We start from the raw sequence: 56,731 nt of genomic DNA on the forward strand, positions 1-56,731 counted from the left end.
AATCCATCGTGCGTATCATCTTGTCCATCTGGTGCAATGTATAAACGTGAAGAAGACGGGATTGTACTTGTGGATCAAAATGCATGTCGTGCTTGGAGATTCTGCGTATCATCTTGCCCATATAAAAAAGTGTATTTTAACTGGCAAACGAATAAAGCTGAAAAATGTACAATGTGCTTCCCACGTATTGAAGCTGGTATGCCAACAATTTGTTCAGAAACATGTGTAGGACGTATCAGGTATATTGGGGTAATGCTATATGACGCTGATAAAGTAAAAGAAGCAGCTTCTGTTGAAGACGAAAAAGATTTATATGAATCTCAGCTTACTGTTTTCCTAGATCCAAATGATCCAGAAGTGGCAGCTGAAGCGAAAAAACAAGGCATTCCTGAAGAATGGATTAAAGCGGCACAACAGTCACCAATCTATAAAATGATTATCGATTGGAAAATTGCTCTGCCTCTTCATCCAGAGTATCGTACAATGCCGATGGTTTGGTATATTCCGCCGCTTAGCCCAATTATGAATATGGTGGAAGGGAAAGGCAGTAACTGGCAAGCAGAAGAGATTTTCCCTGCTATCGATAATATGCGTATTCCAATTCAATATTTAGCGAATTTACTCACTGCAGGAGATGAATCACACATTCGTCTTACATTAAAGAAAATGGCTGTTATGCGAACGCATATGAGAGCGCTGCAAATTAATAAAGAGCCAAATGAAGCTGTATTAAAAGAACTTGGTTTAACAAAACAGGATGTAGAAGATATGTATCGTCTTCTTGCTATTGCGAAATATAAAGATCGCTTCGTCATTCCGGGCACTCACCGTGAACAAGTGGCAGATTTATATAGCGAACAAGGAAGCTGTGATTTATCATTCGCAGGTGGTCCAGGCTCTTGTATGACAATTTCTTAAATAAAGGGGGCAGAAAAATATGAAACAAATTTTACAAGCTGCTTTTTCTTGTTCTTCTTTTCTTCTCTCCTATCCTGAACTAGGGTGGAGGGAAGCTGTAACTGAATTACTAGAAGAGATTGAAGCGATTGAACAGGACGATGTTAAAGCTTCACTTGCAACATTTATAAAACAAGCGCTAAATAAAACGAATGATCAACTCATTGATAGTTACGTATATACATTCGATTTTGGTAAGAAAACAAATATGTATCTTACTTATATGAACACTGGTGAACAAAGAGAAAGAGGTATTGAATTACTGGAGTTAAAACAGCATTATAAAAAATCTGGTTTTGAAGTAACAGATAAAGAACTACCTGATTATTTACCGCTATTGCTTGAGTTTTTTGCAAATGCAAATGAGATAGACATTGAACCAATTATGAGTAAATACAAGGAGAACATCCAAGCATTACACGTTCAGTTAAAAGAAGCAGGTAGTATGTATGAACCAATTCTTGCGGCTGTTCTACTCGCTATCGATACATGGGGTGTACAGACAAATTAGAAAGGAGAGTTGTTAAAATGATGGATCAATTTCTATGGGTATTGTTTCCCTATATCATTTTTGCAATCTTTATCGGTGGACATATTTTTAGATACAACTATGATCAATTTGGATGGACATCAAAATCTAGCGAACTATTAGAAAAGAAAATGCTCCGAATCGGAAGTCTATTATTCCACTTTGGGATTATGTTCGTAATTGGCGGTCATGTTATGGGGATATTAATTCCAGAAGCTGTATACCGTTCGATAGGTATTTCTGAGCATACGTATCACATAATGGCAATTAGTTTCGGGCTTCCGGCAGGTGTTGCTTCTATCATCGGTTTAATTATATTAACGTACCGCCGCTTAACTGTAAAACGTATCATTGCAACGAGTACAAAGGGAGATTATATTGCGCTTATTTTATTACTTATCGTAATGCTAGCAGGACTTTCTTCAACATTTTTAAATATCGATTCAAAAGGATTTGATTATCGTACAACAATTGGCCCTTGGTTCCGAAGTCTCTTTATTTTCCAACCGAAAGTTGAATATATGATGGAAGTACCAGTATGGTTTAAAATTCATATTCTTGCAGGGATGGGTTTATTCGCAGTATGGCCATTTACAAGACTAGTACATGTATTTAGTGCCCCAATTAAATATGTAAGCCGTAGTTATGTAATTTACAGAAGACGTATTCCTAATGAGTTGAAAAAATAATACTGCTGTAAACGGATAGGAGCTAATGGTTAAAACGAAACGAGGTCTAATATGGAAGGCCTCGTTTTTGTTTACATAGGGAATAACCGTTAATAAATGGCTTAAATTGAAAAAAGATTAGCATCTAAATAAGATGCTAATCAATGCTACAAACAGAAGCAGAGCAATCTTCACAAGCAATTTCACATTTTAAAAATTGTAAATCGTGGATTGTAATCTTTCCTTTATGAATTGAAATTGTACCTTGCTTTTTTAATTCATTTAACATTCGATTTACACTTTCACGTGAAGTTGCACAGAAATTAGCAAGTTCTTGATTTGTTAATGGTAAATCGATGAGAATCCCATTTTCTTTTAATATACCGTAACTATTTGTCATTCGTATAAGGGTAGAATACAGGGCACCTTTTTTGCCGTGTAATACTAAATCTCGGAACTTCGTTTGCATTCTTCTTAAATGTTCACTAATCCATTTCATAAATTCAAATACGAGTGCAGGTTTTTGGAGTAATGCTTTTTCTAATGCTTCACGCTTTATAACGCCTACTTCCACATCCTCAAGACATTTTGAATTTAATAAGTATTTCGCATTGTCCGTGAACAATGTTAATTCTCCAATAATGTCATATTCTGAACAAATTCGAAGTGTTAATTCTTGTCCGTCAGCACTTAGTTTACTAATTTGTACTTTTCCTGAGTGGATGATATAGAGCTCTGTTGCCTCCATACCTTCTTGAAAAATAAAACTACCTTTTTTTATCTGCATTTTATATTCAACAGATGCAAGTAATTCTTTTAAATCTTGAGATAATGTCATACTGTTTGCCACAGTGATCACCTTTCTTCTTATAAGCAATACATTTCCTATTTTGAGTGTAAATATGATGAAAATGCAAGAGCTATTTTAAAAATAAATTGAAATTTCAATGACCGTAAGGGGAAGAGATTTTCAGTTTTTAGTTTGAAAAATTCAATAGACAAAGTAGATGAGATTAAAGATGTGAACAAAATTCGAACGGATTTGTGAAAAAATTTTGAATGGGGAAAGTAATGTGAGAAAAGTCACATTGAATATGTAGCTTCTTTTTTATAATAAAGGCAAATAAAAAAATGAAAGCTTACTAAGGATTGCAGCAGAAAAGAAGGGATATAGATGCACGAGAACATGAAAGATTCTTTAAAGCGGCCACTTCAAGATTTACGCATTTCAGTTATTGATCGTTGTAATTTTAGGTGCACATATTGTATGCCTGCTGAAGTGTTCGGACCTGATTATGCTTTTTTACAGGAAGAGTGTTTATTAACATTTGATGAAATAGAAAGGTTAGCGAGATTATTTATAAGTATGGGAGTTAATAAAATTAGGCTTACTGGCGGTGAACCTTTATTGCGTAAAGACTTACCGAAGTTAATTGGAAGACTTGCAAAGCTAGAAGGCTTAAAAGATATTGGGCTCACAACAAACGGAATTCATTTAGCAAAACAAGCTAAGGTGCTAAAAGGCGCAGGATTAAAGCGAGTAAATATTAGTTTAGATGCAATAGAGGATCATGTCTTCCAAAAAATTAATGGAAGAAATGTAAGCACAAAACCTGTATTGAAAGGAATTGAAGCAGCGAAGGCTGCTGGATTAGAAGTAAAGGTAAATATGGTCGTAAAAAAAGAAATGAATGATAGTCAAATTCTTCATATGGCTCGTTATTTTAAAGAACAAGAAATACAGTTACGTTTCATTGAGTTTATGGATGTAGGCAGTACGAACGGATGGAACTTTGAACAAGTCATTACGAAGGAACAATTAATAGAGAAAATTAATCGTGTATATCCAATTGAGCCCGTTAAACCTCGTTACTTTGGAGAAGTTGCGAAATTGTATCGATATGTAGGGAGTAATGCAGAAGTTGGATTTATTACTTCAGTCTCTGATTCATTCTGTTCTTCTTGTACGAGAGCCCGTATTTCGGCAGACGGCAAGTTTTATACGTGCTTATTTGGAGAAAAAGGAACGGATTTACGGTCGCTTCTTCGAGAAAATATTTCTGACGCCTCACTACTAAAAATTTTACAACATACATGGCGATATAGAATAGATCGATATTCAGATGAAAGAACGGTGGAAAGTACAAATAAACGTCAAAAAGTTGAAATGTCGTACATTGGCGGATAGTGAAAGGAGGATTCCTTATGCAAGAGCGATATTCAAGGCAAGTGTTGTTTTCTAGAATTGGTAAAATGGGACAAAGGAAAATAAGAAAGAAACATGTGCTCCTAATCGGTGCGGGTGCACTAGGAGCTGCGAATGCGGAAGCACTCGTTAGGATGGGAATTGGGAAATTGACAATTGCTGATCGTGACTATGTTGAATGGAGTAATTTACAGCGGCAACAGTTATATACAGAAGAAGATGCACAGCAGTGTAAACCAAAAGCAATTGCAGCGGCACAACATGTAAGAAAGATTAATTCTGATGTGGAAATTGTACCAGTTGTAACGGACGTCACAATGCAAGAAATGGAAGAGTTAACGAAAGAAGTGGATCTCATATTGGATGCGACTGACAACTTTGATACGCGTCTACTTATAAATGACATTTCACAAAAAGAAAATATACCTTGGATATATGGTGGATGCATTGGAAGTTACGGTGTAACGTACACAATTCTTCCAGGAAAAACACCATGTTTTCGCTGCTTAATGGATCATCCTATGGGCGGTGCAACATGTGATACAGCGGGAATTATTCAGCCAACTGTACAAATGGTCGTTGCTCACCAAGTGACAGAAGCAATGAAAATATTGGTGGATGATTTCGAGGCGCTAAGAGGAACAATGTTATCATTTGATATTTGGAACAATCAATTTCTCTCATTAAAAGTAAATAAACAGAAAAAAAGTACATGTCCATCTTGCGGAAATACACGTACGTATCCAAGTTTAACATTTGAAGCGCAGATGAAAACGGAAGTATTATGCGGACGGAATACAGTCCAAATCCGTCCAGGAATAAAGAGAGTTCTAAATTTAAACGAAATCAAAAAAGGATTACAAAAAATTGTACATGTCCAAAAAACGCCGTACTTACTAGCATTTCTAATTGATGAATATCGTTTCGTTTTATTTACAGACGGTAGGGCATTTATTCATGGGACAAATGATGTGAAAATAGCAAAACGATTGTACGCAAAATATATAGGCTGAATAGAAAGTGAGTTTCACTTTCCAAAAACGAGGTGAAAAAGAATGGTATTAAAACGTATACCAATTCCAGTAGCAGAAGCAGTTGCTCGTGTAATGAAATATGCCTACCAAGGTGAAATGGAAAAGGTTTCTCTTATAGAAAGCTACGGTAGAACACTTGGAGAAGATGTTATTGCAGATCATGATGTTCCGCATTTTGATCGCTCTCCGTACGACGGGTTTGCGATTCGAGCGGAAGATACGAAAGAAGCGAGTAATAGTAACCCCATTCAGTTTGAAGTGATTGGTGAAATTGGAGCAGGATTTGTTTTTACAGAAGAAGTGAAAGCATTTCAAGCTGTCCGTATTATGACAGGAGCCGCAATTCCGAGAGGGTGTAATGCGGTTGTTATGTTAGAACTAACGGCAGGATTTGAAAAAAACGAAAAGACTTATATGACATTAAAACGATCTTTCTCTTCTGGTGATAACATTTCTTTTAAAGGTGAAGATGTAAAACAAAATAGCATTCTTGTGAAAAAAGGGACTGTTATTAATCCTGGAGTAGCAGCGCTTCTTGCTACGTTTGGTTATAGTTTCGTACATGTTATAAAACAACCAGTGATTGGAATTGTAACGACGGGTAGCGAACTGCTTGAAGTACATGAAAAATTAAAGCCAGGGAAGATTCGAAATAGTAACTCCTATATGGTAGCTGTTCAAATTGAACGAGCAGGGGGGATTGTACAGTATTATGGGCAATTCGCTGACGATTTTGAGACGTGTTATAACACTGTAAAAAAGGCGATAAAAGAAGTAGATATATTAATTACAACTGGTGGTGTTTCAGTAGGAGACTATGACTATTTACCTGCCATCTATGAGAGATTACGAGCTAATGTACTTTTTGACAAAATAGCGATGCGACCAGGAAGTGTGACAACTGTAGCTGAGGTAGAAGGAAAATTACTATTTGGTCTATCTGGTAATCCTTCTGCTTGTTATGTCGGTTGTGAATTATATGTTAGACCAGTGATTGGAAAATACTTGCATAGGGAAGATTCGCACATATATCGTGCAGAGGCAATTTTACAAAAAGACTTTCCGAAAGCAAACCCATTTACTCGTTTTGTAAGAGGGCGAGTAGAAATTATAGATGGTCAATTACAAGTTACACCAGTTGGTTTAGATAAATCTAGCGCAATTTCTTCACTTGCAGAAGCGAATGCATTTATCGTTTTACCAGGGGGAACGAGAGGATTTGAAGCTGGAATTACTGTTTCGGTACTGTTATTAGAATCAAACAACGGAAGTGAGTGGCCGTGGGAAGAACCGCTTCGATCATACAAGTAATAGAAAAAGGGATTGCTAACTTATATAAGGATCAGAGGTGCAAGATGACATATACGTATTATGAAGTAATTGATACACCTATTTCAATTGAGGAAGTTACAAACAAAGTAATTCGTCGTGAGTGTGGCGCAGTTACTACTTTCGTTGGTACTGTTAGAGAATTTACAAAAGGGCGTCGTACACTTTGTTTAGAGTATGTAGCTTATAAGACAATGGCGGAGAAACAGCTTGAGAGAATTAGCATTGAAGTAGGAGAGAAGTGGCCGGGGACATATGTCGCTATTACACATCGCATTGGTACATTACAAATTTCTGATCTTGCTGTCGTTGTCGCTGTGTCTACACCACATCGGAAAGCGGCCTATGAGGCGAATGAATATATTATGGAGCGTATAAAACAAATTGTTCCTATTTGGAAAAAAGAGTTTTGGGAAGATGGAGAGTCGTGGATAGGTGATCAGTTAGAGAAAACAGCATATGGTAATGGCGAGCCTGGAAAGGAGATGAGAATATGATTGAAGTACTATTATTTGCACATTTGCAAGAAGGAGCAAGTAAGCCGGCTTTGTATATAGACTATGAAAATATTATGGTTGCGGAATTAAAGGAAGTCCTCACTAAGAAATACAACATAGCAATTTCAAACGAGATTATGGTCGCGATAAATGAAGAATACGCAAATGAGGATGACATCATCCAAATTGGTGATGTCGTAGCAATGATTCCGCCAGTAAGTGGTGGTTGATTCTTTTCAGCCTAATGATGTTAGGACGTGATTGGGCTGGAGAGAATGAATTTAACTATGCATACATAGGAGGGAACAGGATGAAAAGTCCTAATTTTCAATTAAGTTTACAAACTTCTAATCTAATTATCGGTTTTATGGTATGGGTCATTTTATCATCATTAATGCCTTATATTAAAGCGGATATTCCATTAACTGCGGGACAAATTTCTATGGTCACAGCAGTACCTGTTATTTTAGGCTCTATTCTTCGTATTCCAATTGGTTATTGGACGAATCGTTTCGGAGCAAGAAAATTATTCTTTATTAGTTTTATTCTATTATTATTTCCTGTTTTTTATATTAGTGTTGCCAATTCTATGATGGATTTAATTATTGGTGGATTATTTGTAGGAATCGGTGGTGCTGTATTCTCTGTAGGAGTAACTTCTTTACCAAAATACTTTCCGAAAGAGAGTCACGGTTTTGTAAATGGTATTTACGGTGTCGGTAACGCCGGAACAGCAATTACTTCGTTTTTAGCACCTGTCATTGCAACTTCAGTTGGCTGGAGAACGACAGTACAATGTTATTTAGTTTTACTTGCAGCGTTTGCACTTATGAACTTTTTATTAGGTGATCGTAAAGAGAAAAAAGTGAATACACCACTAATGGAACAAATAAAAGGTGTATATAAAAATGAGAAACTTTGGTTTTTATGTATCTTTTACTTTTTAACATTCGGATCATTTGTCGCATTTACAGTATACTTACCAAACTTTCTAGTATCTCACTTCGGATTAGAGAAAGTAGATGCAGGTATGCGGACAGCCGGATTCATCGTACTCGCAACAATTATGCGCCCGATTGGTGGTTGGCTCGGTGATAAGTTTAATCCATTTAAAATATTAATCTTCGTATTTATCGGTTTAACACTTTCAGGTATTATTTTATCGTTTATGCCAAGTATGAACGTGTATACATTTGGTTGCTTACTAGTCGCATTTTGTGCAGGGATTGGTAATGGTACAATCTTCAAACTCGTTCCAATGTATTTCTCAGAACAAGCTGGTATTGTAAATGGTCTCGTATCAGCTTTAGGTGGACTAGGAGGATTCTTCCCACCGCTAATTTTAACATTACTATTCCAATTAACAGGTCATTATGCAATTGGATTTATGGCGCTATCAGAAGTCGCACTTGCTTGTTTAATCATTACAGTATGGATGTATAGCCAGGAGAAACTCTTAGTGATGTTAAAGAATCATTAATAAGGAAAAAGAACCGTCCCAAAGTATATTGGGATGGTTCTTTTAGTAATAGGCTTCAACATGTTTTTATTGCTATCTCAACAAACGCTCGTTTTCTAAAAGAATGTGCTTTTAAAATGAAAAACAGAAGGTTTATGGAATTTTATTTTAAAATATAGAAGTCAAAAGTTATTCAATTAAAGGGTAGATTAGTGAAGGAAATCTTAAATATATTCTAAAGATCGAACTCATTTTTAGAATGCAAATATTTAATTGAATCGGGATGTTTAGATGAAAAAAATATAAGTCCACTCAAGATAAACAAGTATCAGGTGTGTTAGGTAGTTTAAGCGACAAGTATGGGATTGATGTAAGTATTCTTCGCATAGTAACTGCAGTATCAGATTTTTTTAGGGCCAAATTTTTTGGTAAGGCTAACGGATATTGTGAAAAAGTACTACACTAAAGAATACAGTTTAGTTCGATAAGATAAAATTATGAATTTGTATAAATAATCCATAATTTTCTTTATGAGTTATATTTGATATGTTAAAGAAAAGAGAGGGGAGGGAAATGAAATAAGAATTTTTGATGAGTATTTTCATATTATCGATTTCAGTTTTCTGATTATTGAGAACTAAGGGTGTTTTCCGATGAATGAAATGTGTCCACATTTAGTAAAGCGTTTAATCCAACTAAAATATATTTAGAATGAGGTTTTACATGTTTGTATTTATTATATTAGACGTAATATTACCGATATTAATATTGATGCTAATTGGTGCAATCTTACAAAGAAAGTTCCAATTTAACTTAAAGCAGCTATCTACACTTATTACTTATTGCTTAATGCCAGCGGCTGTATTTGTGAATATATATGATATTCGTATAGAAACAGGTTTTTTGCTCCAGATAATATACTATTTAATGCTTTATAGTCTGAGTCTGATCATAGTAAGTCATTTCATTTCAAAAATATTAAAGTTAGAAAAAGGAGAAAGTGCAGCTCTAAAAAATAGCATTTCGTTAATGAATTCCGGTAATTATGGGTTACCAGTAAGTCAATTGATTTTCAGTCACAATCCAGTGGGGGTTTCCATTCAAATTTTTATTGTTATTTTCCAGAATCTTTTAACTTATTCATATGGGATATATAACTTACTATCAGCAACAAAAACAATCGGAGGTATTATTCAATCATTTCTAAGACTGCCTGTATTTCATGCGCTCGTATTAGGGGTTCTCTTTCAATCTTTTAAAATTCAAATACCTAATTCTATCTTGCTACCTCTTAATCAGCTTGCGAATGGTTTTGTTGCAATAGCACTCATATTGCTAGGGGCACAATTATCTAACATTAAACTTAATTTTTTCCATCGAGTCATAACATGGGCTTTAATTGGAAGGTTACTGATGGGACCATTATTAGCACTTGCCGTAATATACATACTAAACATCGATGGTATTGTTGCACAATCATTATTTATTGCAAGTTCTTTTCCTACTTCAAGGAATACATCAACCATTGCTATGGAATATCAAATAGAGCCTGAATTACATGCACAAATCGTTTTATTTTCAACACTTTTCAGTATTATTACAGTAACTGTTGTTATTTATTTGTCATATATTTTGTTTTGAATATACGTGCAAAAACGAATAGATTTGAGGCGGTAAATGATGGACGGAAACCCCATCGATATGAGAAGAAAACAGTCTATGATATATGGGGGGGCGTTTACAATTGTACCGTGTCTGATAATCAAGTGGTTTAATTCAAAAAAAGGAAACTCGTTGCGGGTGATTTCGTATGAAAATCTTTAAAGTATCTACATATAGACTTGCGAAAAAAGACACAATTTCGCTTATAATTGACGTTACATAAGCTTAGTTTGATAGCGGTGGGGTGGGAGTGTCAAGTAAGAATTTTTTCTTTATTGATTTTATGCGGTTTTTCCGCAAAATTGTAACTAAGGGGGATTCCAAGTTGAGTAAACAGAATATCAGCACAACAGTTTCAGGAGATATAATTGTTACCCATCTAGTTGGCAATATAAAAACAGATGATGTGTATGAATGGTTTAATGGTTTTGAGCAGGTTTGTCAGCAATTCATTTCTGAAGGGCGGAAATACAAATTGTTGGTGGATAGAAAAGGATACACGCCAAATCATTTTTCTGTTCAAAAAGTATGGAAAGAGAAGTTCTTCAATGAAATCATTTTGAATAACAGTAAGGCAATTGCATTTCTCCTTGAAGAGGGGGAGATAATGGATTATTTACAACAATCTAACACGAAAGAATCTGTGAGATTTTTTGATGATTATGAACAAGCGCTAATTTGGTTGAATGAATATCCAATATAAAACCTGTATTGAAGCAGTTGCTCTCAAGCAACTGCTTTTTTGTCCGTAATTGTTGCCGTTATTTTTCTTCACAGATTCTTGTCCAATTGTTTGTCTGATCCTAAAAAACGAAACTAAAGCAAAAAGAACAAACGCCTCTAAAAAACGTTTGTTCACAGTTAATTCCTATTTTAGCTAAGTGATAGATTCCATTTTATGAGTACGAGAAATTCTTTTTATAAGTTTAGGAAGGACAGAAGTTAATTCCTGTTTCATACGCTTCGTAAACGATGGGTCCTTACCTGAAGTCGAAATAGTGACAACATATTCATCATTTCGAATGACACCAGGTGTGTGAAACGATGATGCTGTACCATCACTTACAACGTTAACCCACTGGAAATCATGAGCGGCCTGTTTGACCATCATATTTACAGCATGTTGATTTGTAGCTGCATAAATTAGATGAGCATCTTTAATATCATCATTACTAAAAGTTTTTTGCTTCCAAGTAATATAAGAAAGTTCCTTCATTTCCTCGCAAATTTCTGGGCTGACAACAGTGACGAAAGCGCCTGTATCTTTTAATCCAGACGCTTTTCGATATGCAATTTTACCTCCACCAATGATAATGACAACTTTATTTTGTAGATTAAACATAAGAGGGTACATGTTATACATATATGCATTCCTCCATTCGTTCTAATAATGTTAGTTTCATATATGTATCAAACTGAAGACAGTTACAGGGCGTAACATGATTATATTTTTTTGTATGCAATTTAATTTTTTGAAGTAATAATCCGGTAAAGAGAAGGTACGGCATGACATATACATGGGACGCAGTCGATGTTATAGCCTTGAGCTCAGCAGCAAAAGAGGGAGTTCCTTTCGTTAAAAAGGAACAGGATACTGGCATACCAAGTTTTCGTTCGACAGCTGCTCCGATTTGTTGTAATTCATGTATCGGTTGTGGATCACTACTGCCTCGCCCTACGAGTAAAATACTACTATTTTGCATTGGCATAGCTTCACGTATTCTTTTCACTACAAGTTCCACCATATGTGGATGTGTACTAAAAGGAGGTACAACTGAAAATGTTATTTGTGGATATTTCTTTTGTAGTTGTTCTATTTCAAAAGGAATATCACGTTTATAGTGAGCTGCTGCAAATAATAAAACAGGTACAATCATTATTTCAGTTACTCCCTCTATTATCGTTTCTGTAACTGCATCCGAAATAGTAGGTGTCGTTAGTTCTAGAAAAGCTATTTTTTGAATTCTTTCGTTTCGCTCTTTCATAACAGATTGAATAAATTGAATGAATTGTTCATTACCTTCTTGTAGCCGGCTCCCATGTCCAACATATACAATTCCTTTCATTGTCTCACCATGTCTTTCTTCATAAGAGTTTCTTGTAATTGATGATCTACGTTATGAAACCCAACTTTATTTGCATAGTGTAAAGTTGGAACGTCGGTATACGAGAATGGGAGAGTAAGAATATTGATAAAGCCAAGGCGTTTTATTTCTGCTAGAAACGTATCAATAGAAGCACGACCTTCAAATACAATGCTATCCCATGAGAATTCAGAAAGCATACGGGAATGAATTTCATCGAAGCGATGATCAATTGTGTACTCATGAGTCATCATATAGGAACCAGCACCAATTTTTTCTTGAATAACAGCAATTCGGTTAATGTTTCGTCCTAAATAAATCGTTGAATTCGAAGAAAATTGCGCAGGTTTACTGAACAATCCATATTGCATGAGCTTTTCTTGAATAGAAAGGTTCATATACTGAAGTTCTGCCTGTAAGGAACGAATATCTTTATGATATTTACTGCATGATTGCATTAAGATGTCTACACTGTCAGCGGAACAAAATACAAGACGATCAACGTTAAAAATCTTATTGATTTGTTCAGAGGTTAATGTGTATTCTTTCTTTTTGAAAGTTGGAATTTGATATATTTCTGCACCGGACTCTTGTAACTTTTGCTTTATTGCGCTTTTTTTATTTGTTGCAGCTGCAAATAAAACTTTCTTGCCGTGCAATGGTTTACGTTCTTTCCAAGAGATTTGATTCCGCAAAGTAACAACATCACCAACAATTGTCATAGAAGGATTAGAAATATTTTCGTTTTTGACAATAGAAACAATGGTAGACAGTGTCCCTGTGACAACGCGCTGTTTACCAGTTGTACCCCATTCAATGACTGCTACTGGCGTATCTTCTTTTTTTCCTGCTTGTAGTAAGTTTTTACAAATTATAGGTAAGTTTTTTATACCCATGTAGTAGGCAATCGTGTCGCTATTGTGAGATGAATTATATTTTCCATGATCGGTTAAGGGACCTTTTGCATGTCCGGTTAATAAAGTGACACTATTACTGTAGTCACGGTGAGTGAGGGGAATACCTGCATAGCTACTAGCGGCGATGCTAGATGTAATGCCTGGTACAATTTCATATGGAATATTTGCTGCTGCTAAAGTTTCTGCTTCTTCACCAACACGGCCAAAAATAGATGGATCTCCGCCTTTTAATCGGACAACAATTTTGCCCTCTTTCGCAAATTGAAGAAGGTGTGTGTTAATTATTTCTTGACGCATAATATGATTCTTTGGCATTTTTCCGCAATACATAAGTTCACATGTTTGTTTTGTATAGCTAAGAAAGAAAGGGTTTAGTAAACGGTCATATAAAACAATATCTGCACGTTTTAAACACTCTATCGCTTTTTTTGTAATAAGCCCTTCATCACCTGGTCCTGCACCAACTAAATATACATATCCGTTCATAATTGCACCTCATCAATTTTTATTTAAAAGGAAGCCAGAGGAGGCTTCCTTTCGAAAATTACATGTATAAATAAATGTCACCGTCAATAACTTCTACTTCGTATGTTTGAATACAGCCGTCATCAGGTTTTTGAACTTCACCTGTTAGTAGTGAGATTTTCCAATCATGCAGTGGACAAAAGACGAATTCTCCAGACACAATCCCTTCTGCTAACGGTCCGTTTTTATGAGGACAACGATTTTCTACAGCTCGAATATCGCCATTTGAAAGGCGGAATAGGGCGATAGACATACCTTTCATTTGCACTTCTTTACCGATTTGAATAGCAAGATCTTCCGCACGCATAACTTTTATTTTTTCTTTCGTTTGTATCATTTAGATCACAGCTCCTTATTTCACAGTTTCTACTTCATACATCGCTTTTAATGATTTCGTTTCTAGTGCTTGTCCCCATGCTTCCGTATATGTTCTACGAGCTGTTTGGAAACGTTCATTTAACGTAGTAACCATACTTGCATCTTGTAGTATTTCTTTTATATGATCGAAGCCTAAACGTTCTGTCCAGTAGGCGGTACGCTCTCCGTAAATACCAGTTTCACGATAATATTGCATGTAAGCTGCAGCGATGCGAAGGACATCATCTTCAGTAGGGACAATCATTACAAAATCAGCTTCACGTACTTCTGTACCACCATTTCCGCCAATATAAAGTTGATATCCATTTTCGACACAAACAACGCCAAAATCTTTCGTCAGTACTTCCGCACAGTTACGCGGACAACCGGTTACACCCATTTTCATTTTATGAGGTGTATCTACCATTTCTAATGATTGTTCAAGCAACATACCAAGTCCTAATGAATCTTTCGTACCGAAACGGCAAAAACGAGAGCCAACACATGATTTTACATTACGAAGAGACTTTGAATACGCATATCCAGAAGTCATATTTAAGTCAGCCCATACGTTAGGTAAATCTTGTTTCTTGACACCGTATAAGCCAATTCGGCTTGCACCGGTAATTTTCACAAGTGGAACATCATACTTCTTCGCAACTTCAGCAATTTTCATTAAATCATCAGCTGTTGTAACGCCTCCGTACATACGTGGAATAACAGAGAATGTACCATCGTGCTGGATGTTACCATTCATTCTTTCATTAACGAAACGGGACGATTTATCATCTTCATATTCTTCTGGAATCGCCATACGTAAATAGTAGTTTAAAGCAGGGCGGCATTTCGAACAGCCGTCTTCATGTGCAAAACCAAGAACATTTCGTACTTCTTTTGGAGATTTTAAGCCTTTCTCGTGAATGGCCGCTACGACTTCATCACGGGATAAAGGTGTACATCCACACATACCGGCAGATTGCGCTGAGGCATCAAAAGCATCTCCAAGTGTATGAGATAAAACTTGTTCCACAAGTGGACGACATTTACCACAAGAACCTGCGGCTTTCGTACAGCTTTTAACTTCTTCAAAAGTCGTTAACTCTTGTTCTAAAATGGCGTGAACGATTGTACCTTTCGTAACACCATTACATCCGCAAATCGTGTCATCCGCACTCATAGTAGCAACGTCAAGTTCACATTCTTCACCAGCTTTGTGAAGAAGAGAAGCGGCTGTATATTCTTGTATATCTTCTTCTTTCTTTAACATGCTAAAGAGGCGTGTACCGTCAGCTGTATCACCGTATAAAACGATACCGACGACTTTATTATCACGAATTAATACTTTTTTATAGGAACGTTTACATTCATTAAAGATGGATATTGCTTTCGTTTGATCATCTTCATAAATTTGGCCAGCAGAGAATAAATCACAACCAGCAACTTTTAATTGTGTACCGACGATACTGCCCGAATATCCATCAGTTTGTAAATTTGTTATATGTTTTGCTAATATCGCACCTTGTTCATAAAGAGGAGCAACAAGTCCATATGCGATACCGTCATGCTCTGCACATTCTCCAACTGCATAAATGGACTCATCATTTGTTAGCATATAGTCATTGACTACAATACCGCGATTTACAATTAGACCAGCATCTTTTGCTATTTGCGTATTTGGGCGTATTCCGACAGCCATTACGATTAAATCACAATCTACAACTTCACCGTCTTGAAATTGAATGCCCTCAACATGGTCTGTACCAAGAATTTTTACAGTTTTCTTTTCCATTAGAAATTTCATGCCTTGTGCTTCTAAATCTTCACGCAGAAGAGCAGCTGCTTTCGTATCTAGTTGTTGCTCCATTAAGCTAGGCATTAAATGAACAACATGTACGTCCATTCCTAAATCAATTAGACCTCGTGCTGCTTCTAAACCGAGTAACCCGCCACCAATAACAACGGCCTTTTTCTTTTCTTTAGCGGTATCTATCATAAATTGTGTATCTTCAATAGTTCGAAATCCTGTTACACCAGAAAGTGCGGAACCTTCAACAGGTAAAATAAAAGCACTAGAACCTGTTGCGATAATGAGCTTGTCGTATGTAAGAGTACGCTTCTTTTCTGTAATAATAATTTTTTCTTCTCGGTTAATACTTTGAACTCTTTCATTCGTATACAAAGTTATTTCGTTTTCTTCATACCAACTGTATTCATTCATAATGATATCTTGCATATTTGTTTTGCCTTGTAAAACATGAGAGAGCATAATACGGTTGTAGTTTGGATGCGGTTCATCTCCAAAAATAGTAATCTCATATGAATCACTATCATGTTTTAAGATTTCTTCCATACAGCGAATGCCAGCCATACCATTTCCGATCATAACTAAACGTTTTTTCATTTTCGTTTCCCCTTTTTATGTGAAATGTTGAACAAAGGATTATATTTTTATTATAGAAAATCAAATAAGGGGGAGATGTGATATTTATCACATTTTTATAATGATTCACAAATTGTTAAAATTCGGATTTATTCGAGAGGGATGTGTATAGTCTTTACCAAATGAAAGAGCAGGACATAAGTATGTATACTCATGTCCTGCTCTTTATTTATGCTCTCGTAATGGCACGTGGAAATAAAATATTATTTTCTAAATGAATGTGCTCAAATAAATCAGACTCTAGCGCTTCAAGACGTTGGTAAACAAGTCGATAAGTACCGCAAGCACCTTCTGGAGGAGTAAAGTCATTTGTCACTTTACGAAGTTCTTTTATAATATTTCCAGCATGATTGTGCTCATTTTCTAGTTCATTTACTACTTTACGTAACTTAGCATAGTTTTCATTAGTTGGATTTTGTTCAAATTCTAAAATTAATGGAAAATCTTCCATTTCTTCTTTAATTAAATGCTGTTCTAATTCCATTTTAAGTTCATGAAATAGCTTATGAATTTGAGCTAAATGAGGCTGACTTGCCCCATGAACACGTAATACTTTTGTCACATATGGACTTAACTGTGGTAATTCTTCATTTAAATAGCGGTGATGCTTATTTATAACATAATCAATCAATTCACGATAAGAAGCATTTTTTCAATCAATTTTCGATTCATTTAATCGTTTCGTATTATGATAAAGCGTATTTAACTCTGTAAGCACTTCAGTAGCTGATAAATTTCTTTCATGAATTGCATCAATAAGTGGCTTATTACCGCCACAACAAAAATCTATTCTATATGATTTAAAAAGATCACTAGCTTTCGGAAATTGTGTAACAATCTCACCAACAATTGAAGTTTCAGTAAATGTATGTTCCATATGAATGCCTCCATAAAGTTTGAATGTAATATCTGAATTAAGAATAGCGATAAATGAAAAACAATGTGGTGATTGAAATCACTTATAATGTGTCAATTTTGAGGATAATAAGATGAGTTTTATAAAAGGAAGAGGGGGAGGGGGAATTCGTCATAATAGTTTCTGATAATAAAAAAGAAGCTTACTAGAAGCTTCTTTTTTACTACTATTTTTCACATGCAACTCCATCGCCATCACGATCAAGATGTGAGTCATAATCTGTTTGTCCTTTATATAGAGGAGCTTTCCCGGCAGCTCTAACTGCAGCACAATTTTTGTAATATGCACTGCTAGTATTTCCTGAAGCAGGTTGTGTTTGAGCTTGCTGTGCTTTTTGCTCTTCTTGTTGTTTACGAGCTTGTTCATCAGCCTGACGTTTTTGCTCTTCTTGTTGTTTACGAGCTTGTTCATCAGCCTGACGTTTTTGTTCTTCTTGTTGTTTACGAGCTTGTTCATCAGCCTGACGTTTTTCATCCTCTTGCTTACGAGCTTGTTCTTCGGCTAGACGCTTCTCATCTCCTTGCTTTTGAGTTTTTTCGTCCGCCTCTTTTTTTTCTAGCTCTTTTTTCTTTTCGATATCTTTCTGTTCTTCATTGTTAGAAGCAACTTTTGTACTAGTTGCTGTCGTTTTTTCAGAAGAAGGATCTGAAATACCTGATAGCGCAACAAAAATGACAAATAATACGGCTGTAATAATAAATTGTTTTTTCGCTACACCTGTTTTCTTAATAACAGATAAGATTGCTAGAACAAGGAAGAATATAAATAGAATGAAACTTAAAGTAGAAAAAAACTCGACGACGGGGTGTTCCGATTTTGTTGTACCGGCCGTTATTAATATAATAGAAATCATAAAAAAAATAACGGTAGGACGTCCATATTGTTTTGCTTTTCCATTTTTCTTAAAGAATGAAATAATACATAAGATTAAAAGAATAAAAGCAATAAGAAATAGAGCTGCACCAATATTACTCAAAATCGCCATTTTCATACTTCCATTTGTAAGATTTTTCTTATTGATTATATAGGAACTTATTGGATATTACACGTTTTATATAAATTTAAAAAATTAATATTTTTACTAGACTTATAAACATTTATTTTATATATAAGGAAAAATAGATATATATCCTATTACGTTTTGAAAGAGATTTCATAAATTATAGTATATCGATTGAAAGGAGGAGATTTGAATGGAATTTCAATTGTTGGTAACTTGTATATTACAAGAAGGTAATGCTTACTTTTTAGTAACGAAGGTAGACGATGTTATTACGTTAAAAGTACCGATTACTGCGGGAGTAGCAGGTTTATTTTTAGCTTTAGGTGTACCAAGATGTTCTTAATTTAAATCTCTATAGTAGAAGGGGAAGGGACATGCCTTCCTTTTCTACTATTACATAATATAATTATGTAAACTTAAATATCATATTTGTGATAGCACGTTTGAAATGGACATGCATATACTATAATGTTTCATTGGATGTTAGCGGTGAAAGGTAGTTTTAATAAGTGCATCCAGTGATGTTTTTAAGTTATGAAAATAAAAGAGGTGCTATTATATATGAAAAGAAAAACATTGGATATTCCAGTTACATTGCGAAGAGAGTGGTTTTTAATAGAGTTAGCTCATTTAACGAAAAAATATGGAATTGAAATTGCAACTAGCAAAATGGATGCTGCACCGTTTTTAAGAGATCAAGTTACGGAGTCAAAGATAGGGGAAGGGCTACAATATGATAAATATGATGATGAATATATAATTGAAAATTAAAGGGTAACAACAAAATTAAATTAATTTATAACAAAGTATAAAATAAAGCAGATTCTAAATATAGAATCTGCTTTATTATGAAATACTTGTAGTCAACTAACCTCTTTCTAGTGTTTTTCCTACATATTTCTCTTGCGTTATTCCAAAAGATTCACGAAGAATGCGAGCATAATCTTTAGATTCTATTGGTCGTTTATTTTTAGTGCCTTTAAAGGTTTCTGTATAATTTTTATTTGTTAATGATATGTGACCATAAGTAGTTAATTTACAAGTGATAGCCCCTTTATTAAAAGGAGATTCTTTATGCTCTACAATCACTTTTTGAATGTTATTCACTTTTTTCTCATCTATTGGATCTACAGTGAAAGCATAGCCTATTTTCCATTCGTTTGAAGGTTCAGATTGTAAGAAACTTGTAGATTCCCCGTTAGCTCCTTTTCTCATTTCTAAAATATGCGTACCTTTTCGAGTATTTCGCTTACGAATTCGATATTCTCCTGTTTGAGAGGAGATGACTTCTCCGTTAAAAGGGACTGGATGTAAAGGGAGATGAGATGCAAAACCTGCATCCACAACATAATCTTTATCCTCATGACTTAATATGATAATGACATGACCATCATCGGGTTTCCATTTATTATCGTACAGATCATAAACAGTACCGGCTACTTTGTATACTTGAAACCCACAATCAATTAAAAAATAATACAATAAGGAGTTTAATTCATAACAAAGTCCACCTCGTTTTTGAATAAGTAACTTTTCTATTAAGTTATCTTTTGAGATATTTTTAATAGTACCAGCCATAATATCAAGATTTTCATAGGGGAGAATCATTCCCATTTTCAAGAGAATTTCATCTAAATCATCAAATGTTATTTCTTTTGCAGGAATTTCTAAGCGTTTAAAAAACTCCTTTTGTAATTTGGTCATCATAAAGTATTCTCCTTTCTTTTTACAGAATTTTCTTCTGCTCACCGATAGGTTAGTACTTCTAAAAAGTTAATTCAAGTGTGCGGAAATTATCATAATATATGTTTCTGGAAATATGATTTTATATTCCGAAATTTCAATTTAATTTTCAATCGTAGGAAAGTCTTATAACACAAGCTCCTTTAAAATTAGTTTGTATTTAATGAAAAGAAAGTACATATCTTTATTATATTTTTAAATAACTAACTAGTAATAAAATGTTTTTTTACTAAAATTTTTTCAAGATTTGTATGCTTTATATAAACAATAATGATTTAAAAAATATCTGGGTGTAGCGAAGTTAACAATTATTGAGAAACTTTTTTGTCGTATTCTATCAAAAGGAAGAGGTAGAAACAAAGAGAATAACGAGAGTTAAGGAAGAGGGTATACAACTAGTAACCTTCTAAAAATAGGGCTATCATCTTTTAAAAATAAAAGATTAGCTATTATTAAGGAAGGGAAAATATAAAATATTATAAAGAACACCTTCTTTCAAAAAAATAGGGGGAGTAATATGCGACTGATGAGAAGATGTGTGGCCTTACTAATTGTATTTTTTATCATGGCTCCAACGATTAGCACAAATGTACAGGCAGAAGTTGTAAAAGAGCTTGGAAAGGGGTTTCCTGATACAGAAGTATTCACACCTGGAGAATGGTTTTTAGGCCAAAAACCTGCTAATTATGATGAGAATAAACCGCCAATTCTCTTTGTACAAGGAAGAAATGGTAATGCTGATAGTTGGTATGGAAAGACAGTATATCATGATATAAATGATATGTATGATTATGCTTTAAAAGCAGGCTATCAAACAGTGTTTATACAATTGTATGATGCAGCGGGGAAAGGTTCGGCTAGTCAGTGGGATAACGGAAAATTGTTGGCACAAAAACTTGAAGAAATATATAATCATTTCGGTAAGAAAGTTAATATTGTAGCGCATAGTAAAGGTGGAATTGATACACAAGCTGCATTAGTTGAATATGGTGCGAATCGATTTGTTGGAAATGTTATTACACTTGCTACACCGCATCACGGCTCAAATTTAGCAGATTTGTCATATAGTTGGTGGGCAGGGTGGCTTGCTTCTATATTAGGTCAAAAAGATGATGGTACGTACTCGTTACAAATAGGTGAAATGGCAAAGTTTCGTTCAATAATAGATAACAACCCAGCAGCTAAATTAAACCGTTACTATACGGCTACTGGAACTAGCTGGGGGCCAACATTTTCTGCATTATCTATGGGTGGGTTATATTTATCATCGTACGGTTCAAATGATGGACTAGTAAATGAATGGAGTGCCAAGCTATCGTACGGTACACATTTATTTACAGATTCCAGATTTGATCATGACAATATAAGAAAAGGATCAGCTGTTTTTGCACGAATTGAACCATATTTACGTACGACAAATGTGGGATTACCAGCTTTAGTAGCATCCAGCACTAGTTCAAATGAAAATCTAGAACAATTAAATACAACTTCAAATCAAAATATTTTAGGAGGCGAATTACCACAAAATCAGTGGATAGAGCAAAGTATTTCTGTTGATAAAAAGGCTGAAGGAATAGTTTCTGTACTAACTGCTTCTTCTGATGTTGAAGTACAAATGGTATCTCCAAAAGGAAAAATCTATGCAAATAAAGATAGCGCTATAACTACTAGTGAAGGCGAATCTTTCTTTAACGGGGCGACAATTAGAACATTTAAGTTTGATAAATTGGAAGTAGGCGAATGGAAAATCAAAATGATGGCGAAGCAGTCGAAAGATGCATATTTAGTTGTAAGCGATTACAAGGATGGCGCGCCATTTGTTCTTCAAATGCCTACAAAAGTTAAAGTAAATAAACCTGAGTATAAACTGAAAAAATCACCTGTAGCACCTGAAATGAAAGGGGATCTTTCCATAACAGTAAGAGTCGTTAATAAAGAAGGTAAGTTAGTCTCTGAATTTAATGAATTACAAAATGTTAATACGAATACATTTACAGGTGCTTTGAAAGATATAAAACAACCGGGAGTATATAACGTTACGATGGATATAAAAGGGATGAATAAAGAAGGAAAACCATATAATCGTACGATTGTTAAGTCGGTTTATGTAGAGAAATAAGGAAGAATAAATAAGCATAATATAAAAGTGCAGAAATCTTGTGTTAGAAAGAATTCTGCACTTTTTTTGCGTGATGAAAGATAATAAAAGTCGAAGAAAACTGTTATTCAATAAAAAAAGATGCTGAAATAGCATCTGAATGTAAAGAAATAATATTAACTTAGTTTTGTAACTGTTAATTCAACTGAATTTATACCATTGTCACAAGTTACAATACTTTGACGATTAAAACCACTATTATTTCTAAGTTGAAGAGTTGAATTAGCAGGCACTGTAACAATCGTTTCGCCAACAAGTTGAAGACATTCGTTATTTGATGAAGTATTCATTTGAATAGCGAAGTCACCTTGACTATTAGCAAGTGGATTGTTATTTGAAAATATGGTTATGACTGGGATATGTGGAAATACAGGATTTAAAGTAGTATTAATACTGGAAATGAACGAAACTCTATAATCACCAGCTTGTCTAAAGTGTATAGTAGTAGGATTTAGTAAGGAAACGCCTCCTGCTAAAGGTCCAACGTGATTAAATGGAAAAGGATCGCCAAAAGGAACAGTTATAAATTCAGTTTGCCAAAAAGTTCCGTATGCAGGACAGCTTCGTTTATGTGAATGGTCACATGAACATTTTTTATTTGAACTGGAAGAAGATTTGCATGAGCATTTTTTATACGAGTTTGAAGAATGATAGTATGAACCCAATATATTACCTCCTATTCTTAATAAATTTAAACCACATAGTAGTTTATGAAGATGAATCAAAATTGGCGTGTATGCTTGTACTATAAAAGGAGATAGATGTGGAATATAAAGTGCTCAAATGATGAAATGTAGTATTTGGGTATTACCTGTAACACCTTTTGAAGATGATAAGGTTCATAATTTGATAGAAAAATAAATGGAATTTCTAAATAGATTGAAGTAACGAGGAAACGTTTATCCCGCTATTTTCCGAGCAGTAAGACTCCCATCTCAAAATTCAGCGAAAGCAAAGAAGTTAGGTGGGGGATGAATTAAACCCCCACTCATTAAAGTTTCACTTTACTATATTTATTTAGTCTGACAAAACAGCAATATTATCTTTAGCTGTATGGATGTTATCATTTGGTGAAGTTATGACATTTAACTGTATGTATATTAGGTTATTCAGTTTATTTTTTTATTTGCGTAGCTGAGCAGGAAGGAGTCAGAAAATATAGAATAATGTACATATGAAGCATCGTTTGTTTTTGGTGTGAATAGTAATTAAAGATACGCTAAAATATTTAAAATTGTAACGAAAGAGAGATTAAATAATAGAGGGAGCAACTTACATGGAAAATATATTAAAGGTATCTTCAAAATCAAGCCCAAATTCAGTCGCGGGTGCAATAGCGGGTGTACTAAGAACAAGTGGTAATGTGGAAATTCAAGCGATTGGGGCTGGAGCTATAAATCAAGCGATTAAAGCAATTGCGATTGCAAGAGGGTTCGTCGCTCCAAGTGGTATTGACTTAGCCTTCGTACCAGCATTTCAAGAGATTTCTATCAATAATGAAGAAAGAACAGCGATTAAATTAATTGTAGGCCCTAGAAAGAAAAGGTCTTAGTAGAAGAGAGTGTTACTATAAGGAGAAAAGACCAATAGACTTCCCATGTTAGATACGTTATTTTATGTAACCGATCCTTGGGTGTGGACATGGCATTATGCCGGACGCATGTCTGTTAAGTTCTCCTTAAACTTAGCGAGTGTTCTAGATACTTAAAAATGCCAAATCCTTTATGATATAAGGGATTTGGCATTTTTGATGTTTTAAAAATAAACACCCTTAAAACTGCTCATTCTTTTCCCAAGATTCAACGATATAGTATGGGAAACCTTATTATATCAAGGTTTTTAAGTGGTGATTTCCCTCGATGCTCACATTTTGCTCACATTAAATCTTTTCATTTTTTATCAGGTGTTTTCATTAGATTTGATTATGCTCTCGAAGTTTTCCGCTGCTTGTTGCTGCATGTTCTGTGTGATGTGGCTATACTTGTCTAACGTCATTTGAATAGATGAGTGTCCTAAGCGATCTTGTACGATTTTAGGGTGTTCTCCAGCCTGAAGCATGAGTGTAGCGTGAGTATGTCGTAAGTCGTGTATACGAATTCGGGGAACACCAGCTTTTTTATAGTGATCATTCAAAAAGCGATGGGGAGCATCTATATGTAAGGGCGAATGTATCGTATTGCCAGTGAAAATAAAGGCCTCTTCATTCAAGTGTATACCCCAGCGGAAAAATTCTTTCTTTTTATAGGAGTAGTAGGATTGTAACTTCTCTATAACAAAAGAAGAGATACTAATGCTTCTATTTGAGGACTTAGTTTTTGTAGCAGCTTTAAAAAGTCCTTTTTCTGTTTTTACAAGCGATTTATTAACCAGGATACGTTTATTATCAAAGTCAATATCTTTCCATGTTAGTGCAAGTAATTCTCCGCGTCTCATACCTGTATAGAGTGCAAGTAAGAAGAACATATGGTACTTAATATTTTTTTCTTTTAGATACTGGAGGAATCGATTACATTCTTCGCTGGACCATGTTTTCATCTCACCTTGCTCTTCACGTGGTTTTTTAACCTTATTCATTATATTATCATGTATGATTTCCCATTCTACAGCGTGTTTGAAAATGCATCTTAGGCAGCGGTGGATATTGCTGATTGTACCATTTGATAGTCCTTTTTCTTTAAGTTCAGCATAGTAGCTTTGAATCATTACGGGCTTAATACTTTTAATTTTTTTGTAACTAAATGGGGGAAGGATATAGAGCCTAACTAAGCTCATGTCTTTTTCATAAGATGTAATTTTTAATTCAGCTTTACGAAGAGGCATTAACTTTTCCCATACATCTAAAACAGTTAATTGTTTGTCATCAAAATATATTCCTTTCTCTATCTCTGTAATCATTGTTGCAGCAGCATTTTGGGCTTCTTTTTTTGTTCTAAATCCACTCTTACTTTTTTGCTGGCGTTTTCCTGTGGCCGGATCTATACCGATATCTATTGTAAAAGACCACGTATTTCCACGTTTACGAAAACTTCCTTTCATATTCAATACCTCCTGAATCGTTATTTTTGAAAATTACAGTATTGTGATATTTGATTCTGTAATTTACTTGCTAATAATTGATTTTCATAATGTAAAAGCCTTTTTTCAGCAAACTGTGTTGTTACATTGAATTTTTCTGAGATTATATATGCTTTTAACTGTAGGGGAGGAAGCTTTCTTAACATAAAAGTAGGTACACAAAATTGTTGTGCGAAGTTTTTAGCCTTTGCTTCTTGGTAATCTAGAAACATCTGATGCATTAATAATTGATTACCTGAATGAAATAGGATATGACAAGTCTCATGACCAAAATCCTCCCATTGTTCTTGCTGAGAGATACGATTATCAATAACTAAGTTAGCTATTTGATTCCTTTCCATTGCATGACTTCCAAACGGAGCAAAGTACAACCAAATGTTTAGCTTTTTCGCAATCTCTATCATATCAATTTGCTCGGGAACAAAAATAGATAAGGATTGGTACAAGTGCTGGATATAGTCTTCAAGTTGTGTTGTATAGTAGGGTTGCGATTGAAACATATTTTCACTCCATTCGTATTTTGAGAACGTATGTTCTTATGATATAACAAAAATGAAGAAGTTGGAAGAATATTAATGAACAAAATTTAAACAAATATGGATTAGTTAATGGCTTGTATTTATTATTCGTACTGCAAGTAAGGGGGATTAGGTAGTGGAATGGATAAGAAAAGTTGAATGAACACATTTGTAAATCACTGTCTATATTTTAGAAATTAAGGTAAAATATAGACAGTGACTTATTCGTAAGTTTTCGTTTTTTATCATAGAACTTAAATAACGATTTAAAAACATATAATTATATTATTAAAGCAGATAGATAAAATACAAATCTCAAAAAATCTAAATATATTATAGTAGAAGGAAGGAAAAATGTTAAAATGATATCTCCTAACCAACTTTTGGAAATACCTGATTTTCAAAGTGATTTACAAAATGAAAAATTAATTTTATTTGTCGGTTCTGGATTTTCTCTAGATTGTGGAAATTATAATTGGGTTGATTTAGTAGAACAAATTATTATTCATCTTCAAAGGGAAACTCAGGATAAAAAGTATGAAGCGCTAAAGATTTTATTAGAAACTGGGACAGATGTTCTAGATATACTAGATTTAATGGAAAAATCTACACCTAAACGTAAAATGATAGAGGGATTATTAAATAATATTAAAGACCCAATAGTTTCAGAAAAGCATGAGAAATTAATCCATATTAGTAAAAAGTTAATTACTACTAATTATGATAAGTTAATTGAATATAATTCTGATATAAAACATATTTTCACATATGATAACTTATATCATATTGCTGGTATTCGGGAGAAAGATGAGTTTATATTAAAACTTCATGGTTGTATAAATGATCCGGATAAATGTATATTATTCAGAAAGCAATATGATGATATATATACGAAAGAAAGTGCTGCAATATTAAAAATGGAGACATTAATTCAAGATTATACATTTCTATTTCTTGGTTTTAGTTTCAATGATCCATATGTAAAGCAGTTATTTGATCACATAGATACTATTTTAAATGGATATTCGAAAACTCATTATTTAGTATCAACAGAAAATAGTTTACCATCAGCAAAATACATAGAAACCGTAAAAATTGAAAATTGGAATCAATTAGATTTATTATTAAATGACCTAGAAGAATTTAAAAAAAAAAGAATAATTAATGAGATAGTTACAGAGGAAAAGTTATTTGAAATAGATGATGACGATGATTTTAGAGATTTTATAATTGATTTTCATGAGAAATCACCTAGCTATAGACCATTAGCACTAGGGTCGGAGTTTAAAGGAATTACAAGAAAATTCAAGGATATGAAATGTAGTCCTACCATGAAAATTAACTTTGATAAGCGTTTGTCAGTAAGGTTTCCATTAATTACTGAAATACTTGATACAGAAGATTATATTGAAAGTGATAAAAAAGAATTAATTACGGATTTAATTATTACTGAGTATTGTAAAATTGATTTGTCGAGTTATAAATCTGGAGATATGGTTTTTGAAACCTTAGTAACAAATATAACGGAATTATATGAAAATAAAATCCCACTTAATGGTGATAGACTGAGGTTTTATACTAAAATTTTTGTTGCATGGGTGATTAATGAGTGTGATATCTTTAATGAGAGTATTGAAGATGTTATATAGAGAGTGAAAGTAGGAATAAAGATGAACTATTTTATGATGACCAAACATAAAACTCTTGAAGAAAATATTTTATATACATCTAAAGTTTTATATCAATGTTTAGAAAAACCAATGCATATTGATGAGTTATTCACAAAATATTATGAAACACAAAAAAAAGAAATTAATATAAACATGGAAAAGACACTTTTTCTTAGTTTAGTTTTTTTATATAGTATAGGAAAATTAGAAACTGTCAATCATGTAATAAAGAAGGTGATGTAATGATAATTGAGAAATTAAGCATATATAATTTTCATACAAGAAAATTAATAAAGGATTACACATTTAATACAGTTGGATTGAATGTCATATTAGGAGATAAAAGAAATGAAAACGAGGACACTAATGGTGTAGGAAAATCAACTTTTATTAGGCAGTTACACTTTTTACTAGGAAAAGACTTTTCAAAAGAAAAAATTCCAGGTGTTTTAATTCAAAATAATATATTAGTAACTTTAAAAATAGTAGTAGATGGAAAAAGTGTACACTTAGCGAGGCTTTTTACTGATCAAGAGCATGGTTATATTTTGGATGGAGAAAGTTTCAATATCGATTTAAGTATATGGGAAAAATATAAAACAAATAGATATAGATTGTATATCGATAAATTAATGAATTTTAATATGAATAATATTAGTTTTGCGGCTTTAAGGGAATACATAATGAGAGATGAGAAAGAAGGGTTTAATTCTGTCATTATTAAGGGAAGGAATGCTTTACAGCAACATAAAGTATTGAATTCATTATTCAATTTACCTAACAACTATGAAACTGATATAGATAAAATGACAAAGCAAATTAAAAAAATGGAAGATGATAAAAAGTTTATAGAATCTTACAAGCATTCGGCTGAAAAATTAGAAATTGAAAAACAGAATATTGAAAAGGAAATTGCTATATTAGAGAAGCAAATTTTAGAACTTAATATAGGGGATTTTAGTACTAAACAAGCAGATGTATATTCAGTGTTAAAAGAACAACAGAGTAAGATTCAATCATCTATCTATAAAATAAAACATAGTATTAAGCAGTATCAGAAAAATATTGAACATATTAATCGAAAAAGTGTTGAGTTAGAAAAACTAAATGGGTTAAAAGAATTCTATAATCAAATCAATGTTGTGTTGCCAGAGAATATTGAAAAGAATTTTGAGGATATCCAAACATTTTATAATTTAATGAGACAAGATAGAGGGAATTTCTTTATAACGAAAATTGAAGAAGCGGAATTTGAATTAAGTATTTTGGAAAAACAAAACAATACTCTGACTGATAAAATTAATGAGTGCACAAAAACTCTCAAAGAAACAAATTTTATTAATGATATTTCTCATATTCAGAGGAAATTAAGCCTTCTTCAAAGTCAACTTGCTCAAATTGAGATACGAATAGCCGATTACGAAAGAATAAATGAAATTAATATAGAAATCCAAGAAAAAAAATTAGAGAGATCCAAAGAAATTGTAAAATTAAACAACAATTTCAAATCATATAATGAACAAATAATTAGACTAAATCAATTATTTAATCAAATTATTTTAGATACATATAATGTTCAAACTGGCTATCTGACCTTCTCTTTTAATAATAATGATAAAATGAACGCAAAATCAGGGAGAATAACAATTGATAGTTTCATTCCTGAAGAAGAGTCATTTGGACGATATAATTCTAAAATAAGAGCAATTGATTTAACATGGTTAATGTATAGAATCGAAAACGGACTACCTATAAACTTCTTGGTACATGATGGTTCATTTTCTGTAACTGATAATTATGCAACATTTAAAATGCTAAAAACCGCTCATGAGTTTTTATGTGCGCATGGAAGAGGGCAATATATTGTTACGCTTAATAGAAAAGATGTAGATGCAGAGGCATTAGCTTATTTTAAAAAGAACAAGCTTGTGATAGCAGATTTGAAAAAGGATCAAGATGAAAATCGTTTCTTTGGTTTTAAATATTGAGTAGAGAAATGATAAGTATTATACAATGTTTTTTGTTCTTTTTATTAAGTAAGTGTTCTTTTTTTATAGAATTGGTTATTTTTGGAAAAAGTGCAATATTTAGTTGAAGTAAAGTTAAGTGTTAATAGCATATCAACACTTAACTTTTTTTATTTGTTGGAAATTGCTTGTTTTCAGATTGATTAATAAATTCCCAAAAACGTTTTAATTCTTCACGTTTCTCAGGAGACGCATCTTTAATATCTTTAAACCAGAGACCTAGTTCTGGATCGTATGTGGTTTTATCTAATATAGATGTTTCTATTCGATTAGAATTGGACACCCTGCCTAGTAAAAAATCAGTAGTAACGTTAAAAAGATCAGCGATTTTTAAAATAGTTTCCATAGGTGGTTGTTTTGTGTTATTTTCATATGCAGTATATGTAGTACGTGCAACACCTAACTTATTAGATACATATGTTTGTGTCCAAATAGAGTCTTTCTTCTTTTTTTCTTCGCGTAAACATTTCAACTGTTCTCCAAAAGTCTTCAAAATAATCACCACCATTGAGTTAAAATAGTATCTCTTATTATAAACTAATTTTTATGTTACTAATAGTAACTTGTTATTTAAGTTCCTAAAAGGAACTTTATTGTTGACTTGTTCCTTTTAGAAACATATAATTGAATTAAGATAATCATTAGTAATATAGAGAGGAGTATTGATATGAGGAAATGGTTAAAAGATTTTAGATGCGTAAAAGGTTATACTCAAGAAGAGGTTGCAAATCAATGTAATATGTCTAGAAGTTATTACACACATATTGAAAATGGAACTAAAACACCGTCAGTTCTAATCGCTAAAAGATTGGGAAGAAGCTTGAATTTCAATTGGACTATTTTTTTTGAGAATAAATGTTCCTTAAAGGAACATAGTGTGATGAAGGGGGGATGTTAATGATTAATTTTGATATTGAATCATTTCGTCAAATCATCCGAGAAGAAGTACAAAGAGCAACTGAACATCTTCAACCAATGAGAGAATTACCGCCATTTTTAACTATTACAGAATTAATGGAACTATTACATATTAAACGTACCAAAGCATCTGAGTTATTAAACCGTTCTGATTTTCCAGTATGTCGCGAAGCGGGAGTTCTTATTCCTACACATCTTCTTTTTAAGTGGATGGAGAATCACACTGAATGGGTAGAAAACAATACTGAGTATTACAATCCATTTAAAGAATCCGTCTAATAGTAAATTACCATAGTAAGTTGTCACAAATAAATATTGCTTTAGGTACGAATGGGGGAAGTAAACGATGTCCATAGGAAAAGAAGTTGCTATGGCACGCAAACGAAAGGGAATCACCCAAGAACAACTCTCCTTAGAAATCCCCGTGAGTCGTGAGTCACTAGCAAAATATGAAACTGAACAACGACGTTTACCAGAAGATTTACGAAGATGTATTACTGAAGGAATTGATGATCCACAGTTGTTTTTTAAAATGTGGAGTGAAGCAGCAGGATATGTAAGTATTCCGTTCTTTAACGGAGAGCATATAGAGCTTCATCCTACAAGTATGAGGTACATGGTCAATCAAGAAACAAATGAAGCTTTGGAACAACTTGATACGGTATGCTGGTTTAAGCCTTCACAAACTTGGTCTGAAAGTGAGAAAGAGGATTTGAAAAAGGTAATGCATGAAGTCTTGGATGCTACAGGTTCAATGATGAGCCTCGTAGCGGTCCTATGTGATCAATATGGTATTTCAATGAAAGACGTCTTTAAGTACTGGAAAGTATCATTACGAGCTAGGAAGTATATAAAAGCTTAATTTAATTATTTTATTGGGGAGGTTTAAGTTATGACAATTGATTATGCAAGTCCAACTTTAAATCAATATAAAACGCTAATTCGTAAGGAAGCAAATTTATATGGTGATATTAGAATTGCAGCAGTTTGTGGGGACTATATGAAAGCTAGGAATTTAAAACAAGAGAAGAAATTAATGGAGATAAGAATTCGAATTATAGAAGCAGCATTTGTTTTGAAAAACAAAAAGAAAAAAGGAAAGGCCACCGCGTAGCCTGCGATAGCCAATCATGACAGTAGATAAATTATAGCATATAACAATTTAGTGCGACAAGCTGTTGTGCTTGTCGTTATGACCAGAAAGATTTGTTAACTCTAACCGCTTAATATACATTACATTCTGGTCATAACGATGCGTACAGTATCAAATTATTAAAAATGGGGAGCAAATTATGAAAGTAGAATGTAATCGTCTGTTCGACTTAGTTCTACCAGGTGATTTTGCTTTTGCAAATGAATTACATAACTGCATGGTGACATGTATTCATAACATGTTCAATGCTGGTTCATTAGATGAAGCAAATCATTGGGAGAAAGAATTAAATAGATGCGCAAAAGAATTCAAGAGCCTTCGTAATGAAAAAGAGGATCACGATGTATCAAAGAGTTATCGTGTAGTTGTTAAAAGCCTTCAAGGGCAGGGGATCAATGCATCAGTAGTTAGTCGTAAAAAATAAAAAATCTATCACTTTGCAGAGTGATAGATTTTAGACCCTTATAGAGAGTCTTTCTAAAAATTGAATTAGATTAAGTATATCAAAGCAAATCAAGCAAAACAATGGAGGATGGAAAATATGGCAGTTTATAGACCAGTTCAAGTTTCATATTGGCAAGATGCTTTCGTTTTAGATCTTACACCGGAGGAGAAATACTTCTACTTATACTTAATGACTAATAGCAAAACTTCTCAGAGTGGTATCTATGAGCTTCCATTACGAGTGATAGAAATGGATACAGGGTATAACCGTGAAACGGTTGAGAAGCTGTTGGAGCGGTTTGCTGATTACGGGAAAATTCATTACAACAAAAAGACGAAAGAAATTATGTTGATTAATTGGCTTAAATTCAATGCTATTACAAATTTGAATATTGAAAAGTGCGTGTTAAAAGAAATCCAGAATATTAAGTGTGAAGATTTTTTAATTGATTTTTATGAGACATGTTTAGAGTTAGAAAAGCAGCAAGATTTTAAAATTCCTCGTATTAAGGAATACTTCCAAGCTCGTTTTGAGTGGCTTATAAGGGGCTTCGAAGACCCTATGAAGGAAAAAGAAGAAACAAAAACAGAAACAAAAGAAAAAGAAGAAACAAAAACAAAAACAAAAGAAGAAGCAGCAAGCTGCTCAAGAGATAAAAAAGTTGCAGAAGAAAATCCAATAGCATTTTATGAGCAAAACTTTGGAGTTCTTAAACCATTTGTGGCTGAAGGGATTAATGCGTGGATTGAAGATTTGAATGCACAGCTTGTTATTAAAGCAATGAAAATAGCTCTAGAAAAGAATGCACCTAATATGTCTTATGTACAAGGTATTTTAAGAGATTGGCATGCTAAGGGGTATAAGAGTATTACTGATGTTGAAGCTGCACAAACTCAATTCCGTAAGAAATACCAGTCACGTGGTGGGAGAAGTAATGCTCGAAAAGAAATTATTCCTGATTGGTTACATACTCAAGATACGGAAACAAATTCTCAGTCAGTAGAGCTTAGTGAAACCGAATTAGAAGCTGAACGTAAACGTTTAGAACAAGTGTTATCTAAATATAAAAAAGAGGCTTAGGAGGATTGTAATGCCAAAGCAGTTAACAATATTTGATGTTGAGCCTGTAGTAGCATTCGATACGGAGAAAGCAAACATTCATCGATTAAATTCTAAAGTTCGTTTTACGGATGTAGTTGTTCAAGTGCCAAAACAAGTAAGAGCTACTGATGAATTAAAACCAACAACAGCGCCAAATGATCAGTATGAATTATTTGAGGAATATACAATTGGAATTTGGAGATTTAAGCGAGTGGAAGATAAGCAGTTCGATTGGGAAGAAGCGGAGGAGCTTTGCAAGAATGCGAGAGATAATAAAGAACCGATTTCTTTACGACTTTATTTATCATTAGAACAATCATTTATTCCCGATAATGTTGTGGAATATCTATAACAAAATAAAAAAGTCGAGATTGCTCCCGACTTGCTGCGACAAAATAATCATAACATACGGGAGTGGTCTTAGTGGGAAGTATTAAAGAAAATCTTGTAGAAATGAAAGCTGAAATAGATTTGAAAATAAACGGAATATATGTTGTTAAAAATGGTCAGGTCCAACTAATAGAACCACCCCAAGGTGGATTTGGTGAACAATCATTTGTATATCAAAGTGGAAAAGTAATTCGTATGGAAGAACGAAAAACACAGTTACTTTAATCAAATTTGAATTTTATTAAAAAGGGGAGATTTAAGTGATTGAAACAATAATAGTGAAGTGGTATTGCAAACATTGTGATTCTTTTAACCGTACAGAGGTACGTGCAAAAGGGAACGTTAATGATGAACATTATCATGGCTTTTGTAAAAAATGTAATGAACAACATTATGTAGTTATGTCAGTTCAATTAGGAGCAATGCAACCTGTAGAAGAAAACTAATCCAAAGCGTTATTTGAATAGAAAAGGGGCAAGCAAAGATAAAATAAGACCGCTCCTTTATAGGAACGGCCGTACAAATATCATGTGCTGGAGGTTGCTCCAAATGGCATAAGATGTTTTCTCTAAAAAGTATGGACAAGAAGTTTTACGGTTATACGTAAAAACGGCAGGCAACTAATTAAGTTACCCGCCTGTTCTCAAGTGGTACGGAGGAGAGAGCTCCGTTTGGAAAGAGTACAGCCTTGGGAAATCGGCTTGCAGATAGTATGTACGATATAAAAAAGATTATTCGTAAAATGAAATATAAATGATTTTTTAATGAAAGTATTATTTTGTAGGATATTAATTAAATCGGAATTTTGTTAAGAGATGAAATGTTGAACAAATGTGAATGATTAGATGATACTAAGGTAAAAGAAAAAGAACCCTTTATAAGGATTCTTTTGGGGAGTCAATCTAACATTCACATTCATAATCACGGTAATATTCATCGCACGAATCATTTCTATCATTGCAGCAGATACAAAATGTCTTTTTAATCAATACTTCAATGAAATTAAGGAATTCGGTATTATTTGTGAGAGTAAGGCTTTGAAAATCTTCTACTTGAAATACTCTTGTTTCATTTGTAGCAAGAGTCGCCATAATTGGTGTGGGAGATTTTCTTGTTTGAATAGTTACTTCGATGGGGAAGACATCTTCGGGTACAGATATTTGAAGTAATGTTTTATTGTGATTATTAGTTAAATCTTCAAAAACTCTTCTTGAAGTGTCAGGGGGTACGATGATGGTTACAGGGACATTTTCAGTTGGAGTGGTATCTGGACCAGCTACGGTATGAGTTTCGATAAAACAGTTATCTTTTTGAAAGTAAGAATATGATTGTTCTTTATAATACTTTTTATGAAAATCATTCCTATCATTGCAGCAGATACAAAATGTTTTTTGAATAAATATACTAATGGTGCTACCGGTATTGGTATTATTTGTGAGAGTGACGTTTTGAAAATCTTCAACTTGAAATATCCTTTGTTCACCTGCAGTTATTGTAAAGGTAATTGGTCCAGACCTTCTTGTTCGAATGGTTACTTCAATTGGTTGAACACCACCAGGAACGCGAAAATCAAGTAATGTTTTATTGTGATTATTGGTCAAATCTTCAAAAGGTGTTCTTGAAGTGTTAGCTGGTACGCTAAAAGCTAAAGCACTATTTGAATCAGATATTGTATGAGTTTTGATAAAACAGTTATCTTTTTGATGGTGAGTATACGATTGGTTTTTATAATACTTTTTACCATCTTTATAAAAATAATCAGCCATACTTATGTTGCTCTCCTTTCTTTGAGATATCTATATATTTTATAAAATAAAGCATAAAGTGCTTGTACAAAATAATAAAATCCGCTCTCGTAATTAATTTAAAAAAATTATTTGATATGTAAATGTAAGAGCACTTCGGGAAGTGCTCTGTAAAGACTATCCATTCTAAAAATAAAATAAAATATTTTATGAATTTATTTTTGATATTTGGTGTATTCTTTGTATAAAAATTTCATTAGAAACTGAAAACTAGATGCCATAATAGCGCCTAGTTTTAAAGGAGTACTGATACTAGTTTAATTTGATAATGTTTAATTCTAAAGCATTTATTCCATTATCGCATGTACGAATGTCTTTTTCGCCTACAAAGCTATTATTTATAAGTTGAAGTGTTGAGTTGGCTGGGACTGATAAAATAGTGTCCCCAATGAGTTGAGTGCAATCTACATCCTCTGAATCTAGTATCGAAAGACCAAAAGTAGCTTTGAAATTGGGAATTAGACTGTTATTTAATAGTATAGAAATGGTAGGCGAATAAGGGAATGAAAGGGCTACAGTCAAGTTAATCGAGGAAATGAAAGAAATTCGATAATCCCCAGCTTGTGTGATATTAATTGTGGTTGGATTTAACAGAGAAATTCCCCCTACCATAGGGTCAGCCTGATCGAAAGAAAAAGGGGATTCGAAAGGGACTGTAATGATTTCCGTTTGCCAAAAAGTTCCGTAAGCTACTGATAGTGATCCAGTCGGTCCAGTCGGTCCAGTCGGTCCAGTCGGTCCAGTCGGTCCAGTCGGTCCAGTCGGTCCAGTCGGCCCAGTCGGTCCAGTCGATCCAGTCGGTCCAGTCGGCCCAGTCGGTCCAGTCGGCCCAGTCGGTAGTGTGAATGGTGGAACAGGTGGTAAAGTAGGTCCAACTAAATTAGGATTTATTGCAGCAGAAGATAAAAACTCGTCCATTATATTTTCACCTCTGAATAGTTAGTATTACTAATAGTAAATGCAGGGATAGAGAAAAGCGAAATGGACAAGTGAGGAATTAGACAATGGAATTTTCATAAAAGCGTTATTTTATTAAAGGAAAATAGGTGACTCAGCAAGTGTGCCAGCCGAGTCACCCAGTACTATCGATCCAAATAATGTTCTTTTTCTATATGTATTTATGTTGAGTTCCTAGAGGCTAGCTCAAAAACCACAGTTAAAGGACAAAGAAAATCATTTTAGAGAGTATTAGATTTTATTATGTTAATGCTACAACAGCAAGAGTTAAGCCCAACGTATTTAATGTATTAGAATATGGTCCTACATTAACAGTAAGAGTACTTGTTATACCTGAAGGTGTAGTGAAAATTGCGGGTGCTGATACAGAAGTGAATCCTGCAGTATATCCAAGAGAAGTACCTGAGCCAATGATTGGATTATTATTCAGATACATAGTGATACCTGCCGAATTACCTCCTGGTTGAATAATAACTTGCACTTCATAGATTGCCAAATAGGTTCTTCCACCTTCAAGTAAAACAGTTGTTGGTGGTGCGAATGAGATTGCTGTACCATTAGAATTTACCACGGTATCTAGTGGGATCGCAGAATTTACAGAAACTATTGTTGGGGTAGTTTGAACAACATTTAAACTGTTAGCCGTGGGGGATGGACAAGTGCAAGGTTTGTGAATTTTAGAGTTGTTATCATTTTGGTAATTCACAAATAATCAAACCCCTTTGTGTAAGATAATTTTTTATCTCATATAAAACGTAGCTTTTTTGTGTATCTATGTTATTTTTAATAAGTTTATAAAATTTAGCCGAATAGTATTGGTCAGTCAATTCTTAAAAGTATTTGATACTGTAGGGATTTCAAAGTGCATTCGATAAATATATATGAATGTTTTTCAAGGACATTACTGTAAGTTAGGAAACATAATAAAATAGTTATTGTATAATGACAAAAATTAAAGAACCTGTTAGTAATAACAGGTTCTGTGTACAAGGAGTTCAAGGAATACAAGGAAACCACTCCAGGGAAACCTGTGTATTTCTTGGCTTAATAGTAATGTATTCAAAATAAGCAAAAAAATGAATGAAAGTTAAGTAAAAGTTTTTTATGACCAAAAATAAAATAACCCGCTATTTAAAACGGGTTATTTCAATGAGGTGTACAAGGAATTCAAGGAAACTGGACCAGAGAAACCTATGAAATTCCTTGTGATAATAATGTATGCAAAGGAATCAATAAGGTTGATGAAATTTAAACAGAATTCTTATTTAATAAAAAACGTGTACAAAAAATGTACACGATTATATAAAAATTATGTCTTGCGTGCTCATTGCATTCTATGTTTATTGTATGTAAAACGTGATACATTGCAATACATTAAAAGAGCACTCTTAAAAGTGCTCTCTGACCAAAACTAATATTGAAAAAGGATACCCAAGATATTATATGTATGTTTTTTAGCTATGTGTAACTTTAAAACAAAATCTTTCTTTTACACAACAAAGCAGCTAGTTAATAAAACTAACTGCTTGTTGTACAAAAGAAACGCTGCGCTTACAGAAATAGTTTGTAACCTTAAGTTACAAAAATAGTATGAACAGGGTTAAAAATGTTATTCAGAAATGAAAGAAAACAAAATAAAAAAGAGCACCATGCATAAGTGCTCTTTAAGATAGGAGGTAACACTTTGAGCTGAATGTTTAGGTTAAAATTATATGGCGCAGAAAAGAAATAAGACCTAAAACTTATTTTCAACTCAATACAAAAGAGCAGCTAGCAAAAGCTAACTGCTTGTTGAAAAAAGAAATCTACACCAGGTTATTTACTGCCAGAGTTTCAAGAAATAAATGATTAAATTAATTTAATTTTTCAATTACAATCGAAGCATTTATATTTGTTTGTGTTCCACCTGCCAAAGTCTGTAAAGTAACTGCAGCAGCGGAAGTATGATTATTAAGGGTAATAATATCACCTGCAGCTAAAGAGAGAATTGTTTGCCCATTGTTTTGCTGAGTTCCTGCACCTGATCCATAAACTGCGTTGGTAACTGGAGCACCATTTAAAAAGAGCGTAAATTGATTAGGTTCAACTCCTGATACAGAAAAAGAAATCTTATAATCTCCTGCATTAATAACCATAATCTGAGAAGTTCCAGGAGTATGAGTAAAACCAGGTGTCATTAAACCATTCGAATTAAAAAGAATAGGTGCTTCTAAGGCAACAACTTGAGCTGCTGTATTGAAAATATAAGCGTATTGAGATAATCCAGATACTGTAAGACCGGTAGGCCCAGTAGGTCCGGTAGCTCCAGCGGTTCCTGGTAATCCAGTAGGTCCGGTAGCTCCAGCGGTTCCTGGTAATCCAGTAGGCCCAGGAATGCCTTGGATACCTTGGATACCTTGAAGCCCAGTTGGGCCAGTCGGGCCGATAGGTCCAATAAGTCCTGGATCACCTTGAATACCTTGGATACCCTGAATTCCAGTCGCCCCAGTTATTCCAGTGGGTCCAATAGGACCAATAGGCCCCGGATTACCTTGAATCCCCTGAATCCCTTGACTTCCTTGAGGTCCAGTGGGGCCAGGAATGCCTTGGATACCTTGGATACCTTGAAGTCCGGTTGGTCCTGGTGATCCAGTAGGTCCAGTGGGGCCAGTCACTCCGGTTGGTCCTGGTGGTCCCCCGGAAGGTCCAGTCGGGCCCGTTGGTCCTGGTGGTCCCCCGGAAGGGCCGGTCGGGCCAACAGCTCCAGAAGGTCCAGTTGGACCTACAGAACCAGGAATGCCAGGAATCCCTTGAGGGCCGGTCGGGCCAGGAATCCCTTGAATGCCTTGAATCCCAGGAATCCCTTGAATGCCTTGAATCCCTTGAATTCCAGTGACCCCCGTTATTCCAGTCGGTCCAATAGGACCTTGAATGCCAGGCTCGCCTTGGATACCTTGGATACCTTGAATTCCAGAAGGTCCAGTTGGACCAATAGATCCAGAAATCCCAGGAATCCCTTGAGGTCCAGAAATCCCTTGAGGACCAGTAGGTCCCAGGTTACCTTGAATTCCAGTAGGTCCGGTAGGTCCGGTAGGTCCCCGAGGTCCACCTGAAGGTCCGGTAGCTCCAGTAGGTCCCGAAGGCCCAGTAGCACCTGTTAATCCAGTAGCCCCGATTTGAGGCAACGGAAGGGCACATGGAAATGGGATGTGACATTTCTTTTTAAATTCACTCATTTTTACACCTCCGTTATAAACTAACTAGCCAATTTATATTTATACTTTAACAACTTATGAGCAAGCAGACATATGGGTGTAAGGAAAAACTATAAAAATTACATGAAAGGTTTTAAGAGCAAGCCTCTATTTTACATTCCATACCAAAAAGAGCACCATATATAAGTGCTCTTCTGACTAAAACTCTTAATGTAAAAGAGTATGTGATACCAAATGTAATTTTTTTATGGACGTGAAGTATTTGAACGAAAACGCTATTTGGCACAACAAAGCAGCTAGCTGAAGTAGCTAACTGCCTGCTGTAAATACTATTCCACATGGATACGCAAATTGTAACTACAAGTTACAGTTATAGTATAAACAGATTTGAAAATGTTATGCATGAAAGAAAACTAAACAAAAATTTCATTTTATAGAAATAAGGAAACTAAAAAGAGCACCATGCATCAGTGCTCTTTAAGATAGGAGGTAACACTTTGAGCTGGATGGTTAGGTTAAAAGTATATGATGTAGAAAAGGAATAAGACCTAAATTTTATTATTAACTCAATATAAAAGAGCAATTAGCTTTTGCTAATTGCTCGGCTCAAGGTAATAGACATAGAGTGGGTATTAGTAAAATTGGCTATTCACGAGCCTGTTTACAGTGTAACCAAGATTTTTAAATGTATTCCCTCTTTAAAAACCTTATTCAAACAGTGTTATTTAAAGAGGGAGTGGAGTAATGAAAAAGAATACTTTCCCTTTATACATGAGATGATTTTTTAATTCTCAATATTATATGAGTGTTAAGACAAAAATGTGTAATTAAAAGAGCAGCTAGCAAAAACTAACTGCTCGCTTCTCCAAGGGGGAAAGGAAAAAAGATTACCGTGTCATCTACATTATTGACGGAATATTGAGTTTTATTCAGGGGAGAAAAATTTATACATTTAAAATTAACATATGCATGTTTGAAATATGTCAGAGTTACTTATAAATAATCATAGCTTTAACGATTTCATAATAGTACTTTTTCCATGTTATTGTTTGTTTGTTTTCAGTAGTTAAAGTTAAAAGAAATTTAATCATTATATCATCACCCTTTCTTAACTTTAATTTTATAAGGAAATATACAAATTTAACATTTTATATGTAATTAATATGAATATTTGTATTTTCATATGAAACTAATAATATCTATTTAGTTATCGAATGGAAATATCCAAAAAAGTTTGTTAACATGGAAATTTTTTCAGATTATTTAACAAAATAATCCTTTTAAAGTGAAAGCAAACAGAATAAAGTCCGGCTAGAAAACTAGAGGACACCAATTCATTAAAGTAGCCATTAAAGCTGTTTTAGGAATAGGTGTCCTTTTTATTTTGAAAAGGGAGATGGGGAAATATGAAGGTACTAAAGGACCAATTACGTGAGTGGAAAAAGCAATCGAATCAAACAAAAAAGAAAACTAAGAAAAAACAGAAAGAGAAATTTAGTATTCGTGAAATTGAAGAGTTAATGGGAGTTCGTGAACCACGTTATGAACGTAGACGTGGAGCGTTAAGACAAAAGTAAAAAAATAAAAAGGAGTGGTCCTACATGACTAAACAATTATCTTTCTTACCAAAAATCGATAGATCAGCAACACAGGAGGAATTAGAAGGTGTGTTGGAAAGCATACGTATACATAGGCAATTTGGGATGATGCGTAAAGAAATGAAAGTTACTCCTTCTTATGAAATGCGTGAGCACGGTCCTACACATGCAGTTGGTAAGCCGTTAGAAGATGTTGCTATAGCGAATATTCAACAAAGTAAACGAGAAGAGTGGCTTGAGAGAATGTCATTACGTATTGATCAGTTTCTAACTCGATTAGGAAACGGTCGTGCTGGAAGTATTCAAAGGGATATTATTTATAAACGTTATTTAGAAGAAGAGGACGTATGTGATTACATGGTTTATAACGAAATAGGAATGTCAGAGCGTACTTACCGACGTTGGAAGTCTAAAGCGTTTTATAAACTTGCTTTTGCGCTTGGATTAGAAGTTTACGAGACAGAAGAAACTGGAGGTAATGAATAATGAATTTTGTTCAGCCGATACGTGATACAGAGCAAATCCAACAAATTAAAGAATATCTAAAAGAAAAGAATGAACGCAATTATATTTTGTTTGTAATGGGAATTAATACAGGTCTACGTATTAGTGATATTTTAAAACTGAAGGTTGGAGATTTAAATGGCAGCCATATATCAATGCGTGAAATGAAGACAGGTAAGCAGAAACGTATTCAGATTACTGCAGCATTAAGAAGAGAATTAAAATGGTACATTGAAGATATGGAAGACTATGAGTATTTAATTAAGAGTAGACAAGGAAAGAATCGACCAATCGGAAGAAGCATGGCATATAAAATACTTAGTACCACAGCAGCAAAGTTTGGTTTAGAAGAGATTGGGACACATACATTACGTAAGACATTTGGATATCATATGTACATGCAGACAAAGAACATAGCTTTGCTGATGGAGATATTCAATCATTCAAGTGAACGAGTAACGTTAAGATATATAGGAGTAAACCAAGATGCAATGGATAAAGCAATGACTAGGTTTAAAATCTAATCATTGCTTTTTTGTTCAAGGATAGCAACACATGCTTATCGACTTAAGAACAGAAACTTACGCTTGAACATAAAATCAAATTTAGATGAGCAAAGCTATTTCAAGTGAATAGAATCCACTCTTTAAGAATACATAAAAAATATATATACAAGCGTAGTCTAATCACTACATCATTGGCGAAAGTAGAATTCTATAAATTTTGGAGGAAGAGATATGCAAAAAAAGGTTCTCCTGTTTACAGATTTAGGGATTGATGATGCGTTTGCTATACTGTACACCTTTTTTCGTAAAGACATTCAACTTGTAGGAATCGTGGCCGATTATGGAAATGTATCAAGAGAAAATGTAATAAGAAATATTAACTATTTAAAGTACATTGCGGGAAGGGAAGAAATACCTGTATTCCTTGGTGCTTCTGTACCGTTGACAGGTATATTGACTCAGTATTTTCCTGAGGTACATGGAAAAGTTGGATTAGGACCTATTATTCCACCAGAAATTTCATATCCAATTTATCCTTTAAATGATATTTATCAAATTATAGAATCGAATTTAGAAGAACTTACAATTATCAATTTAGGAAGACTTTCTTCGCTAGCTACGACTTTTGTATTGAATTTAGAAACAATGCGAAATGTAAGAGAATGCATTTGCATGGGGGGAGCTTTTTTCTATCCAGGTAACGTAACTGCTGTGGCTGAAGCTAATTTTTACGCAGACCCTTATGCAGCAAACTTAATTCTGCAGCATGCAAAGAACTTGACGATTATTCCTTTAAATGTGACTCAACATGCGATTGTTACACCTGAGATGGTCCAGCAAATCGATGCATTTCATCGGAATACACAGGATCTTGCAGGACTCATCATCAAACCTATGTTAGATTATTATTATAATTTCTACTCCAAGTCTAATCCTGGTATAAGTGGAAGTCCTATGCATGATTTTGTAACGGTGTGGTATTTGCTGAATCAAGAGGCTGTTAGTCTTTCAAGGGTACCTATTAAAGTGATTCCTGATCAAGGGGAAGGATTTGGTCAAAGCATTGCAGACTTTCGTTTTGTTACTAATCCAGGCTATAAAACGCATAATGTAGCTTTTCAGTTTGATTATGAATGGTTCAAGAAGGATATTATGGAAACGTTCCTAAAGAAGAGAGTGTAACAGACTTTATTAACTTCAGATAATACGGATTATATGAATGAAATATCACTGCACTTCACGTACAAGAATTCGACTTTTTAGGTTAAAATTCGTCTAACATACATAGCTTCCGAAATGTTGGCTGTACCCTATCGCTATCAAGCTAACAGAATAAAATATTCCTGATTTCTGGTATATTAAAACTTTAAGTTGATGGATGTGGTGCTCCCCCACATCCATCAACTTAAGAAAAGTAAACACCCCAAAAACAAAAAGTGAGCTGACTTCTCAAAATAACTAACTATAGAGAAAGAGAAATTTCATTTAGTGGGTACTTCAAAACCTTAGCTTGATTGCGATGGGGTCACCATATCAAAAAAGAAAATTGTGCGTTTAGACATATTTTTCAACCGCTTCCTGTACGTTAAGGGACTCGTTATTTTTTTACAGTTTTTTATTATGAAATTCAAAATAACTAATTATAATAGGTGAAAAAAACGATCAATAGTTGGGGTACGGAAAGGATTCGAATTTACATTCTTTCTCAATACATATCATGGATAAATAAAGTAAAATATGGGTTGGGGCTATGTCTCATGTTGTGTTAATCCTAACAATAACTAAGGGTACATAATATGCTTTCATACCTTTGAATAATTTTGTTATAGAAGGGATGGAGATTTAACTGGCTCAAATTGTTGGTATTGATAGATACCTTTGTACTGGGGCTTTAATCTATATGCGTGAGGGCCTTTCCCTAAGTCTTTTCAGGAAGTAAGGATCCGTAAGCAAACACTTATACAATATGAATAGAGGAGAGGAATGCCTTATGAAAATATGTAGTCAGATTACATGTGCAAGTCTGGCCCTTTTAATAGCTGGAAGTTCCCTGTTATATACAACACCAACCTCAATTGTAAAAGCAGAGCCTACTCAAAATGTATCTAGTTCGTTACAAACAAATACTCAACGAGATCGTACTTCCGTCAAGCAAGCAATGCGGGATACATTGCAATTTGGATACCCAGGGATACTTGCTAAAACTTCTGAGGGTGGAAAAACGTGGGGGTATGCCGCTGGAATAGCGGATCTGAGAACCAAGAAACCAATGAAAACAGATTTTCGCTTTCGCATTGGGAGTGTGACGAAGACGTTCACCGCAACAGTTGTACTTCAATTAGTTGGAGAGAATCGCCTGAAGCTAGACGACCACATCGAAGACTGGTTGCCTGGTGTCATTCAAGGAAATGGATATGATGGTAACAAGATTACTATCCGGGAGATATTGAACCATACAAGTGGTATCGCTGAATACTCAAGGTCAAAAGACGTTGATTTTACGGATACAAAAAAATCGTATACGGCTGAAGAGTTAGTGAAGATGGGGATTTCTCTGCCTCCAGACTTTGCCCCAGGAAAGGGCTGGTCTTATTCAAACACAGGATACGTATTACTGGGCATTCTTATTGAAAAAGTAACCAAAAACAGCTATGCGGAAGAGATTGAAAATCGGATTATTGAACCACTTGAATTGTCGAATACATTCCTACCAGGCAATTCAAGTGTTATTCCAGGCACAAACCATGCCCGTGGATATGTCCAACCAGACGGAGCAAGTGAGCTAAAAGACGTTACTTATTACAACCCAAGTGCAGGTAGCTCTGCTGGAGATATGATTTCTACTGCTGACGACTTAAACAAATTCTTCTCTTACTTGCTTGGTGGAAAATTACTGAAGGAACAGCAACTAAAACAAATGCTTACTACAGTTCCTACAGGAAAAGAAGGAATCGATGGATATGGTCTTGGAATCTATGAAACTAAGCTTCCAAACGGTGTCTCGATATGGGGACACACAGGTGGCATTCTAGGGTTTACAACTCTTGTTGGAGGTAAACTTGGAGGCAAGCATACGTTGGTCGTCAATTGGAATAGTTTGGGTAGAACTGACAGTCCTAATCCTTTTAAAAAAATTTTACTTGCTGAATTTAGCAAGTAGGAAAAAAGGAAAAATTTATCGTAGTTTTCATAGTTAAAAATATACTTTTCTGGTTCAAAAGCCCCAACTTATTTTTAAGAAAAATTTGGGGCTTTTTTTGTTTTGGTAGCGTTTATTCTCCTTAAGTTGATGGATGTGTGGTGCTACCCGTATTCTATACGGTTACTCATTTTTATTGTGTTGTGTAACTCAAAAGAGAAAGTGCTATGAAGCTATTGATATCAAGGGCTGTAGCGTTTAGATTAGTTACACAAAATATAAGATATGGGTAAGTGGCAGTATCAAGGTATCGAATGGTGTATATACATAAATATAAAATGCAAGGGGGAGGTAATTGTGATTCATGTTAAATGAAGAACTATTAGAAGCAATAATTAGATACAAAAGGAATACTGGAAGAAATCCTGATGTGTTAAAGCTAAATCCAACTTATTTTAGAAATATTCTAGAAGAATTGAATTATCCACAGTGGATTATAAAAAAGAAAATGACAGAAATGAAAAAAAGTATATTCGGTGTATCAGTGAAATTAACAGATGCAGTGGGAAAATTTGAACTATGAAAAAGTTGGCAGAGTCGTGACCGCTTTTTGGCAGGAAATGTGCCGGTTATTTTGTAATTAACGTGTTATATTTGTATTGTGGGAAGTGGCGGGAAACACAACTCATTATGTTGTTTTTTAAATTCTAAACGGTTCGTAATGATGGCGCATAAAATCCGAAACCAGCAGATGGTAACGATTGAATGATACCGTTATTAAGGAGAGCTTTTGCTCTTCTTCCAGTTACTTAATAATGCATAAAAAGATTGGTGCAGCAATATTAGGTGATTGGAAGAAGGGTAAAACTTCATTTACCTTAATTAAAATACAAATAAATAATTGATATCAGAGCATCCGTAACGGTTGCTTTTTTCTTTGTTATATAGAAATTACACATTAAACGTATTTAAATACTGTTTTAGGTATAACATGAATTGACAACAAATATTAGATGTTAAATGTACCGTGAAACTCTTGGAAATACAATGATGGGAAATTATAATGATATTGGTATATTACGGGAGAAGGCGGAATTGTAGGAGTAAAGGGAATGTGCCCAGGTTGCATACCATATTGACCATATGAAGGATATTGAGGTAAATGTTGCCAAGCAGAAGCTGGAGCTACAACAATCCTCATCGGTAAAGGATTCATAATATAATCACTCCTAAAGTAGTATTCATGTAATAGGGTATGCGCTCACTGAATATAGATGTGCACAATCTAGGCCTATAAACATAATAATTAACGAACAGAAAATACGGTTACTAATCTTATGATGTGTCCATTAGGGATGTTTTATTTTTAGAACAAACATGTGTATAGCAATTAGAGCAGGCGCTGCCGTGATCTGGGTGGTGTCTTGTTTGTTGTTAAGGAAAGATAAGCGCAAACGTGTTGCATTTATTATGAGGTGATACATATGGAATTAGAATTATTAAATGATTTAACAGCAGAGTTAAAGACACGAGTTTTATCTGATGCAGTTACATGGGAATTAATTAATATTATTGTATTGGATCATTTAGAGAGAATGACAGATAAAACAAAAATGAATGAAATGGGTATAGGGATGTATGGTGTTAAATGGGAAGATGTTAATTTGAAACCATATGCAGCGCTAGATAATGTTATTGGTGTTAATGATGCTCATCTTATTAGCGGCCTTTCTCCTGGTCATATAAAGAATCTATGTGCAGCAGGTGCTATTGAATCCAAAAAGGTCGGCAATACGTGGATTTTAGATAATGAGAGATTTAGAGTATGGTTTGAATGCTCCCAATTAAACGAAACAAACTCAACACAACCCAAATATTGTAAGGGGTGATGGTATTGTCAAATGTACAATATACTGCTCATGCAAATAATGGTAGTAAAGATGCTACAGAATATGTAAATGCATTAGCTTATATATCTTCATTTTTGTTAGCTTATTCTGATCAGAAAGTTATCGATAAATTGCTAACTCAATCCAATGAAAAAGAAACTGAACTAATTAATGGTATTTTAAGTGGATTGCAACTGCGTTTGTCCGAAAACTAGTGTCTCAAAAACAAAACATTATGAGACACTGAATATATGGGCCTTAAAACCTATAAAAATGGTATAACAAATGTCTCAAAACTATGTCTCAATTAATAATTGAATTTGATACAGGAATTTGATACACTTTTTATATCAAATAACAAGGGATGATGGTGCATGATATTCGGATATGCTAGGGTTTCTACTAAAAAACAAAATTTAGATATGCAATTGGATGAATTAAACCGTTATGGTTGTGAAGAAATAGTTACAGAAAAAGAAAGTGGAGCGAAAAAGGACAGAAAAGAGCTTCAATTATTACTTGGCAAACTTCGTAAAGGTGATACATTGGTTGTTTACAAGTTAGATCGTTTAGGAAGAACCATGCACCAGTTAGTTAATTTATTGCAAGAATTTAATGATAAGGAAATTCACTTTGTTTCTATTAAAGATGGTATTGATACATCTACAACAATGGGAAGGTTTTTATTTCATATATTTGGTGCAATGGCTGAAATGGAACGCGAGGTTATTAATGAACGTGTTGTTAGTGGTGTAGCTGCTGCAAAAGAACGAGGAAAACAAGGTGGTCGCAAACGTGCTCATACTCCGGAACAGATAGAGGGTATGCTAAAAATGGTTGAACAAGGGTTACCTAAAGTTGATGTCTGTAAGATGTTCAATGTTTCAAGGGCAACTTTATATAGATACATAAATGAAGAAGAAAAAAATACGAAAAATTTAAAGTAGCGATTACGCTGCTTTTTTATTTTGTAAAGCAATTAGCGTGAGGTGGTGTAAATGGAGGAAGAAACTATAAACGTTCCTACATGCTCTGTTTGTAATGAGCCGTGCATGTGGACATTAAAAATGCCATTAACTATTACTCATTTTGATAAAACATATCTCCGTGAAGCAAATACGGATAATGCTCATATATGCATTGAGTGTTTAGAAAAGGAAGTGCAAACAATTGGATAAGGGGGCAGGTGTTATGTAATTATGGCCAGACAACGAAGTCCAGACCGTAACAAAGCGTATGAAATATTTAAAGAACATAATGGTGATATTACGAATCGTAAAATTGCCGAATTGTTGTCTACATCCGAAAAAACTGTAAGTGAAAAAACGGTTGGCGGATGGAAATCCAAAGATGGATGGATAGACAAATTAAATGGAGTACTCCATAAAAATGAACGGAGTACTCCAAAGAAAGATACGGAGTACTCCAAAAAGAAACCAGGAGCACCCAAGGGTAATAAGAATGCTATAAACAATCGTGGTGGAGCCAAAAAGGGTAATAAAAATGCTATCGGTAATTCTGGTGGTTCTGCTCCGTTACGTAATGGTAATGCTGCTACTCATGGTTTGTATAGAAAGTATTTACCAAAAGAATTATATGATTTAAAAGAAGAGCTAGAGGAAGCAATTAAGAATGATCCTTTATCGATTCTATGGGAAAGTATAATGTTGCAGCATGCTCAAATTATTCATGCTCAACGTATTATGTTCGTTAAAGACAACGAAGACATGACAAAGGAACTGCGGAAAAATAAACTTACCGAAAGCGGCTATGAGGAAGAGTGGGAGATTCAATTTGCTTGGGATAAGCAAGCTAGTTTCTTAAATGCTCAATCTAAAGCACTTTCTACATTATCTGCTCTTATTAGAGATTTTGATAGATTAGCAAATATAGATGATGAGCGAAGGGCCAAACTTGAGTTTATCCAGGTTCAAATCGACAAAATTAAATCTAATACTAATAATGATGATAACAATATTGAGCCAGTTGTCATTGTAGACAATATCAGTGGTGATTTAAATGTCTAAAAAGCAAATCGCTGAAATACTTCCACCAGCTTTTCATCAAGTATGGTTAGCCCGTAAAAGTGAAGCGATATTAAAAATCGTTTGTAAAGGCGGCCGTGGTTCTGGTAAATCTACTGATATATCTATTTGTATTGTGATGGATCTTATTCAGTTTCCCGTTACAGTACTTTGTATACGTAAAGTAAAGGATACAATAAGAGAATCCTGCTATGAGCAAATAAAAGAAGCTATAGAAATACTAGGTGTAGAACATTTATTTCGTTTTAAAGAAAGTCCGATGGAAATTATCTATAAACCGCGAGGAAACAAAATTATATTCCGTGGTGCCGATGATCCTGCAAAAATCAAATCTATTAAGATAGCAAAGTATCCAGTTGCTATTGCGTGGTTTGAAGAATTGGCCGAATTTAAATTAGAAGAAGATGTTTCTACAATAGAGAAGTCTATTTTACGTAAAGAATTACCGAATGGATTGCGATATAAAATGTATTACTCGTATAACCCACCGAAGAGAAAACAGTCTTGGGTTAATAAGAAGTTTGAAACGCAATTCAAGCCAAAGAATACATTTGTACATCATAGTACATATCATGATAATCCTCATATTTCTAAGCAGTTCGTAGAAGAAGCAGAAGAAACAAAAAGGCTTAAACCACAGCAATATGAACATGAATATGAAGGGAAACCGACAGGCAGCGGTGTTGTTCCATTTAGTAACCTTACATTCAGACGTATTACAGATGAAGAAATCAAATCATTTGATAATATACGTCAAGGGATTGACTGGGGTTATGGGAATGACGCACTGTCTTTTGGTCGTATGCATTATGATAAAACGCGCAGAAAGCTTTATATATTCGGTGAAATACATGGCGTTAAAATCAGTAACCGCTCATTAGCTGAAAAGATTAAACAGCTTGGTTGGGATGACGTCGAGATAATTGCGGATTCATCGGAACCAAAATCAATTGATGAAATGAAAAATGATCATGGTATTAAGAAAATCAAGGGTGCGGTTAAAGGGCCTGGTTCTGTTGAATACGGTGAAAAATGGTTGGATGATTTAGAAGAAATCATAATTGATCCGGAGCGTTGTCCAAAAACTGCAGGAGAATTCGAAAATATTGATTATGAAGTTGATAAAGACGGTAATCCCAAAAATAGATTACAAGATAAAGATAATCACAGTATCGATATGACCCGTTACGCATGTGAGGATGATATGAGTAAACGTAAAGTAGTTATGGGTGGAAAGGTTAAAAGAGTGTAGTCGGACATTTATTGTTCGGCTATTTCTTTTGCTCTCTATTAATAGAAGAAAGGAGGACATACAAAGGATATGAGCGACAAGAAAACCATAAAGAATGTAAAAGTATTTAGTATAAATAAAGCTGCAGATGCTCCAAAGAATAAGGAAGATAACAGCAAACAAATGGCAGTTGACCCATTCGCGCAAATATATGGAGATAGGGGATTGGTTAAGCCTCCTTATGATATGAAGGTATTAATGGATATAAAGGAAAGTAACCCTATTCATTCTGCTTGTATTAGCGCGAAAGTGGATGATATTGCAGGTGTTGGTTTTGACTTCGCGCCTTTTGAAGAAGTGAAAGAAGCAGCAAACCAGGAGCAATATGAAATGCTAAAAAATTTCATGCGGAAGTGCAACCCAGAAATGACAAGTTCAGAAATTCTTAGAGCTGTATGGGAGGATTATGAAACAGTTGGTTGGGGCATTATTGAAGTTGTTCGCGATAATAAAGGTGAAAGTCCGGTAGAGCTTTATCATATACCGGGACATACAGTACGTGCTCATAAGGACAAAATACGCTTTGCTCAAATCGTAAACAATAAAGAAATCTGGTTTAAAAAGTTTAATTATCCAGATGATTATCATCTTGCTGATGGTAGGCCTTTAGGTGCAGAGGATCTCGAAGGAAATGGAACAGAAAAAGCCGGAGAAGTAATTGTTATTCGTAAGTTTGGTTCTCGTTCTTCTTATTATGGGATACCTAATTACGTTAGTTCTATAGGTTCGATAGTTGGCTCACAAGCTGCAAGAGATTACAATATCGACTTTTTTACAGGCAAAACCATTCCTGATTCCATTTTATTTCTTGAGGGAGTCGATGAAGTAGATTCTGGAACAGAAAATGAACTGAAAGCATTCTTCTCTGCAGAAACAAAAGGAGAACACCATAAATTAGCCGTTGTACCTGTTCCAGATGGTGCAAAAGCAAGATTAGAAAAGATTAGTCCAGACGTAAAGGAAGGTAGTTTCCGTTTATATAAGCAGGATAGCGCAATGGAGATATGTGTGGCCCATCGTGTACCACCTTATCGTATCGGTTGGGCTATGACAGGTTCATTAGGACAAACAACTGCTAAAGAAATGAACGAGATGTACAAGCGTTCTATTATTGAACCTGGACAAGAAATATTAGAACATCGATTAAATAATCAATTGTTCCGTGTATTTGCTGAAATACTAGGCGGTTTAGATTGGTATTTCAAATTAAATGAAATCGATACGGATGATCGTGAAGCAGATTTGAAGTATGCAAAAGACAGTTATGAAGGTGGAATATTAAAACTGAATGAGTCCCGTAAAGTAGTAGGTTATGAACCTGTACCAGAAGGGGATAAATTCTTTGATGGTACAACTGCCCCTTCTCTACCGGAACCTATTGCAAAAGCTGCAGACAATGAGCAAGATAACTTAATTGCTATTAATGCATTTAGGGAAAAGCATGAAGAAATAGACAAAGCTATGCAAAAGAAGGTAGCTGATTTTTTTCAGAGCAGGGAAAACGGCTCTTAAACCTGCTTCCCGTAATTCGTATTAATAAAGCAAATGAAGAGATTGATCTTGTAATTGCAGAAGCAGAAGTTGATGAATTTCTGGATAGTGTTGATTGGGATGAGGAACGACAAATGTTTGTCGATGAAGTCACGGGCACACTACAGGATGATGTAACAGAGTTTGTACAGAGTACTATAGCTTCTAACGGTTTAACCTGGATGGTATTAGATCCAATTGGTGACGTTGCTGCAAAATGGGTAGCTACTTACGCTTTTGAATTAGCAAAGGGAATACATGAAACCACTAAAGATAGATTAAGAGAAACAATGCTAAAGAATCTTAGTGAAAGAATGGGTGTCGATGCATTAAGTGTTTCCATTGCAGATGTGATGTCAGAAGCAAGTAACTACAGAGCAATGATGATTGCACGTACAGAAACAACATATGCAATGAATTACGGCAATTTAATTGCTTATAGGGGCGCAAATAGAAACAAGAAAACATGGCTTACAGGAAACGATGAGCGTGTTTGTAAAGAATGTGGTGGTTTACATGGGGAAACGGTAGGTATTGATGATCTATTTAGTAATGGAAAGATGTGTCCGCCAGCTCATCCACATTGTCGCTGCACTATGATTTCAGAAGAGTAGTAAAATACACCTATTTGATTGGGGTTTCATCGTCAAAACGTATATGGCTTTAAATTGGCTGCTATGCGTTTTGACAGTGGAACCCCAATATTTATAGGGAAGGAGGTAAAACGATGGGATACGAACTAAAAAACGCCAATATTAGTTATGTTTCATTAGTTACAAAGGGCGCAAACGGTCGTCAATTTGCCATTATGAAAAGCGAATCTGCTAAACAACCAAATATATCAAAACAAGTTCCAATCCTTAAAACAGAGGAAGAGAAGCAGCTTGTTACAGGTGTTGTGTATGAACCGGATGTAGAAGATTCACACGGGGATACAATGACTGCAGAAGAAATAGAAAAGGCCGCTTATACCTTTATGGAAAATTACCAGCACATCGACAAGCAACATGACGAAATCGCTGGTAAAGGTACAGTAGTCGAAAACTGGATTGCTAAAAGTGATATGACAGTAGGCGAACAAGAAGTACAAGCAGGAACATGGCTTATGACTGTTCGCGTTGATGATGCAGATACGTGGGAAGAAATTAAAAAAGGTGAAGTCACTGGTTTTTCTATGGGTGGATTTGGTGAACGTGTGGAAATCGCTAAGACTGATGATTTTACTCATGAAGATAAAGGTCTTATTCGAAAGATGTTAGATTTCGTTAAAGGTGAAACTCACAAAATCACAAAAGGCGAAGTAAAAGACCGCTTTATTGATGAAAAACAAAAACGTGATTTACGAGCTGTATTTAATTTGTTTGAAGATGTGTTCTATTGGGAGATTTGGGAAAGTAATCCCGATATCGACCGTATGGCAGCTGCTCTTGATGATATGAAGGACATACTTTCTTCTATTAAAGGCGGTTATACCATCGCTAAATCAGAAGATAGTGTACAAACAGAAAGCATTGTATTAGAAAGTATTAAAAAAGCTGGGAAAGTATTGTCCCAAAAGAATCATGCAAAATTAGATGAAGCATTAGCTTTAATTAGTGAAATAAAAGAAGCCGCTACACCACAGGAGGAAGATGAAATGAAAGCAGAAGATATTGCAGAGATTGTTAAACAAGCAGTAGAGCCACTAGCTACTAAGTTAGAAAAGATTGAAAAGCAGGTGAATGGTGAAGAGGTAGAGCCGACGCCAGAAGAGCAAACAGAAGAAGAAAAAGCTGCAGCAGTTATTCAAAAAGCACTAGAACCAATTACAAAGCGACTTGAAAATATCGAAAATGCTGCTTCTATCCGTAAAGGTTTAGATCCAGATGAAGAAGTTACACCAGGACAACAACAAATTAAAAAATCTAAATGGGCAGGATTGAACCTGTAAGAGGAGGATTTATCATTATGACAATGACTAACGCACAATTATTAAAACGTTTAGATCGTATTGAAAAGGCAGCAATGACAACAAGTGGAATGAATGCAGGGTTATTAAATCCAGAACAAAGTAAAGAGTTCTTCCGAATGGCATTTGATACAACACCATTCTCACAATTACACCGTAAAGAAATGCGTAAAGCAAAACAAGGTGAATTAGATAAAATTGCAATTGGTGGCCGTATCTTACGTAAGAAAACGGAAAATAGTGATGATAATTATCGTGCAAATGTTCAAACTTCTAAAATTGAGTACAATACAAAGGCTATTCGCTTACCTTGGGAGATTACAGAAGAATTACTCCGTGAAAACATTGAAGGTGAAGGATACGAAGATACCGTAATGGCCCTCATGTCTACTCAATTAGGTATTGATTTAGAAGATTTACATTGGAATGGCGATACAGAGTCTTCAGACGGAATGTTATCTATCAATGATGGATGGTTAAAAAAAATCAAGAAATCGAAAGAATCTCATATTGTCGATCACGCTAAGTTAGTAACTGGTACAGGTGAAGCAGCCGCAGCGAATGGATTTGGAAAAGGTTCTATCTTCGCTTTATCCAGTGCGATGCCAAATAAATATAAAAACAGCAATTTACGTTGGATTATGTCCCCAAGCCGTAGAGAGAAATGGATTGAGTATTTAACAAATCGTCCTACTGGCGCTGGTGATGCTGCGTTACTTGGAGCAGGAGATCAAGTTAATAAACCAATGGGATACGGAATTGTTACGGTTCCATCTTTAGAAGACGATGTTATTATTCTTGCAGACCCTAAAAACTTTATTGCAGTTAATACATACGACACTCGTGTTCGTAAAACTACAGAAGGTAAAACTGCAGTAATGGAAGATAAACGATTCTATGTAATTCACTTTGATGATGATGCTGTAATTCAAGAAATGGATGCAGTAGCAATCCTAACAAATATTCCGGATACGTTTGGAGCTTAATATCCAGGCGTATTTTTTATGGGAATAAACACTTTATTATTAGGGTTTTGAATGTATACTTTTTTAATATTTTCTTGTTTTTAATGGGAAACGAGATGTAACCAATAAAATCAGCAATACGAATGTAAACTTTCATGTAATAGTTTACATTCGTGAAAGGGGTGTTAATTATGAAAGTAGTTACGCTACGATATGGTGGCACTTACACCGCTTATGGACAAAAGTTTAAGAATGGCCAAGAAGAAACAGTTGCAAATGAAAAAGCTGATTACCTTGTAAGTACTGGACATTTTGAACTTGTAAAAGAAGTCGATAAGAAGGAGAAAGAAACATAATGGATATTACCTTGCAGGACATTAAAGACCGCGTAAATGTGCAAAAGATGCCTGATACAGTAATTCAAGAACTAATAGATTACTATGCAGTTATTACTAGAAAGTATTTAAGAGTTAAGCCGGAGAATCCAATGAAAGAAGTCATCCAAACAAGTAAACTAGCGTGGCTTTCTTTTCCTGCTGAATCTATAGCAAAAGTAACTCATGTTAGTTCGAAACAAGATATGACCGATTCTATTACTGTAAATGGCCGTATTGTTTATGGTTTATCCGAAAATCAATTGTATGAATTCGAATATAAGATACAAGATTATGATGATCTGCAGGTACTTATGAAGAAATGTATTATTGATTTGGTTGTTTCTGCAGTAGTTCGTGCTAACTTACAACGAAAAGGTATGAAGACATCGGAAAGCATTGGGGATTACTCGTACCAGATTAGCCCAGAAACGCTAGATGAACCAGATACAAACAATAAGATACTCAATGGCTTAAAAGGGTTTAGAGCAAGAGTTAAGCCGGTGATGGCTACATGAATACGTACTTCGATGATGGTGATATGGATGATTTATATATTCATGAGGTAGTAGTAAAACGAAAAATGAAAAAGAAACAATCCGCTGGTAACTATGCGGAAGTACCAGTGGACGTTTACGAGAAGATGATTTGCCGTGTAACTACTAATTCTGCTACTGATAATGAGAGGTTTAAGCGTGATAAACAAAATTTTGATACAACCTTTAAGATATATGCACCTGCTTCTTACATAATTAAACCCAATGATCTTATTCATTTCAAAAATGAAGATGTGGGTGTTGATTATACATTTGAAGTAAAAGGAGAGCCGCGTAATCCTGCATTTATGAATCATCACATTGAAATTTATTGCGAAAAGGTATGATTCTATATGGCGAATTCAGTAGAAATTGAGTACTCAAGTAATATGGAGCAAGTAAAGACGCATATTAACGCTATGTGTGTTGAAAAAGTCACAGCAGCATCTATTCATTTACAAAATCAAGTTAAGAAGAATCTCACAGGTAGCCGTAGCGGTAAGCAATACAAAATACCTCATACGAGTCGTAAATATACTGCTTCTAAACCAGGTGAAGCTCCTGCTGTTCGTACCGGTGACTTGTTAAATTCGATTAAATACAATGTTAAACGGTCACAATCAGAGGTATTGGGTGCAGTAGGGAGCGATTTGAAAAAAGCAATATGGC

At 34.5% G+C, this 56,731-nt stretch carries 65 protein-coding genes and 1 pseudogene (2 of these 66 cut by a window edge); 48 read left to right on the forward strand and 18 right to left on the reverse strand.

The window, feature by feature from the left end; all coding sequences use genetic code 11:
- The 3 genes in view from narH to narI are tightly spaced (at most 19 nt apart) and all read left to right on the forward strand, a layout consistent with a single transcriptional unit that may run on beyond the window.
- Positions 1 to 918, forward strand: partial view of a nitrate reductase subunit beta gene (gene narH, locus ACTFP3_RS06760; RefSeq protein ID WP_440009748.1) — the 3' portion only. 558 nt of this gene lie to the left of the window's left edge; only the last 918 of its 1,476 coding nucleotides appear in the window; its start codon lies beyond the left edge, outside the window; its stop codon occupies positions 916 to 918.
- A 19-nt stretch (positions 919 to 937) separates the two neighbouring features.
- The gene (narJ, locus tag ACTFP3_RS06765; RefSeq protein WP_134266048.1) at positions 938 to 1,468 is read left to right on the forward strand and encodes a nitrate reductase molybdenum cofactor assembly chaperone; all 531 of its coding nucleotides are present in this window, start codon (positions 938 to 940) and stop codon (positions 1,466 to 1,468) included.
- A gap of 17 nt (positions 1,469 to 1,485) precedes the next feature.
- Positions 1,486 to 2,175, forward strand: a complete 690-nt coding sequence (gene narI, locus ACTFP3_RS06770) for a respiratory nitrate reductase subunit gamma (RefSeq protein ID WP_134266047.1) — start codon at positions 1,486 to 1,488, stop codon at positions 2,173 to 2,175.
- Between the two features lie 136 nt (positions 2,176 to 2,311).
- On the opposite strand, the gene ACTFP3_RS06775 is transcribed toward narI, so the two are convergent.
- Complete coding sequence (locus ACTFP3_RS06775; RefSeq protein ID WP_000013865.1) at positions 2,312 to 3,004, reverse strand: Crp/Fnr family transcriptional regulator; 693 nt, start codon at positions 3,002 to 3,004, stop codon at positions 2,312 to 2,314.
- Positions 3,005 to 3,328: 324 nt separating this feature from the next.
- Between ACTFP3_RS06775 and moaA the strand changes: the two genes are divergently transcribed.
- The 9 genes from moaA to ACTFP3_RS06820 all read left to right on the forward strand — a co-directional run bounded on the left by moaA (position 3,329) and on the right by ACTFP3_RS06820 (position 11,044).
- Positions 3,329 to 4,342, forward strand: coding sequence for a GTP 3',8-cyclase MoaA (gene moaA / locus ACTFP3_RS06780; protein ID WP_440009752.1), 1,014 nt, complete (start codon positions 3,329 to 3,331; stop codon positions 4,340 to 4,342).
- A 17-nt stretch (positions 4,343 to 4,359) separates the two neighbouring features.
- On the forward strand, positions 4,360 to 5,373 hold the full coding sequence (locus ACTFP3_RS06785) for a molybdopterin-synthase adenylyltransferase MoeB (protein ID WP_326036058.1): 1,014 nt from the start codon (positions 4,360 to 4,362) through the stop codon (positions 5,371 to 5,373).
- A 42-nt stretch (positions 5,374 to 5,415) separates the two neighbouring features.
- Positions 5,416 to 6,705, forward strand: coding sequence for a molybdopterin molybdotransferase MoeA (locus ACTFP3_RS06790; protein WP_061113426.1), 1,290 nt, complete (start codon positions 5,416 to 5,418; stop codon positions 6,703 to 6,705).
- Between the two features lie 44 nt (positions 6,706 to 6,749).
- Positions 6,750 to 7,220, forward strand: coding sequence for a molybdenum cofactor biosynthesis protein MoaE (locus ACTFP3_RS06795; protein WP_440009755.1), 471 nt, complete (start codon positions 6,750 to 6,752; stop codon positions 7,218 to 7,220).
- Positions 7,217 to 7,450 carry a molybdopterin converting factor subunit 1 gene (gene moaD / locus ACTFP3_RS06800; protein ID WP_006922454.1) on the forward strand — a complete coding sequence of 78 codons (234 nt, stop codon included), beginning with the start codon at positions 7,217 to 7,219 and terminating at the stop codon, positions 7,448 to 7,450. The genes ACTFP3_RS06795 and moaD overlap by 4 nt, the downstream gene beginning before the upstream one ends.
- Positions 7,451 to 7,530: 80 nt before the next feature.
- A complete protein-coding gene (gene narK / locus ACTFP3_RS06805) occupies positions 7,531 to 8,700 on the forward strand; it encodes a nitrate transporter NarK (protein WP_000841841.1) in 1,170 nt (389 codons plus the stop codon).
- A gap of 313 nt (positions 8,701 to 9,013) precedes the next feature.
- Complete coding sequence (locus ACTFP3_RS06810; protein WP_076876574.1) at positions 9,014 to 9,145, forward strand: hypothetical protein; 132 nt, start codon at positions 9,014 to 9,016, stop codon at positions 9,143 to 9,145.
- Between the two features lie 257 nt (positions 9,146 to 9,402).
- Entirely contained in the window at positions 9,403 to 10,320 is a 918-nt protein-coding gene (locus ACTFP3_RS06815) for an AEC family transporter (RefSeq protein ID WP_000497493.1), read from the forward strand.
- 304 nt (positions 10,321 to 10,624) lie between these two features.
- The gene (locus ACTFP3_RS06820; RefSeq protein ID WP_073339619.1) at positions 10,625 to 11,044 is read left to right on the forward strand and encodes an STAS/SEC14 domain-containing protein; all 420 of its coding nucleotides are present in this window, start codon (positions 10,625 to 10,627) and stop codon (positions 11,042 to 11,044) included.
- A 174-nt stretch (positions 11,045 to 11,218) separates the two neighbouring features.
- Here ACTFP3_RS06820 and ACTFP3_RS06825 read toward each other — a convergent pair whose 3' ends face one another.
- The 7 genes and pseudogenes from ACTFP3_RS06825 to ACTFP3_RS06855 all read right to left on the reverse strand — a co-directional run bounded on the left by ACTFP3_RS06825 (position 11,219) and on the right by ACTFP3_RS06855 (position 18,565).
- Positions 11,219 to 11,704: a precorrin-2 dehydrogenase gene (locus tag ACTFP3_RS06825; protein WP_000282586.1), complete on the reverse strand. Its 486-nt coding sequence runs from the start codon at positions 11,702 to 11,704 to the stop codon at positions 11,219 to 11,221.
- Positions 11,697 to 12,407 carry a sirohydrochlorin chelatase gene (locus ACTFP3_RS06830; RefSeq protein ID WP_326036060.1) on the reverse strand — a complete coding sequence of 237 codons (711 nt, stop codon included), beginning with the start codon at positions 12,405 to 12,407 and terminating at the stop codon, positions 11,697 to 11,699. The genes ACTFP3_RS06825 and ACTFP3_RS06830 overlap by 8 nt, the downstream gene beginning before the upstream one ends.
- Complete coding sequence (locus tag ACTFP3_RS06835; protein ID WP_440009760.1) at positions 12,404 to 13,828, reverse strand: uroporphyrin-III C-methyltransferase; 1,425 nt, start codon at positions 13,826 to 13,828, stop codon at positions 12,404 to 12,406. The genes ACTFP3_RS06830 and ACTFP3_RS06835 overlap by 4 nt, the downstream gene beginning before the upstream one ends.
- 58 nt (positions 13,829 to 13,886) lie before the next feature.
- Positions 13,887 to 14,204: a nitrite reductase small subunit NirD gene (gene nirD / locus ACTFP3_RS06840; RefSeq protein WP_000616677.1), complete on the reverse strand. Its 318-nt coding sequence runs from the start codon at positions 14,202 to 14,204 to the stop codon at positions 13,887 to 13,889.
- A 15-nt stretch (positions 14,205 to 14,219) separates the two neighbouring features.
- Positions 14,220 to 16,625 carry an NADPH-nitrite reductase large subunit gene (nirB, locus tag ACTFP3_RS06845; protein ID WP_440009763.1) on the reverse strand — a complete coding sequence of 802 codons (2,406 nt, stop codon included), beginning with the start codon at positions 16,623 to 16,625 and terminating at the stop codon, positions 14,220 to 14,222.
- Positions 16,626 to 16,833: 208 nt separating this feature from the next.
- Positions 16,834 to 17,541: pseudogene (gene ric / locus ACTFP3_RS06850) on the reverse strand (iron-sulfur cluster repair di-iron protein).
- A 205-nt stretch (positions 17,542 to 17,746) separates the two neighbouring features.
- Complete coding sequence (locus ACTFP3_RS06855) at positions 17,747 to 18,565, reverse strand: excalibur calcium-binding domain-containing protein (protein WP_440009766.1); 819 nt, start codon at positions 18,563 to 18,565, stop codon at positions 17,747 to 17,749.
- A gap of 208 nt (positions 18,566 to 18,773) precedes the next feature.
- Here ACTFP3_RS06855 and exsG point away from each other — a divergent pair, with 208 nt between their 5' ends.
- Both exsG and ACTFP3_RS06865 read left to right on the forward strand, forming a co-directional pair.
- A complete protein-coding gene (exsG, locus tag ACTFP3_RS06860; RefSeq protein WP_000395679.1) occupies positions 18,774 to 18,926 on the forward strand; it encodes an exosporium protein ExsG in 153 nt (50 codons plus the stop codon).
- 218 nt (positions 18,927 to 19,144) lie between these two features.
- Positions 19,145 to 19,354, forward strand: coding sequence for a hypothetical protein (locus tag ACTFP3_RS06865; RefSeq protein ID WP_000824206.1), 210 nt, complete (start codon positions 19,145 to 19,147; stop codon positions 19,352 to 19,354).
- A 96-nt stretch (positions 19,355 to 19,450) separates the two neighbouring features.
- Here ACTFP3_RS06865 and ACTFP3_RS06870 read toward each other — a convergent pair whose 3' ends face one another.
- Entirely contained in the window at positions 19,451 to 20,290 is an 840-nt protein-coding gene (locus tag ACTFP3_RS06870) for an arylamine N-acetyltransferase family protein (RefSeq protein ID WP_086385939.1), read from the reverse strand.
- A gap of 553 nt (positions 20,291 to 20,843) precedes the next feature.
- Here ACTFP3_RS06870 and ACTFP3_RS06875 point away from each other — a divergent pair.
- The gene (locus ACTFP3_RS06875) at positions 20,844 to 22,445 is read left to right on the forward strand and encodes an esterase/lipase family protein (RefSeq protein WP_061457105.1); all 1,602 of its coding nucleotides are present in this window, start codon (positions 20,844 to 20,846) and stop codon (positions 22,443 to 22,445) included.
- Positions 22,446 to 22,600: 155 nt separating this feature from the next.
- Here the strand turns inward: ACTFP3_RS06875 and ACTFP3_RS06880 are convergent, their stop codons facing one another.
- Positions 22,601 to 23,149: a preprotein translocase gene (locus tag ACTFP3_RS06880; protein ID WP_142318238.1), complete on the reverse strand. Its 549-nt coding sequence runs from the start codon at positions 23,147 to 23,149 to the stop codon at positions 22,601 to 22,603.
- Positions 23,150 to 23,760: 611 nt separating this feature from the next.
- Here ACTFP3_RS06880 and ACTFP3_RS06885 point away from each other — a divergent pair.
- Complete coding sequence (locus ACTFP3_RS06885) at positions 23,761 to 24,036, forward strand: stage V sporulation protein S (RefSeq protein WP_000427801.1); 276 nt, start codon at positions 23,761 to 23,763, stop codon at positions 24,034 to 24,036.
- A 347-nt stretch (positions 24,037 to 24,383) separates the two neighbouring features.
- Here ACTFP3_RS06885 and ACTFP3_RS06890 read toward each other — a convergent pair whose 3' ends face one another.
- Entirely contained in the window at positions 24,384 to 25,520 is a 1,137-nt protein-coding gene (locus ACTFP3_RS06890; protein WP_440009771.1) for a tyrosine-type recombinase/integrase, read from the reverse strand.
- 20 nt (positions 25,521 to 25,540) lie between these two features.
- Complete coding sequence (locus ACTFP3_RS06895) at positions 25,541 to 26,059, reverse strand: ImmA/IrrE family metallo-endopeptidase (RefSeq protein ID WP_440009774.1); 519 nt, start codon at positions 26,057 to 26,059, stop codon at positions 25,541 to 25,543.
- A gap of 401 nt (positions 26,060 to 26,460) precedes the next feature.
- On the opposite strand from ACTFP3_RS06895, the gene ACTFP3_RS06900 reads away from it, so the two are divergent.
- From ACTFP3_RS06900 to ACTFP3_RS06910, 3 genes are read left to right on the forward strand one after another with little or no spacing between them, the layout of a single operon-like run.
- Entirely contained in the window at positions 26,461 to 27,726 is a 1,266-nt protein-coding gene (locus ACTFP3_RS06900; RefSeq protein WP_440009777.1) for an SIR2 family NAD-dependent protein deacylase, read from the forward strand.
- 36 nt (positions 27,727 to 27,762) lie between these two features.
- Positions 27,763 to 27,990, forward strand: a complete 228-nt coding sequence (locus ACTFP3_RS06905; RefSeq protein WP_440009779.1) for an ABC-three component system middle component 6 — start codon at positions 27,763 to 27,765, stop codon at positions 27,988 to 27,990.
- Positions 27,990 to 29,735: a DUF2326 domain-containing protein gene (locus ACTFP3_RS06910; protein ID WP_440009781.1), complete on the forward strand. Its 1,746-nt coding sequence runs from the start codon at positions 27,990 to 27,992 to the stop codon at positions 29,733 to 29,735. The genes ACTFP3_RS06905 and ACTFP3_RS06910 overlap by 1 nt, the downstream gene beginning before the upstream one ends.
- 139 nt (positions 29,736 to 29,874) lie before the next feature.
- On the opposite strand, the gene ACTFP3_RS06915 is transcribed toward ACTFP3_RS06910, so the two are convergent.
- Complete coding sequence (locus tag ACTFP3_RS06915) at positions 29,875 to 30,267, reverse strand: helix-turn-helix domain-containing protein (RefSeq protein ID WP_098920106.1); 393 nt, start codon at positions 30,265 to 30,267, stop codon at positions 29,875 to 29,877.
- A 174-nt stretch (positions 30,268 to 30,441) separates the two neighbouring features.
- On the opposite strand from ACTFP3_RS06915, the gene ACTFP3_RS06920 reads away from it, so the two are divergent.
- From ACTFP3_RS06920 to ACTFP3_RS06960, 9 genes are all read left to right on the forward strand, one after another.
- Entirely contained in the window at positions 30,442 to 30,672 is a 231-nt protein-coding gene (locus tag ACTFP3_RS06920; RefSeq protein ID WP_440009784.1) for a helix-turn-helix transcriptional regulator, read from the forward strand.
- Positions 30,672 to 30,971, forward strand: coding sequence for a helix-turn-helix domain-containing protein (locus ACTFP3_RS06925; RefSeq protein WP_220553748.1), 300 nt, complete (start codon positions 30,672 to 30,674; stop codon positions 30,969 to 30,971). The genes ACTFP3_RS06920 and ACTFP3_RS06925 overlap by 1 nt, the downstream gene beginning before the upstream one ends.
- Positions 30,972 to 31,038: 67 nt before the next feature.
- Positions 31,039 to 31,554 (forward strand): helix-turn-helix domain-containing protein, encoded by a 516-nt coding sequence (locus ACTFP3_RS06930; RefSeq protein WP_440009788.1) that lies wholly within the window; start codon positions 31,039 to 31,041, stop codon positions 31,552 to 31,554.
- A 30-nt stretch (positions 31,555 to 31,584) separates the two neighbouring features.
- Complete coding sequence (locus tag ACTFP3_RS06935) at positions 31,585 to 31,806, forward strand: RNA polymerase subunit sigma (RefSeq protein WP_440009790.1); 222 nt, start codon at positions 31,585 to 31,587, stop codon at positions 31,804 to 31,806.
- Between the two features lie 178 nt (positions 31,807 to 31,984).
- Positions 31,985 to 32,269: a hypothetical protein gene (locus ACTFP3_RS06940; protein WP_098277454.1), complete on the forward strand. Its 285-nt coding sequence runs from the start codon at positions 31,985 to 31,987 to the stop codon at positions 32,267 to 32,269.
- 117 nt (positions 32,270 to 32,386) lie between these two features.
- Positions 32,387 to 33,370 (forward strand): DnaD domain-containing protein, encoded by a 984-nt coding sequence (locus ACTFP3_RS06945; RefSeq protein ID WP_440009793.1) that lies wholly within the window; start codon positions 32,387 to 32,389, stop codon positions 33,368 to 33,370.
- Positions 33,371 to 33,380: 10 nt separating this feature from the next.
- On the forward strand, positions 33,381 to 33,743 hold the full coding sequence (locus tag ACTFP3_RS06950) for a hypothetical protein (RefSeq protein ID WP_001125992.1): 363 nt from the start codon (positions 33,381 to 33,383) through the stop codon (positions 33,741 to 33,743).
- A gap of 71 nt (positions 33,744 to 33,814) precedes the next feature.
- A complete protein-coding gene (locus ACTFP3_RS06955; RefSeq protein ID WP_000534814.1) occupies positions 33,815 to 34,006 on the forward strand; it encodes a DUF3954 domain-containing protein in 192 nt (63 codons plus the stop codon).
- Between the two features lie 35 nt (positions 34,007 to 34,041).
- Positions 34,042 to 34,227, forward strand: coding sequence for a hypothetical protein (locus tag ACTFP3_RS06960; RefSeq protein WP_088119525.1), 186 nt, complete (start codon positions 34,042 to 34,044; stop codon positions 34,225 to 34,227).
- Between the two features lie 456 nt (positions 34,228 to 34,683).
- Here the strand turns inward: ACTFP3_RS06960 and ACTFP3_RS06965 are convergent, their stop codons facing one another.
- The 4 genes from ACTFP3_RS06965 to ACTFP3_RS06980 all read right to left on the reverse strand — a co-directional run bounded on the left by ACTFP3_RS06965 (position 34,684) and on the right by ACTFP3_RS06980 (position 39,758).
- Positions 34,684 to 35,547 (reverse strand): exosporium protein D, encoded by an 864-nt coding sequence (locus ACTFP3_RS06965; RefSeq protein ID WP_116365547.1) that lies wholly within the window; start codon positions 35,545 to 35,547, stop codon positions 34,684 to 34,686.
- Between the two features lie 291 nt (positions 35,548 to 35,838).
- Positions 35,839 to 36,504, reverse strand: a complete 666-nt coding sequence (locus tag ACTFP3_RS06970) for an exosporium leader peptide-containing protein (protein WP_440009797.1) — start codon at positions 36,502 to 36,504, stop codon at positions 35,839 to 35,841.
- Between the two features lie 280 nt (positions 36,505 to 36,784).
- Positions 36,785 to 37,249, reverse strand: a complete 465-nt coding sequence (locus ACTFP3_RS06975; RefSeq protein WP_001109241.1) for a hypothetical protein — start codon at positions 37,247 to 37,249, stop codon at positions 36,785 to 36,787.
- 1,147 nt (positions 37,250 to 38,396) lie between these two features.
- A complete protein-coding gene (locus tag ACTFP3_RS06980) occupies positions 38,397 to 39,758 on the reverse strand; it encodes a BclA C-terminal domain-containing protein (RefSeq protein WP_440009800.1) in 1,362 nt (453 codons plus the stop codon).
- A 1,385-nt stretch (positions 39,759 to 41,143) separates the two neighbouring features.
- On the opposite strand from ACTFP3_RS06980, the gene ACTFP3_RS06985 reads away from it, so the two are divergent.
- From ACTFP3_RS06985 to ACTFP3_RS07010, 6 genes are all read left to right on the forward strand, one after another.
- Entirely contained in the window at positions 41,144 to 41,314 is a 171-nt protein-coding gene (locus tag ACTFP3_RS06985) for a hypothetical protein (RefSeq protein WP_440009802.1), read from the forward strand.
- A 24-nt stretch (positions 41,315 to 41,338) separates the two neighbouring features.
- On the forward strand, positions 41,339 to 41,821 hold the full coding sequence (locus ACTFP3_RS06990) for an ArpU family phage packaging/lysis transcriptional regulator (protein ID WP_063536214.1): 483 nt from the start codon (positions 41,339 to 41,341) through the stop codon (positions 41,819 to 41,821).
- Positions 41,821 to 42,363, forward strand: a complete 543-nt coding sequence (locus ACTFP3_RS06995; protein WP_063536215.1) for a site-specific integrase — start codon at positions 41,821 to 41,823, stop codon at positions 42,361 to 42,363. The genes ACTFP3_RS06990 and ACTFP3_RS06995 overlap by 1 nt, the downstream gene beginning before the upstream one ends.
- A gap of 213 nt (positions 42,364 to 42,576) precedes the next feature.
- On the forward strand, positions 42,577 to 43,527 hold the full coding sequence (locus tag ACTFP3_RS07000; RefSeq protein ID WP_063536216.1) for a nucleoside hydrolase: 951 nt from the start codon (positions 42,577 to 42,579) through the stop codon (positions 43,525 to 43,527).
- 808 nt (positions 43,528 to 44,335) lie between these two features.
- Positions 44,336 to 45,505 (forward strand): serine hydrolase domain-containing protein, encoded by a 1,170-nt coding sequence (locus ACTFP3_RS07005; RefSeq protein WP_440009807.1) that lies wholly within the window; start codon positions 44,336 to 44,338, stop codon positions 45,503 to 45,505.
- Between the two features lie 343 nt (positions 45,506 to 45,848).
- Positions 45,849 to 46,067, forward strand: a complete 219-nt coding sequence (locus ACTFP3_RS07010; protein ID WP_063536218.1) for a hypothetical protein — start codon at positions 45,849 to 45,851, stop codon at positions 46,065 to 46,067.
- A gap of 426 nt (positions 46,068 to 46,493) precedes the next feature.
- Here the strand turns inward: ACTFP3_RS07010 and ACTFP3_RS07015 are convergent, their stop codons facing one another.
- On the reverse strand, positions 46,494 to 46,700 hold the full coding sequence (locus tag ACTFP3_RS07015; RefSeq protein ID WP_001068928.1) for a hypothetical protein: 207 nt from the start codon (positions 46,698 to 46,700) through the stop codon (positions 46,494 to 46,496).
- 268 nt (positions 46,701 to 46,968) lie between these two features.
- On the opposite strand from ACTFP3_RS07015, the gene ACTFP3_RS07020 reads away from it, so the two are divergent.
- From ACTFP3_RS07020 to ACTFP3_RS07085, 14 genes are all read left to right on the forward strand, one after another.
- Entirely contained in the window at positions 46,969 to 47,373 is a 405-nt protein-coding gene (locus ACTFP3_RS07020) for a hypothetical protein (protein WP_063536219.1), read from the forward strand.
- Positions 47,373 to 47,588 carry a hypothetical protein gene (locus tag ACTFP3_RS07025; protein WP_063536220.1) on the forward strand — a complete coding sequence of 72 codons (216 nt, stop codon included), beginning with the start codon at positions 47,373 to 47,375 and terminating at the stop codon, positions 47,586 to 47,588. Before ACTFP3_RS07020 ends, ACTFP3_RS07025 begins: the two co-directional genes overlap by 1 nt.
- A 159-nt stretch (positions 47,589 to 47,747) precedes the next feature.
- Positions 47,748 to 48,320, forward strand: a complete 573-nt coding sequence (locus tag ACTFP3_RS07030; protein WP_000576168.1) for a recombinase family protein — start codon at positions 47,748 to 47,750, stop codon at positions 48,318 to 48,320.
- A gap of 51 nt (positions 48,321 to 48,371) precedes the next feature.
- The gene (locus ACTFP3_RS07035; protein WP_000390790.1) at positions 48,372 to 48,551 is read left to right on the forward strand and encodes a hypothetical protein; all 180 of its coding nucleotides are present in this window, start codon (positions 48,372 to 48,374) and stop codon (positions 48,549 to 48,551) included.
- A gap of 21 nt (positions 48,552 to 48,572) precedes the next feature.
- On the forward strand, positions 48,573 to 49,400 hold the full coding sequence (gene terS / locus ACTFP3_RS07040) for a phage terminase small subunit (RefSeq protein WP_063536221.1): 828 nt from the start codon (positions 48,573 to 48,575) through the stop codon (positions 49,398 to 49,400).
- On the forward strand, positions 49,393 to 50,670 hold the full coding sequence (locus tag ACTFP3_RS07045; protein ID WP_063536222.1) for a PBSX family phage terminase large subunit: 1,278 nt from the start codon (positions 49,393 to 49,395) through the stop codon (positions 50,668 to 50,670). The genes terS and ACTFP3_RS07045 overlap by 8 nt, the downstream gene beginning before the upstream one ends.
- 69 nt (positions 50,671 to 50,739) lie before the next feature.
- Positions 50,740 to 52,221 (forward strand): phage portal protein, encoded by a 1,482-nt coding sequence (locus ACTFP3_RS07050; protein ID WP_440009811.1) that lies wholly within the window; start codon positions 50,740 to 50,742, stop codon positions 52,219 to 52,221.
- Positions 52,222 to 52,334: 113 nt separating this feature from the next.
- Positions 52,335 to 52,853 (forward strand): phage head morphogenesis protein, encoded by a 519-nt coding sequence (locus ACTFP3_RS07055; protein WP_440009814.1) that lies wholly within the window; start codon positions 52,335 to 52,337, stop codon positions 52,851 to 52,853.
- 113 nt (positions 52,854 to 52,966) lie between these two features.
- Positions 52,967 to 54,169 (forward strand): XkdF-like putative serine protease domain-containing protein, encoded by a 1,203-nt coding sequence (locus ACTFP3_RS07060; protein ID WP_063536225.1) that lies wholly within the window; start codon positions 52,967 to 52,969, stop codon positions 54,167 to 54,169.
- A 17-nt stretch (positions 54,170 to 54,186) separates the two neighbouring features.
- A complete protein-coding gene (locus tag ACTFP3_RS07065; protein ID WP_063536226.1) occupies positions 54,187 to 55,173 on the forward strand; it encodes a phage major capsid family protein in 987 nt (328 codons plus the stop codon).
- Positions 55,174 to 55,343: 170 nt separating this feature from the next.
- Complete coding sequence (locus tag ACTFP3_RS07070; RefSeq protein ID WP_000869888.1) at positions 55,344 to 55,508, forward strand: YqbF domain-containing protein; 165 nt, start codon at positions 55,344 to 55,346, stop codon at positions 55,506 to 55,508.
- A complete protein-coding gene (locus tag ACTFP3_RS07075; RefSeq protein ID WP_063536227.1) occupies positions 55,508 to 56,044 on the forward strand; it encodes a hypothetical protein in 537 nt (178 codons plus the stop codon). Before ACTFP3_RS07070 ends, ACTFP3_RS07075 begins: the two co-directional genes overlap by 1 nt.
- On the forward strand, positions 56,041 to 56,409 hold the full coding sequence (locus ACTFP3_RS07080; protein ID WP_078186924.1) for a hypothetical protein: 369 nt from the start codon (positions 56,041 to 56,043) through the stop codon (positions 56,407 to 56,409). Before ACTFP3_RS07075 ends, ACTFP3_RS07080 begins: the two co-directional genes overlap by 4 nt.
- Before the next feature lie 6 nt (positions 56,410 to 56,415).
- Positions 56,416 to 56,731 carry the 5' portion of an HK97-gp10 family putative phage morphogenesis protein gene (locus ACTFP3_RS07085; protein WP_000024034.1) on the forward strand. It continues 95 nt past the right edge of the window, so 316 of the gene's 411 nt are visible here — the first part of the coding sequence; its start codon is at positions 56,416 to 56,418; its stop codon lies beyond the right edge, outside the window.

It is taken from the genome of Bacillus cereus group sp. MYBK5-2 (genome assembly GCF_051915685.1).
Taxonomy (GTDB): Bacteria; Bacillota; Bacilli; order Bacillales; family Bacillaceae_G; genus Bacillus_A; species Bacillus_A cereus.

Excerpts from the sequence above, each read along its gene's own strand:
- narK (WP_000841841.1), top strand. The coding sequence starts at position 7,531 with ATGAAAAGTCCTAATTTTCAATTAAGTTTACAAACTTCTAATCTAATT.
- ACTFP3_RS06990 (WP_063536214.1), top strand. The coding sequence starts at position 41,339 with ATGACTAAACAATTATCTTTCTTACCAAAAATCGATAGATCAGCAACA.
- ACTFP3_RS06890 (WP_440009771.1), bottom strand. The coding sequence starts at position 25,520 with ATGAAAGGAAGTTTTCGTAAACGTGGAAATACGTGGTCTTTTACAATA.
- nirD (WP_000616677.1), bottom strand. The coding sequence starts at position 14,204 with ATGATACAAACGAAAGAAAAAATAAAAGTTATGCGTGCGGAAGATCTT.
- ACTFP3_RS06985 (WP_440009802.1), top strand. The coding sequence starts at position 41,144 with ATGAAGGTACTAAAGGACCAATTACGTGAGTGGAAAAAGCAATCGAAT.
- ACTFP3_RS07075 (WP_063536227.1), top strand. The coding sequence starts at position 55,508 with ATGGATATTACCTTGCAGGACATTAAAGACCGCGTAAATGTGCAAAAG.
- ACTFP3_RS06895 (WP_440009774.1), bottom strand. The coding sequence starts at position 26,059 with ATGTTTCAATCGCAACCCTACTATACAACACAACTTGAAGACTATATC.
- exsG (WP_000395679.1), top strand. The coding sequence starts at position 18,774 with ATGGAATTTCAATTGTTGGTAACTTGTATATTACAAGAAGGTAATGCT.
- ACTFP3_RS07035 (WP_000390790.1), top strand. The coding sequence starts at position 48,372 with ATGGAGGAAGAAACTATAAACGTTCCTACATGCTCTGTTTGTAATGAG.
- ACTFP3_RS06820 (WP_073339619.1), top strand. The coding sequence starts at position 10,625 with ATGCGGTTTTTCCGCAAAATTGTAACTAAGGGGGATTCCAAGTTGAGT.
- ACTFP3_RS06815 (WP_000497493.1), top strand. The coding sequence starts at position 9,403 with ATGTTTGTATTTATTATATTAGACGTAATATTACCGATATTAATATTG.
- ACTFP3_RS06930 (WP_440009788.1), top strand. The coding sequence starts at position 31,039 with ATGTCCATAGGAAAAGAAGTTGCTATGGCACGCAAACGAAAGGGAATC.
- ACTFP3_RS06855 (WP_440009766.1), bottom strand. The coding sequence starts at position 18,565 with ATGGCGATTTTGAGTAATATTGGTGCAGCTCTATTTCTTATTGCTTTT.
- ACTFP3_RS06885 (WP_000427801.1), top strand. The coding sequence starts at position 23,761 with ATGGAAAATATATTAAAGGTATCTTCAAAATCAAGCCCAAATTCAGTC.
- ACTFP3_RS06905 (WP_440009779.1), top strand. The coding sequence starts at position 27,763 with ATGACCAAACATAAAACTCTTGAAGAAAATATTTTATATACATCTAAA.
- ACTFP3_RS06835 (WP_440009760.1), bottom strand. The coding sequence starts at position 13,828 with ATGAACGGATATGTATATTTAGTTGGTGCAGGACCAGGTGATGAAGGG.
- ACTFP3_RS06865 (WP_000824206.1), top strand. The coding sequence starts at position 19,145 with ATGAAAAGAAAAACATTGGATATTCCAGTTACATTGCGAAGAGAGTGG.
- ACTFP3_RS06875 (WP_061457105.1), top strand. The coding sequence starts at position 20,844 with ATGCGACTGATGAGAAGATGTGTGGCCTTACTAATTGTATTTTTTATC.
- ACTFP3_RS06935 (WP_440009790.1), top strand. The coding sequence starts at position 31,585 with ATGACAATTGATTATGCAAGTCCAACTTTAAATCAATATAAAACGCTA.
- ACTFP3_RS06910 (WP_440009781.1), top strand. The coding sequence starts at position 27,990 with ATGATAATTGAGAAATTAAGCATATATAATTTTCATACAAGAAAATTA.
- terS (WP_063536221.1), top strand. The coding sequence starts at position 48,573 with ATGGCCAGACAACGAAGTCCAGACCGTAACAAAGCGTATGAAATATTT.
- ACTFP3_RS07045 (WP_063536222.1), top strand. The coding sequence starts at position 49,393 with ATGTCTAAAAAGCAAATCGCTGAAATACTTCCACCAGCTTTTCATCAA.
- ACTFP3_RS07030 (WP_000576168.1), top strand. The coding sequence starts at position 47,748 with ATGATATTCGGATATGCTAGGGTTTCTACTAAAAAACAAAATTTAGAT.
- ACTFP3_RS06795 (WP_440009755.1), top strand. The coding sequence starts at position 6,750 with ATGACATATACGTATTATGAAGTAATTGATACACCTATTTCAATTGAG.
- ACTFP3_RS07025 (WP_063536220.1), top strand. The coding sequence starts at position 47,373 with ATGGTATTGTCAAATGTACAATATACTGCTCATGCAAATAATGGTAGT.
- ACTFP3_RS07055 (WP_440009814.1), top strand. The coding sequence starts at position 52,335 with ATGTTTGTCGATGAAGTCACGGGCACACTACAGGATGATGTAACAGAG.
- ACTFP3_RS07020 (WP_063536219.1), top strand. The coding sequence starts at position 46,969 with ATGGAATTAGAATTATTAAATGATTTAACAGCAGAGTTAAAGACACGA.
- ACTFP3_RS07015 (WP_001068928.1), bottom strand. The coding sequence starts at position 46,700 with ATGAATCCTTTACCGATGAGGATTGTTGTAGCTCCAGCTTCTGCTTGG.
- ACTFP3_RS06825 (WP_000282586.1), bottom strand. The coding sequence starts at position 11,704 with ATGTATAACATGTACCCTCTTATGTTTAATCTACAAAATAAAGTTGTC.
- moaD (WP_006922454.1), top strand. The coding sequence starts at position 7,217 with ATGATTGAAGTACTATTATTTGCACATTTGCAAGAAGGAGCAAGTAAG.
- ACTFP3_RS07080 (WP_078186924.1), top strand. The coding sequence starts at position 56,041 with ATGAATACGTACTTCGATGATGGTGATATGGATGATTTATATATTCAT.
- nirB (WP_440009763.1), bottom strand. The coding sequence starts at position 16,625 with ATGAAAAAACGTTTAGTTATGATCGGAAATGGTATGGCTGGCATTCGC.
- ACTFP3_RS06870 (WP_086385939.1), bottom strand. The coding sequence starts at position 20,290 with ATGATGACCAAATTACAAAAGGAGTTTTTTAAACGCTTAGAAATTCCT.
- narI (WP_134266047.1), top strand. The coding sequence starts at position 1,486 with ATGATGGATCAATTTCTATGGGTATTGTTTCCCTATATCATTTTTGCA.
- ACTFP3_RS07000 (WP_063536216.1), top strand. The coding sequence starts at position 42,577 with ATGCAAAAAAAGGTTCTCCTGTTTACAGATTTAGGGATTGATGATGCG.
- ACTFP3_RS07060 (WP_063536225.1), top strand. The coding sequence starts at position 52,967 with ATGGGATACGAACTAAAAAACGCCAATATTAGTTATGTTTCATTAGTT.
- ACTFP3_RS07010 (WP_063536218.1), top strand. The coding sequence starts at position 45,849 with ATGTTAAATGAAGAACTATTAGAAGCAATAATTAGATACAAAAGGAAT.
- moaA (WP_440009752.1), top strand. The coding sequence starts at position 3,329 with ATGCACGAGAACATGAAAGATTCTTTAAAGCGGCCACTTCAAGATTTA.
- ACTFP3_RS06980 (WP_440009800.1), bottom strand. The coding sequence starts at position 39,758 with ATGAGTGAATTTAAAAAGAAATGTCACATCCCATTTCCATGTGCCCTT.
- ACTFP3_RS06830 (WP_326036060.1), bottom strand. The coding sequence starts at position 12,407 with ATGAAAGGAATTGTATATGTTGGACATGGGAGCCGGCTACAAGAAGGT.
- narJ (WP_134266048.1), top strand. The coding sequence starts at position 938 with ATGAAACAAATTTTACAAGCTGCTTTTTCTTGTTCTTCTTTTCTTCTC.
- ACTFP3_RS07050 (WP_440009811.1), top strand. The coding sequence starts at position 50,740 with ATGAGCGACAAGAAAACCATAAAGAATGTAAAAGTATTTAGTATAAAT.
- ACTFP3_RS06790 (WP_061113426.1), top strand. The coding sequence starts at position 5,416 with ATGGTATTAAAACGTATACCAATTCCAGTAGCAGAAGCAGTTGCTCGT.
- ACTFP3_RS06940 (WP_098277454.1), top strand. The coding sequence starts at position 31,985 with ATGAAAGTAGAATGTAATCGTCTGTTCGACTTAGTTCTACCAGGTGAT.
- ACTFP3_RS06950 (WP_001125992.1), top strand. The coding sequence starts at position 33,381 with ATGCCAAAGCAGTTAACAATATTTGATGTTGAGCCTGTAGTAGCATTC.
- ACTFP3_RS07065 (WP_063536226.1), top strand. The coding sequence starts at position 54,187 with ATGACAATGACTAACGCACAATTATTAAAACGTTTAGATCGTATTGAA.
- ACTFP3_RS06995 (WP_063536215.1), top strand. The coding sequence starts at position 41,821 with ATGAATTTTGTTCAGCCGATACGTGATACAGAGCAAATCCAACAAATT.
- ACTFP3_RS06945 (WP_440009793.1), top strand. The coding sequence starts at position 32,387 with ATGGCAGTTTATAGACCAGTTCAAGTTTCATATTGGCAAGATGCTTTC.
- ACTFP3_RS06965 (WP_116365547.1), bottom strand. The coding sequence starts at position 35,547 with ATGGCTGATTATTTTTATAAAGATGGTAAAAAGTATTATAAAAACCAA.
- ACTFP3_RS06970 (WP_440009797.1), bottom strand. The coding sequence starts at position 36,504 with ATGGACGAGTTTTTATCTTCTGCTGCAATAAATCCTAATTTAGTTGGA.
- ACTFP3_RS06920 (WP_440009784.1), top strand. The coding sequence starts at position 30,442 with ATGAGGAAATGGTTAAAAGATTTTAGATGCGTAAAAGGTTATACTCAA.
- ACTFP3_RS06785 (WP_326036058.1), top strand. The coding sequence starts at position 4,360 with ATGCAAGAGCGATATTCAAGGCAAGTGTTGTTTTCTAGAATTGGTAAA.
- ACTFP3_RS07070 (WP_000869888.1), top strand. The coding sequence starts at position 55,344 with ATGAAAGTAGTTACGCTACGATATGGTGGCACTTACACCGCTTATGGA.
- ACTFP3_RS06925 (WP_220553748.1), top strand. The coding sequence starts at position 30,672 with ATGATTAATTTTGATATTGAATCATTTCGTCAAATCATCCGAGAAGAA.
- ACTFP3_RS07005 (WP_440009807.1), top strand. The coding sequence starts at position 44,336 with ATGAAAATATGTAGTCAGATTACATGTGCAAGTCTGGCCCTTTTAATA.